This window comes from Burkholderia sp. BKH01 (assembly GCF_025685725.1).
GTDB classification, from domain to species: Bacteria; Pseudomonadota; Gammaproteobacteria; order Burkholderiales; family Burkholderiaceae; genus Burkholderia; species Burkholderia pyrrocinia_C.
On the sequence record NZ_JAOTQT010000022.1, the window covers coordinates 55,977 to 112,074 of the forward strand.

At 68.4% G+C, this 56,098-nt stretch carries 52 protein-coding genes, 1 tRNA gene, 1 pseudogene and 2 riboswitches (2 of these 56 only partly in view); of the genes and pseudogenes, 32 read left to right on the forward strand and 22 right to left on the reverse strand.

Annotated features, from left to right (window positions below; translation table 11 throughout):
- On the forward strand, window positions 1–184 hold the 3' portion of the coding sequence (locus OEJ37_RS26235) for a hypothetical protein (RefSeq protein WP_263347015.1). Its footprint begins 299 nt before the window's first position; only the last 184 of its 483 coding nucleotides appear in the window; the start codon falls outside the window, past its left edge; its stop codon occupies window positions 182–184.
- A gap of 283 nt (window positions 185–467) precedes the next feature.
- Here OEJ37_RS26235 and OEJ37_RS26240 read toward each other — a convergent pair whose 3' ends face one another.
- Together OEJ37_RS26240 and OEJ37_RS26245 are read right to left on the reverse strand one after the other, a co-directional pair.
- On the reverse strand, window positions 468–743 hold the full coding sequence (locus tag OEJ37_RS26240) for a hypothetical protein (protein WP_263347016.1): 276 nt from the start codon (window positions 741–743) through the stop codon (window positions 468–470).
- A 171-nt stretch (window positions 744–914) separates the two neighbouring features.
- On the reverse strand, window positions 915–1,442 hold the full coding sequence (locus tag OEJ37_RS26245; RefSeq protein WP_263347017.1) for a helix-turn-helix domain-containing protein: 528 nt from the start codon (window positions 1,440–1,442) through the stop codon (window positions 915–917).
- 49 nt (window positions 1,443–1,491) lie between these two features.
- Here OEJ37_RS26245 and OEJ37_RS26250 point away from each other — a divergent pair, with 49 nt between their 5' ends.
- The 13 genes and pseudogenes from OEJ37_RS26250 (at window position 1,492) to OEJ37_RS26310 (ending at window position 8,709) form a co-directional block, all read left to right on the forward strand.
- Window positions 1,492–1,701: a hypothetical protein gene (locus OEJ37_RS26250; RefSeq protein WP_263347018.1), complete on the forward strand. Its 210-nt coding sequence runs from the start codon at window positions 1,492–1,494 to the stop codon at window positions 1,699–1,701.
- Window positions 1,702–1,715: 14 nt separating this feature from the next.
- Window positions 1,716–1,913, forward strand: coding sequence for a hypothetical protein (locus OEJ37_RS26255; RefSeq protein ID WP_016038189.1), 198 nt, complete (start codon window positions 1,716–1,718; stop codon window positions 1,911–1,913).
- Between the two features lie 39 nt (window positions 1,914–1,952).
- Window positions 1,953–2,156, forward strand: coding sequence for a hypothetical protein (locus tag OEJ37_RS26260; RefSeq protein WP_016038188.1), 204 nt, complete (start codon window positions 1,953–1,955; stop codon window positions 2,154–2,156).
- The gene (locus OEJ37_RS26265; RefSeq protein ID WP_016038187.1) at window positions 2,144–2,392 is read left to right on the forward strand and encodes an ogr/Delta-like zinc finger family protein; all 249 of its coding nucleotides are present in this window, start codon (window positions 2,144–2,146) and stop codon (window positions 2,390–2,392) included. Before OEJ37_RS26260 ends, OEJ37_RS26265 begins: the two co-directional genes overlap by 13 nt.
- 86 nt (window positions 2,393–2,478) lie before the next feature.
- Entirely contained in the window at window positions 2,479–2,691 is a 213-nt protein-coding gene (locus OEJ37_RS26270; RefSeq protein ID WP_263347024.1) for a hypothetical protein, read from the forward strand.
- A 4-nt stretch (window positions 2,692–2,695) separates the two neighbouring features.
- The gene (locus tag OEJ37_RS26275) at window positions 2,696–2,890 is read left to right on the forward strand and encodes a hypothetical protein (protein ID WP_017922426.1); all 195 of its coding nucleotides are present in this window, start codon (window positions 2,696–2,698) and stop codon (window positions 2,888–2,890) included.
- Window positions 2,891–2,933: 43 nt separating this feature from the next.
- Window positions 2,934–3,128, forward strand: coding sequence for a hypothetical protein (locus OEJ37_RS26280; RefSeq protein WP_263347028.1), 195 nt, complete (start codon window positions 2,934–2,936; stop codon window positions 3,126–3,128).
- A gap of 4 nt (window positions 3,129–3,132) precedes the next feature.
- Complete coding sequence (locus OEJ37_RS26285) at window positions 3,133–3,288, forward strand: hypothetical protein (RefSeq protein ID WP_263347031.1); 156 nt, start codon at window positions 3,133–3,135, stop codon at window positions 3,286–3,288.
- Between the two features lie 2 nt (window positions 3,289–3,290).
- Complete coding sequence (locus tag OEJ37_RS26290; protein ID WP_263347033.1) at window positions 3,291–3,653, forward strand: hypothetical protein; 363 nt, start codon at window positions 3,291–3,293, stop codon at window positions 3,651–3,653.
- On the forward strand, window positions 3,650–3,904 hold the full coding sequence (locus tag OEJ37_RS26295; protein WP_263347036.1) for a hypothetical protein: 255 nt from the start codon (window positions 3,650–3,652) through the stop codon (window positions 3,902–3,904). Before OEJ37_RS26290 ends, OEJ37_RS26295 begins: the two co-directional genes overlap by 4 nt.
- Before the next feature lie 2 nt (window positions 3,905–3,906).
- On the forward strand, window positions 3,907–6,699 hold the full coding sequence (locus OEJ37_RS26300; protein WP_263347037.1) for a toprim domain-containing protein: 2,793 nt from the start codon (window positions 3,907–3,909) through the stop codon (window positions 6,697–6,699).
- Window positions 6,700–7,303: 604 nt separating this feature from the next.
- Window positions 7,304–7,522, forward strand: a pseudogene (locus tag OEJ37_RS26305) (helix-turn-helix domain-containing protein); the annotation flags it as partial.
- 65 nt (window positions 7,523–7,587) lie between these two features.
- On the forward strand, window positions 7,588–8,709 hold the full coding sequence (locus OEJ37_RS26310) for a tyrosine-type recombinase/integrase (RefSeq protein WP_263347039.1): 1,122 nt from the start codon (window positions 7,588–7,590) through the stop codon (window positions 8,707–8,709).
- 65 nt (window positions 8,710–8,774) lie between these two features.
- On the opposite strand, the gene OEJ37_RS26315 is transcribed toward OEJ37_RS26310, so the two are convergent.
- Window positions 8,775–8,850, reverse strand: a tRNA-Arg gene (locus OEJ37_RS26315).
- A gap of 252 nt (window positions 8,851–9,102) precedes the next feature.
- Here OEJ37_RS26315 and OEJ37_RS26320 point away from each other — a divergent pair.
- Window positions 9,103–9,996, forward strand: a complete 894-nt coding sequence (locus OEJ37_RS26320; RefSeq protein ID WP_174418270.1) for a c-type cytochrome — start codon at window positions 9,103–9,105, stop codon at window positions 9,994–9,996.
- A 118-nt stretch (window positions 9,997–10,114) separates the two neighbouring features.
- Here OEJ37_RS26320 and OEJ37_RS26325 read toward each other — a convergent pair whose 3' ends face one another.
- Window positions 10,115–12,202, reverse strand: a complete 2,088-nt coding sequence (locus OEJ37_RS26325) for a UvrD-helicase domain-containing protein (protein WP_174418271.1) — start codon at window positions 12,200–12,202, stop codon at window positions 10,115–10,117.
- A gap of 278 nt (window positions 12,203–12,480) precedes the next feature.
- On the opposite strand from OEJ37_RS26325, the gene OEJ37_RS26330 reads away from it, so the two are divergent.
- From OEJ37_RS26330 to OEJ37_RS26365, 8 genes are all read left to right on the forward strand, one after another.
- Entirely contained in the window at window positions 12,481–13,188 is a 708-nt protein-coding gene (locus OEJ37_RS26330; protein WP_174418272.1) for an SGNH/GDSL hydrolase family protein, read from the forward strand.
- 236 nt (window positions 13,189–13,424) lie between these two features.
- Entirely contained in the window at window positions 13,425–14,477 is a 1,053-nt protein-coding gene (locus OEJ37_RS26335; protein WP_175920730.1) for an oxidoreductase, read from the forward strand.
- Window positions 14,478–14,635: 158 nt separating this feature from the next.
- A complete protein-coding gene (locus OEJ37_RS26340; protein WP_174418274.1) occupies window positions 14,636–14,998 on the forward strand; it encodes a hypothetical protein in 363 nt (120 codons plus the stop codon).
- A 114-nt stretch (window positions 14,999–15,112) separates the two neighbouring features.
- Window positions 15,113–15,217: riboswitch (glycine riboswitch) on the forward strand.
- Window positions 15,218–15,248: 31 nt separating this feature from the next.
- Window positions 15,249–15,382: riboswitch (glycine riboswitch) on the forward strand.
- Between the two features lie 84 nt (window positions 15,383–15,466).
- On the forward strand, window positions 15,467–16,585 hold the full coding sequence (gene gcvT, locus OEJ37_RS26345) for a glycine cleavage system aminomethyltransferase GcvT (protein ID WP_263347043.1): 1,119 nt from the start codon (window positions 15,467–15,469) through the stop codon (window positions 16,583–16,585).
- Between the two features lie 119 nt (window positions 16,586–16,704).
- Entirely contained in the window at window positions 16,705–17,085 is a 381-nt protein-coding gene (gene gcvH / locus OEJ37_RS26350; protein WP_152862437.1) for a glycine cleavage system protein GcvH, read from the forward strand.
- A 65-nt stretch (window positions 17,086–17,150) separates the two neighbouring features.
- Window positions 17,151–20,078 carry an aminomethyl-transferring glycine dehydrogenase gene (gene gcvP, locus OEJ37_RS26355; protein WP_175947368.1) on the forward strand — a complete coding sequence of 976 codons (2,928 nt, stop codon included), beginning with the start codon at window positions 17,151–17,153 and terminating at the stop codon, window positions 20,076–20,078.
- Between the two features lie 151 nt (window positions 20,079–20,229).
- Complete coding sequence (locus tag OEJ37_RS26360) at window positions 20,230–21,366, forward strand: alginate lyase family protein (protein ID WP_263347044.1); 1,137 nt, start codon at window positions 20,230–20,232, stop codon at window positions 21,364–21,366.
- Between the two features lie 30 nt (window positions 21,367–21,396).
- Window positions 21,397–22,785 carry an L-serine ammonia-lyase gene (locus OEJ37_RS26365; protein ID WP_105390396.1) on the forward strand — a complete coding sequence of 463 codons (1,389 nt, stop codon included), beginning with the start codon at window positions 21,397–21,399 and terminating at the stop codon, window positions 22,783–22,785.
- A 115-nt stretch (window positions 22,786–22,900) separates the two neighbouring features.
- On the opposite strand, the gene OEJ37_RS26370 is transcribed toward OEJ37_RS26365, so the two are convergent.
- Together OEJ37_RS26370 and OEJ37_RS26375 are read right to left on the reverse strand one after the other, a co-directional pair.
- Window positions 22,901–23,185, reverse strand: coding sequence for a type II toxin-antitoxin system RelE/ParE family toxin (locus tag OEJ37_RS26370; protein ID WP_174418278.1), 285 nt, complete (start codon window positions 23,183–23,185; stop codon window positions 22,901–22,903).
- A complete protein-coding gene (locus tag OEJ37_RS26375; protein ID WP_072445304.1) occupies window positions 23,182–23,643 on the reverse strand; it encodes a hypothetical protein in 462 nt (153 codons plus the stop codon). The genes OEJ37_RS26370 and OEJ37_RS26375 overlap by 4 nt, the downstream gene beginning before the upstream one ends.
- A gap of 290 nt (window positions 23,644–23,933) precedes the next feature.
- On the opposite strand from OEJ37_RS26375, the gene OEJ37_RS26380 reads away from it, so the two are divergent.
- Window positions 23,934–25,637: a thiamine pyrophosphate-binding protein gene (locus OEJ37_RS26380; protein ID WP_175920721.1), complete on the forward strand. Its 1,704-nt coding sequence runs from the start codon at window positions 23,934–23,936 to the stop codon at window positions 25,635–25,637.
- Window positions 25,634–26,728, forward strand: a complete 1,095-nt coding sequence (locus tag OEJ37_RS26385; protein ID WP_175920719.1) for an ADP-heptose--LPS heptosyltransferase — start codon at window positions 25,634–25,636, stop codon at window positions 26,726–26,728. Before OEJ37_RS26380 ends, OEJ37_RS26385 begins: the two co-directional genes overlap by 4 nt.
- Before the next feature lie 45 nt (window positions 26,729–26,773).
- Here the strand turns inward: OEJ37_RS26385 and OEJ37_RS26390 are convergent, their stop codons facing one another.
- From OEJ37_RS26390 to OEJ37_RS26400, 3 genes are all read right to left on the reverse strand, one after another.
- Window positions 26,774–27,808: a helix-turn-helix domain-containing protein gene (locus tag OEJ37_RS26390; protein WP_175920717.1), complete on the reverse strand. Its 1,035-nt coding sequence runs from the start codon at window positions 27,806–27,808 to the stop codon at window positions 26,774–26,776.
- A gap of 211 nt (window positions 27,809–28,019) precedes the next feature.
- Window positions 28,020–28,559, reverse strand: coding sequence for a hypothetical protein (locus OEJ37_RS26395; protein WP_175920715.1), 540 nt, complete (start codon window positions 28,557–28,559; stop codon window positions 28,020–28,022).
- 328 nt (window positions 28,560–28,887) lie between these two features.
- Entirely contained in the window at window positions 28,888–30,414 is a 1,527-nt protein-coding gene (locus OEJ37_RS26400; RefSeq protein WP_152862457.1) for an aldehyde dehydrogenase family protein, read from the reverse strand.
- 335 nt (window positions 30,415–30,749) lie between these two features.
- Here OEJ37_RS26400 and OEJ37_RS26405 point away from each other — a divergent pair, with 335 nt between their 5' ends.
- Window positions 30,750–31,178 carry a pyridoxamine 5'-phosphate oxidase family protein gene (locus OEJ37_RS26405; RefSeq protein ID WP_263347060.1) on the forward strand — a complete coding sequence of 143 codons (429 nt, stop codon included), beginning with the start codon at window positions 30,750–30,752 and terminating at the stop codon, window positions 31,176–31,178.
- A gap of 99 nt (window positions 31,179–31,277) precedes the next feature.
- Here OEJ37_RS26405 and OEJ37_RS26410 read toward each other — a convergent pair whose 3' ends face one another.
- Window positions 31,278–32,891, reverse strand: a complete 1,614-nt coding sequence (locus OEJ37_RS26410; RefSeq protein WP_263347062.1) for an MFS transporter — start codon at window positions 32,889–32,891, stop codon at window positions 31,278–31,280.
- 155 nt (window positions 32,892–33,046) lie between these two features.
- Here OEJ37_RS26410 and OEJ37_RS26415 point away from each other — a divergent pair, with 155 nt between their 5' ends.
- Window positions 33,047–33,931: a LysR family transcriptional regulator gene (locus tag OEJ37_RS26415; RefSeq protein WP_174418286.1), complete on the forward strand. Its 885-nt coding sequence runs from the start codon at window positions 33,047–33,049 to the stop codon at window positions 33,929–33,931.
- Window positions 33,932–33,961: 30 nt separating this feature from the next.
- On the opposite strand, the gene eutC is transcribed toward OEJ37_RS26415, so the two are convergent.
- The 4 genes from eutC to OEJ37_RS26435 all read right to left on the reverse strand — a co-directional run bounded on the left by eutC (window position 33,962) and on the right by OEJ37_RS26435 (window position 39,308).
- Window positions 33,962–34,756: an ethanolamine ammonia-lyase subunit EutC gene (gene eutC, locus OEJ37_RS26420; RefSeq protein ID WP_263347067.1), complete on the reverse strand. Its 795-nt coding sequence runs from the start codon at window positions 34,754–34,756 to the stop codon at window positions 33,962–33,964.
- A complete protein-coding gene (locus OEJ37_RS26425) occupies window positions 34,753–36,150 on the reverse strand; it encodes an ethanolamine ammonia-lyase subunit EutB (protein WP_263347069.1) in 1,398 nt (465 codons plus the stop codon). Before OEJ37_RS26425 ends, eutC begins: the two co-directional genes overlap by 4 nt.
- Window positions 36,151–36,245: 95 nt before the next feature.
- The gene (gene eat, locus OEJ37_RS26430; RefSeq protein ID WP_263347072.1) at window positions 36,246–37,658 is read right to left on the reverse strand and encodes an ethanolamine permease; all 1,413 of its coding nucleotides are present in this window, start codon (window positions 37,656–37,658) and stop codon (window positions 36,246–36,248) included.
- Window positions 37,659–37,844: 186 nt separating this feature from the next.
- Entirely contained in the window at window positions 37,845–39,308 is a 1,464-nt protein-coding gene (locus tag OEJ37_RS26435; protein ID WP_175920702.1) for a mechanosensitive ion channel, read from the reverse strand.
- A gap of 275 nt (window positions 39,309–39,583) precedes the next feature.
- Between OEJ37_RS26435 and OEJ37_RS26440 the strand changes: the two genes are divergently transcribed.
- The gene (locus OEJ37_RS26440; RefSeq protein WP_263347078.1) at window positions 39,584–40,462 is read left to right on the forward strand and encodes a GyrI-like domain-containing protein; all 879 of its coding nucleotides are present in this window, start codon (window positions 39,584–39,586) and stop codon (window positions 40,460–40,462) included.
- Window positions 40,463–40,656: 194 nt separating this feature from the next.
- Here the strand turns inward: OEJ37_RS26440 and OEJ37_RS26445 are convergent, their stop codons facing one another.
- Window positions 40,657–41,031, reverse strand: a complete 375-nt coding sequence (locus OEJ37_RS26445) for a zinc ribbon domain-containing protein (RefSeq protein ID WP_263347080.1) — start codon at window positions 41,029–41,031, stop codon at window positions 40,657–40,659.
- A 10-nt stretch (window positions 41,032–41,041) separates the two neighbouring features.
- The gene (locus tag OEJ37_RS26450) at window positions 41,042–43,432 is read right to left on the reverse strand and encodes a heavy metal translocating P-type ATPase (RefSeq protein ID WP_263347083.1); all 2,391 of its coding nucleotides are present in this window, start codon (window positions 43,430–43,432) and stop codon (window positions 41,042–41,044) included.
- 81 nt (window positions 43,433–43,513) lie between these two features.
- Between OEJ37_RS26450 and cadR the strand changes: the two genes are divergently transcribed.
- Window positions 43,514–43,945, forward strand: coding sequence for a Cd(II)/Pb(II)-responsive transcriptional regulator (gene cadR / locus OEJ37_RS26455; RefSeq protein ID WP_152860574.1), 432 nt, complete (start codon window positions 43,514–43,516; stop codon window positions 43,943–43,945).
- A 68-nt stretch (window positions 43,946–44,013) separates the two neighbouring features.
- Entirely contained in the window at window positions 44,014–44,586 is a 573-nt protein-coding gene (locus tag OEJ37_RS26460; protein WP_263347087.1) for a PadR family transcriptional regulator, read from the forward strand.
- Window positions 44,587–44,631: 45 nt separating this feature from the next.
- Here the strand turns inward: OEJ37_RS26460 and OEJ37_RS26465 are convergent, their stop codons facing one another.
- The 4 genes from OEJ37_RS26465 to OEJ37_RS26480 all read right to left on the reverse strand — a co-directional run bounded on the left by OEJ37_RS26465 (window position 44,632) and on the right by OEJ37_RS26480 (window position 48,953).
- Window positions 44,632–46,062: an FAD-binding oxidoreductase gene (locus OEJ37_RS26465; protein ID WP_263347089.1), complete on the reverse strand. Its 1,431-nt coding sequence runs from the start codon at window positions 46,060–46,062 to the stop codon at window positions 44,632–44,634.
- A gap of 15 nt (window positions 46,063–46,077) precedes the next feature.
- Window positions 46,078–46,866, reverse strand: a complete 789-nt coding sequence (locus tag OEJ37_RS26470; protein ID WP_175947385.1) for an ABC transporter substrate-binding protein — start codon at window positions 46,864–46,866, stop codon at window positions 46,078–46,080.
- 52 nt (window positions 46,867–46,918) lie between these two features.
- Window positions 46,919–48,073 carry a pyridoxal phosphate-dependent aminotransferase gene (locus OEJ37_RS26475; RefSeq protein ID WP_263347091.1) on the reverse strand — a complete coding sequence of 385 codons (1,155 nt, stop codon included), beginning with the start codon at window positions 48,071–48,073 and terminating at the stop codon, window positions 46,919–46,921.
- Between the two features lie 211 nt (window positions 48,074–48,284).
- Window positions 48,285–48,953: a TetR/AcrR family transcriptional regulator gene (locus OEJ37_RS26480; protein ID WP_263347092.1), complete on the reverse strand. Its 669-nt coding sequence runs from the start codon at window positions 48,951–48,953 to the stop codon at window positions 48,285–48,287.
- Window positions 48,954–49,074: 121 nt separating this feature from the next.
- Between OEJ37_RS26480 and OEJ37_RS26485 the strand changes: the two genes are divergently transcribed.
- Both OEJ37_RS26485 and OEJ37_RS26490 read left to right on the forward strand, forming a co-directional pair.
- A complete protein-coding gene (locus tag OEJ37_RS26485; RefSeq protein WP_263347093.1) occupies window positions 49,075–50,727 on the forward strand; it encodes an acyl-CoA dehydrogenase family protein in 1,653 nt (550 codons plus the stop codon).
- Between the two features lie 51 nt (window positions 50,728–50,778).
- Window positions 50,779–52,287, forward strand: a complete 1,509-nt coding sequence (locus OEJ37_RS26490) for a class I adenylate-forming enzyme family protein (protein WP_175920684.1) — start codon at window positions 50,779–50,781, stop codon at window positions 52,285–52,287.
- A 108-nt stretch (window positions 52,288–52,395) separates the two neighbouring features.
- Here the strand turns inward: OEJ37_RS26490 and OEJ37_RS26495 are convergent, their stop codons facing one another.
- Both OEJ37_RS26495 and putA read right to left on the reverse strand, forming a co-directional pair.
- A complete protein-coding gene (locus OEJ37_RS26495; protein WP_034183844.1) occupies window positions 52,396–53,535 on the reverse strand; it encodes a branched-chain amino acid ABC transporter substrate-binding protein in 1,140 nt (379 codons plus the stop codon).
- Between the two features lie 83 nt (window positions 53,536–53,618).
- A protein-coding gene (gene putA, locus OEJ37_RS26500) for a trifunctional transcriptional regulator/proline dehydrogenase/L-glutamate gamma-semialdehyde dehydrogenase (RefSeq protein WP_152860560.1) crosses the window boundary here: on the reverse strand, window positions 53,619–56,098 show its 3' portion. Its footprint extends 1,453 nt past the window's final position; the window shows 2,480 of its 3,933 coding nt (coding positions 1,454–3,933); its start codon lies off the right edge, out of view; it ends in the stop codon at window positions 53,619–53,621.

Sequence of the window (56,098 nt, forward strand, 5' to 3'; positions counted from 1 at the left end):
ACCGGAGTTTTCTGTCGATGATTTGAAAGAGGCCGAGATTCACGGCCTTCAGCGGCGCATCAATGCAGCAGCGAAAAGCAATGCGAAAGTGGTCAAGTCAATGAACAGGCTACGGCTTGCAGCCGCAGCCAGCCCGATCGTGTTTATCGTTGCGGCGGCTTCGGCGTGGAAGGTTGTTGGCTAGGAGTGCCCTTGTTGAATCCGTCTCGCGTCGGTCCGCGATATACAGGCTGCGGGTCCGGTACGACGGGCTTATTGTTGTTGGAACTCATGCTTGCTCCGGTTGTTTTCAGGTGTAGGAGCCGGTAAACATACCAGAGTGCTTTCACGACCCGCTTTGGCGGGTCTTTTCATTTTTATCCGATGATCCGGCGGCGCCGGTCATCCCTTCAAGAAGCGGAGATAGTAAAAAGCCCGCACGCGGCGGGCTTCAGATTGCTTGCTATGGGAGACGCTCAGCGCGCCCTTTAGTGATCGTTCATATTCGCACGGATTGGCGGCCCGTCGTCGCACCGCCCAAGCGCCGCGCGGGCGACACGAAGATTTCCCATCGCCTGAATCGCAACTTCGAGCACGTGGCTGACCGACTGCATGGCATCGTCGATCGCTGCACGTGCAACATCGCGCTCGCAGCCGGTCATGTCCGAACGGACTCGCCCACCGCCCATCGCTTGGGTGCGTGCGTCCGTATGACGGGCGGCTATGCCAATCGTGCCGTTGTTGTGCTTCATGTCGATGCTCATTCTCCTGGTCCCTCACAAACATGTTCATGGACCGACGACACGCAACACGACGCGGTTGCCTCGGAATATCCCACGTCGCCAGCATCGCCGGCTTTCAGGATGCTAACTCAATACTGGATGGATATACAGTGTTTGTGTGAAGAATGGCTGGCGGGCGACGACGCGCCCGGACTACTTCTTTCCGTCCTTGGCAGCCCGCTCGGCGCGCAAGCGTTCGATTTCGGCCATCGCACGATCCACGTTTTCCGCTGCCCGCTGGTCCAGCGCTGCGCGGCGATTTTCCGGCAGGCGTTTTGCGCGCTGCGGTGTGCCCGTCTTGAGCATGACGGCTTGATTTAGAACGCTGCCAATAAACGACTGCAGGGTTGCTTTGCCTGTTTCGTTGAGTTGTCGATACATGGCGACGAGTTCGGCCTCTTCGCCGGCGCCTTTCACCTCTTCCGTCTCATGCTCGGCAGCAACCCGTTCGCCGGTCAGCACGTAGTAGATGTCGACGCCTAATGCGCGGACGCTCAACAGATAGCTTGCATCCGGCGACCGCTCGTCCGATTCATATGCGGATTGTGAACGCCGAGTGATGCCGCCCACAGCGGCAAATTCGTCCTGGCTCAGCCCGATCCGCAAGCGCTCTTCCCGTAAGCGACTCCCTACGTGAGACATAATTTTCCTAATATCATTGACGAGACGTTTTTTGCTCATTACACTGGCCTTACCGTAACGCAAGGCTAACGATCAAAGTATACCGACCATGACCACCGCCAAAGGCCCGCGCCGATCACCACGCGGCACCCTGTCGGACAAGCCCGTATACGTCCGGCTGACATCCACTGAGCGCGACGAGCTCGAACGATTCGCCGCGCAGCGCAATCGCTCGATTTCGAGCATGGCGCGCGAGCTGATCCGCATCGGCGCAAGCCAGCTTCGCGCCGTCCCTCGTTCCCGTTCCGCCCGCTCGTGAATTGAGGAGCCCGCATGTATCCCGATCCCAAGCGCATTCGCAACAACAAGCACACCGTCCGCTTCGACGACTACGAGCAAGCCGTGCTGACGGCCCTCGCGAACTACCAGGGCGAACAGCTCGCCGTGTTGATTCGCGAAATCGTGATGCGCGAAGCCACCGCTGTGCTCGCCGAACGCAATGCCACGATTCTGGACCACGCCGGCGCCTGAACGAAGGCACCGAACCGCCAACAATGAGTAGCTCCTACGATGCCCGAAACCAGCACGGAGATTTCTTTCTCGGATGCCGACCGCGACGTGCTGGAACGTGTGCGCCAGCAGTACAGCCTCCCGTCGATCGAGGCGGCCGCCGAGTGGCTCGTGAAGCGTCGCCTGCGCCTCACTTCGAAGCAACTGAACGGTCGCGGCCGCGCCCTGTATCTCGTCCGGAGTAAGCCGAAATGCGCATCCTGAACCGCTGCCCCCACTGCCGCACGCGCGCGACCGCACGCAGCAGCCGCGAAATGTCCCAGACCTTCCGGGAAGTCACGTACCAGTGCAACAACGTCGAGTGCGGCCACACGTACGTCGTGAACATGGAGTTCGCCCGAACCCTGTCACCGTCCGCGACCCCGAATCTGTCGCTAAACCTGCCGCTCTCGCCAAACGTGCGCGAGCGTCTCGTCGAGCAGCTCGAACTGCCCGTCTAGCGCCCTAAACCCCTTCCCCTGTTTTCCCCTCGCATCGTGCCTATCCGGCGCGAGGGACTTTTTTTGCCTGAAAAAAGGAGATCAGCATGGCCACTCTCGCTTCTATCGCTGTCGTGATGCCGTTCGATCCGACCCGTCTGTCGCTTGCCAAACGCCGCGAATACCTGCGCGCACTGTGGCGCGCCGACATCGATCCGCTCGTGTTCGTCGGCACCGCGCGCCGGCTCGGCTACGCGCTGGGCTGCCATTGGGACGCCGAGGCCGGCATGCCCGTCCTGACGCCCATCGTTCTGCACTGATCCGATGCGCGCGCCCCTCACCGACGTCGACCTGCGCGCGATGTGGCGCCGCCTGCGCATGGTCGGAAATTTCGACGCCCTGTGCCCGGCCGCCCGCCACGCATTCGAATGCACGGCGAACGTATGGCGCGATCGAGAACCCGCGCCCGAGTTGCCGGCCGTCGACGGGAAACGCCGCGCCGCGAACGACTTCGACTGACCTATCCGCGCCGGCCGCCGGCGCCCTCATCTGGAATCACCCCATGAAGCCCTACGTTTTCAGCATCGGCGTGCTGCTGATGCTTTCCCTCTCCCTCACCGGCGTCTACTACCTGGCCACCGATGTGCTGCGCCTATTCGACGTTCGAAATGCTCGCGCGATCGCTTTCCTGATCGGCTTCGTCGCGATGTTCGTGCTGGTCGCGGCGCTCGCCTGGTCCGTCCCGCCGCGAGGGTGATGCGATGGAGATCGAACTGAAACTTGGCAAGCGGAAATGGCTGCTCGAAATGGTCGACGAGGTGCGGACGGCCGAACTCGGCACGTGGGCATGCGTTCTGCTGAAGATCGAAATCTGCAACGTGCTCAACTCGCTCGGCGGCATGACCGGGGAGTGGTGAACATGAAGCACGAACCCACCATCCGCTACGAGCTGCTGACGACGGCCGGCCTGCGTACCGTCGCCGGCGATCACGTCGTCATCCCGAACGACGCCGGCGCTGCGTTCGGCCTTCATGTCGAACAGCACCTGCACGACGGCAATCCCGAGAAATGGGTCGTCACGCACCTTGCGTCGGGCGTACGCATCGGCCACGGCGCAACCCGCACTGCAGCGCTGGCAAACGCGACGTCGAACGTCGAGCGCAATCGCGATCGCCTGCGCGCGACGCTCGACCAGGCGATGACCTCGCGCTACGAGCTGCAGCACGCCGTTCAACGCCTGCAGCAGAACCATCACGACATCCTCGGAGGTGCAGCAGCATGACGCACACACACACCCCTCACGACGCCGCGCTCGCGGCCTCCATCGCGGCGGCCGCCGACGCCCTTCGCTTCGACCATGAACCCGGCGGCCTGCAACGCGTCGCGGTGCTCGCGCTGTTCGTCAGCGTCCTTGGCGATCGCCTGGCGCTTGCCTTCCCCGCGTCGGCCGGCGCGCTCCGCGCGCTCGTCGACAGCCCTGCGACACCCGGCAACCCTGCCGCCCTCTCCCTGCATCAACAGCAACAGCAATAACGATGGCCTCGATCGACGAACTGAAACAACGCATCGACCTGCACGACCTCGCCGATCGCCTCGGCTTGAAGCGTGGTCGCGGCGGCGACCGGGCGCTCTACCACTCGCCGCAGCACGACGACAAGAGCCCGTCCCTGTCGATCTACGTGAACCACCCGAAGCACGGCACCGGCTGGCGCGACCATAGCGCCGACGTCGGCGGCTCGTGTATCGACCTGGTCATTCACGCGCGCGGCGGCACGGTCGCCGACGCGGTGCGCTACCTGCACGACGCGTACGGCATCCCGCTCGACCGCCAGGCGCCGGCCGAGCGCCGCGAGAAAACGACCGTCGAGTACATCGCCGATCGGTGCTTCGCCGAGCGCGACCAGGTGCGCGAATACCTCGGCGGCCGTGGCATTTCCGCCAGCGCGATCGACGCGGCGATCGCCGCCCGCACGCTCGGCTTCAACACGTGGACCAGCTCGAAGGTCGCAGCCGGCGAAGTGGGTCACGCCGGCCCGGCCGCTGCGTTCATCGTGCGCGCGCCTGGCGACGGCCGCGTCGTTGCCGTCGACATGCGCTATGTCGATCCGGCGCTCAACGGCGGCGTCAAGACGCAGACCCAGGGCGACAAGGCCGGTTACGGCTGGACCGCCGATCCTCGCCGGCTCGACAAGGCGAAGCGCGTGTTCATCGTCGAGAGCGCGATCAACGCGCTGTCGATCGACACCTGCGCGATGCCTGGTGCCGCCGCGCTCGCGCTGCGCGGCCTGGCGAACGTCGACGGCATCGACTTCACGTTCCTGCGCGGCAAGCAGGTCGTGATCTGCCTGGACAACGACGAGCCGTTCGCCGACGGCCACCCGCGCGCCGGCCGCCGCCCAGGGCCGGAAGCCGCCTGGGCGCTCTACGAACGGTTGACGGCACTGAACATCAGCGCCGTGCTCGTCGACCAGGCGAATTGGTTCGCCGACCTCGCGGACGGCGAGAAGGCCATCAAGCCGATCAACGACGTGAACGACTACCTGCAACTGCGCGGCCCTGCCGATCTGCAGCGCGCACTCGACCAGCTCGAGCCGTGGCTCATCGCCGGCCTCGCCGGCGACGCCACGCGTCGCGGCCGGCCGCGCATCTTCCTGCCGTCGCACGACTTCGCGCAGTACTGGCGTTTCCGCGTCCGACCGGACTTCACCAGCTACATCACGAAGATGGACAAGAACGAGGAAAGCGGCGTCGAAACGCCCGTCATGACGGACCTGTGCGGATTCCGCATCGCCGGCATCAGCCGCGTATCCGTCGCGAGCGCGACGTCGACGATGACGGGCGACGCAGACCAGGCGCCCACCGTCTATTTCGCCGTGTCGGTTCAGGCTCCGCGCCACGGTGCGCAGCTCGTGCGCCGCGTCATGCTCGACGACCAACTGCACAACGTCGACCAGTGGGGCAAGTTCGGCCCCATCTGGGCGCCGGCACCGTTCAAGCGCATGGTCAATATCCTCGAACGTGGCGCCGACCTCGGCGCGCGCCAGGCAGCAAACTTCGTCGGGCTCGCCTGGCGCGACGGCCGCCTGATCGTCAACGAGGGACCGGACTGCTATTTCACCGAAGCCGACAAGCAGTGCCCGTACCACAACCTGACCTTCCCGACCGGCCCGGCCAGCGACGCGCGCCGCGTCATTACCGCCTACCAGGCGACGTTCAAACAGAATGCCGCAACGATTCCGCTCGTGTGGGCGCTCGGCGGGCACCTGAAGGCATTGCTCGGTTTCTGGCCGCACATCACGATCCAGGCGAACAAGGGCGCTGGCAAGTCGACGCTCATCAAGCGGCTTGAACGCTCCCTCGCGTTCACGATGTTCTCCGGTCAATCGCTGCAGACCGAGTTCCGGTTGCTGACCAGCATCAGCCACACGAGCCATCCGGTCGGATGGGAAGAGCTGTCCGCGCGCCGGCAGGACGTGATCGACAAGGCCGTCGGCCTGCTCCAGGAGAACTACCAGTACACCGTGACGCGTCGCGGCACCGACATGACGGAATACCTGTTGTGCGCGCCCGTGATGCTGGCCGGTGAAGACGTGCCCGTGCGCAGCCTGCTCGGCAAGCTCGTGCGCACGACACTGACCGGCAAGCGCGGCCCGCTGATGCCGGACGACCTGCCGCGCTTCCCGGTTCGCCAGTGGCTCGAATTCCTCGCCGGCCTGGACAAGCGCGCCGTGTCCGACCAATACGCGACGCTGCGCGACAAGGCGTTGGCCAACTGCCGCGCGAGCGGCGAGGACGACGGCGCGAAGCGGATGGCCGGCAACTATGCGGCCGTCGCACTCGCCTGGCGCTATCTGTGCGAGTTCGCCGGCATGGACCCGAGCGAAGGCGACTTCCCGCGCGACCTGCTCGCCGAAATGAACGGTCACATCGCCGAGACGAGCGCCGATCGCGAGCCGTGGGTCTGGATCCTGGAAACAGCACTGTCGGAAATGGACTGCGGCAACTACAAGCACCCGTACACCTTCGACACCGTCGACGGCGAGTTCTGCCTGCTCATCAACACCGGCCACGTGATGGACCACATCGCCCACACGAGCGCGCTGCGCGACAAATGGAACGGCCTCCCCGTGAAATCCGACCGCGTGTTCAAGGCGCAGCTCAAGCACGCCGGCGTCATCGTCGGCGACAAGGAGGTCGAACGCCGCATCTACACGCGCCGCGTGCGCTACCTCACGCCGATCTCGCTCGAACGCCTGGCGGCGTTCGGCCTGCACGTATCGATCCGAGAAGACTTGGCCACCGACGCATTGCAAGGAGCAACAGCGTGACGCCCTCTCAGCCGATGCGGCCGCCGTGCGGCCGTACCCCTTCCCCCATTCTCTCCGGCCGCGTAGCGGCCCTGTATTCGGGTTTCCGGTGCGTGCGCCGATGCGCGCAGCAATCGGCGCACGTCGTCGCGCGGCCGCGGTGCTGTCCGCTGCCCCCCGTACCCCCCGCAAGTCGAAACGGCCGGGCAACTACGCCGCCTTTGAGGGAGAGGGGCCGCGCGGGCCGGTTTTTCCACAGGGAACAGGCAGGCAGCGCAGAAAACTCGGGGATTCCGGTCGTCTTCGCTCGTAAGTCATTGATTGTTGAGAAGACACCCGCCCCGTGTCGTATCGCTTTTGCCCCCATTCACGACGGTTTTGCCCCTAGTCCATTTTTGGCGCCAGCGGCCGTCGCCCCTTTCTCTTCTCTCTCTAATTTATTGAAAAAGAAGAAGAAAGAATACGAAGAGAGGCAAGGAATCGACCCGAACGCAATGCCCCGAGTCATACCGGTTTTGCCCTCAATTGCGGACGCTGCCTATTTTTTGTGCCCCGAGTCAAAACGTGCGCCCCGTATCATTGGGGGCAAATGGGGGCACGCAATACCCAATGAATTCAATTAGTTATGAGCAGATTCGGCGTTAGCCCCCAATCCCCTAGTTGCGCTGCGTGTGCTCCCCCCGCAGGGGACACGGGCGCGGCCTCGACGAGCACGATCGACCTGCTCGGCGCGGCGGCGATACTCGGCGCGCATCCCGAAACGGTGCGTCTGAAAGCGAAGGCCGGCGAGCTGCCAGGCCGCAAGGTCGGTAAGCGCTGGATGTTTTCGACGGTTGCCCTGCAGCGCTACCTCGCCGGAGAATGGATTCCGCGAGTTGTGCAGGGCGATCAGCAGGAGGAAGTTAAAAAATGTCGCTCTATAAACGCAGTAGCAGTCCCAACTGGTATTACCGCCTCACCCCGCCTGGTGGCGGTCCGGTCGTACAAGGCAGCACTGGCACCAGCAACAAAGCGCAGGCCCAGGAGTTCTACGACCGCCTGAAGGTCGAGCTGTGGAACCAGGCGAAGCTCGGCCACAAGCCCCGCTACACCTGGAACGACGCGGTTGTCCGTTACGTCGGCGATCGCGAAGGGCTGCCGAGCCTGGAAACGTCGAAAACGCACCTGCGCTGGCTTGACCAACACCTGTCCGGCGTCGCACTGGCCGACATCGACCGCGACCGCATCGACGCGATCGCGCTCGCCAAGCGCCGCGAGCCGCGGGTGGTGCGGACGAAGCGCGGCATCGTCGTCATCGACAAGACCGTCAGTGCCGGCACCGTGCGCCGCGTGATCGGCGTGCTGAAGGCTGTGCTGAACGCAGCCGTCGAGTGGGAGTGGCTGGATCGCGCGCCGGTGACGAAACTGGCGAAAACCGTGCAGAAGCGGATTCGCTGGCTCACGCCGGCCCAGGCCGAACGGTTGCTCGCCGAGCTGCCCGAGCACTTGGCCGACATGGCGCGCTTCGCGCTTGAGACAGGCTTGCGCCGCTCGAACGTGACCGGATTGCAGTGGTCACAGGTCGACATCGTGCGGCGCGTCGCGTGGATTCATCCGGACCAGGCGAAGGCGAAGAAGGCGATCACGGTGCCGCTCTCCGATATGGCGATCGCCGTGTTGCTGCGCCAGCGCGCGAAGAAGCGCGCGCCCGAGTTCGTCGACAGCGTGTTTGTCTACCACGGCCGGCCGGTCTATCAGACCGTGACCGAAGCCTGGCGCAAGGCGTTAAAGCGCGCCGGCATCCACGACTTCCGCTGGCACGACCTACGTCACACCTGGGCGAGCTGGCACGTGCAGCGCGGCACGCCGTTACAGGTATTGAAGGAACTGGGCGGGTGGGAAACGCTTGAGATGGTGCAGCGCTACGCGCATCTGTCGGCGGCGCACTTGGCGCAGTGGGTGCAGCCGCACTTGCCGGTAGCGCAGGTAATCGAACTGCCGCGCGAAACAGGGTCAACGCCGCCGGAAACACTGCTGACCGCAGCCGGCTAACTGTAATTTCACTGTAACAGGGGAAAACGATGAAGTAGCGAAACCGCTGGAAGGCTTATCAGACTTGGCGCGCCCGGCTGGGATCGAACCAGCAACCCCTGCCTTCGGAGGGCAGTACTCTATCCATTGAGCTACGGGCGCGTGTGACAGTGAAACGACCCCGATATACAGGCCGCCCACAATTGGCAAGACGGCAAGGATACCCGGTTTCCCATGACGCGTCCACCTTGCCCGCCGAATCGCCGCCGGGGCGCGCTGCGTGCGGGTAAACACGCGCCATCGTGCCGCTCGCCGTGATGTAAACGTTCCGTCTATAATCGTCCGGGCTTCATTGGACTGCCATTTTGCCGTTGCACCGCGCTCACAATTCCTATTCACGGAGACGAGGCAAGCATGAGCGAAGCACCCCACGAATCTCCCGTCAAAACCCCCGGGCAGCTGATTGCCGTCATCATCGCGTCGTTCGCGATCCCGATCGTCCTGATCGTCCTGTTCGCCACCTATGCGAACCATGCGTTCCGTTCCGGCGCCGGCACGGACGCGCTATCCGACGAGCAGGTCGCCGCGCGTATCAAGCCGCTCGCGCAGGTCGACGTGAAGGACGCCAACGCGCCCCGCACGTACAAGACCGGCGAGGCGGTCTACAAGGCCGTCTGCGTGACCTGCCACGGCACGGGCGCCGCGGGCGCACCGAAGTTCGGCAACAAGGACGACTGGGCGCCACGCATCTCGCAAGGCTTCGACACGCTGCTGAAGACGGCCCTCGCAGGCAAGGGCGCGATGCCGGCGCGCGGCGGCACGAGCCCCGACGACGTCAGCGACTATGAAATCGCCCGCGCGATCGTCTACATGGCGAACAACGACGGCGCGAACTTCCCCGAACCGGCCGCGCCGGCCGCCAACGCGGCGCAGCCCGCCAGCGGCGCGGCAGGCGCGTCGGGCGCGGCCGATGCCGCAAGCGCGCAAATCGCCGCGGCGCAGGCCGCGATCGCCGCGATCCCGAAGGCCGGCGAACAGCCCGCGGCCGCACCGGCCAGCGCCGATGCGGCAACCGCCGGCAAGGCGCTGTACACGTCGACCTGCCAGGCCTGCCACGCGGCAGGCGTGCTCGGCGCGCCGAAGTTCGGCAGCAAGGAAGACTGGGCGCCGCGCCTGAAGGACTCGATGGATACGGTCTACAACTACGCGCTGCACGGCAAGGGCGCGATGCCGCCGAAGGGCGGATCGACCGCGTCGGACGCCGACGTGAAGGCGGCCGTCGACTACATGGTCAACGCGTCGAAGTAACCACGCCGGGCCACCAGTAAAAAACCCCCGCGACGCACACGCATCGCGGGGGTTTTGTTTTGCCGGATCGCCGGATCGCCGGATCGCCGGCCGCCGTGCGCCCGACGGCGCCGCCGCATCACTTCTGCAGCAACGCCTTCAGGCTCGCGAGCCGGTCCTTCGGCGACATCGGCGCTTCTTCCGGCGTGGGCGGCGGCGCTTCGTCGAGGCCCATCTCGGGGATGAAGCGCGACGGCTCGCACACGACCGTCTCGCGCGCCCGCTTGCGCTTCTTGCACCAGTTCAGATGCAGGCTGCGCTGCGCGCGCGTGATCGCGACGTACATCAGCCGGCGCTCTTCCTCGATCCGCTCGCTGTCGATCGGGCCGTCGTCCTCGCTGCCGCCGCGGTGCGGCATGATGCCCTCCTCGACGCCGACCAGGAACACGTGCGGATACTCGAGCCCCTTCGACGCATGGACGGTCGACAGCCGCACGGCATCCGGATCCTCGTCCTTGCCCTCGAGCATCGACATCAGCGCGACGGTCTGGATCAGGCCGAGCAGGTTCTTGCCCGTATCGGCGAGCCCGTCCGCGTTGTGGAAACCTTCCGCCTCGCCGTCGACGGCCTCCGCCTCGGGTTTCGTGCCCTTGCGCTTCAGCCATTCGAGGAATTCGAGCACGTTCTGCCACTTCGACTGCGCCTGGCGCTCGTCGAACGCGTCGTACAGGTACGCCTCGTAGTGGATCGCCTCCATCATGTCGTCGAGCACGACAGTCGCGGGCTCCTTGTCCGCGCGGTCGGTCAGGCGCTGGATGAAGTCGCAGAACATCCTCAGCGGCTCGACCTGGCGCGCGGACAGCCGCGCCTCGATGCCGCCCATGTACACGGCCTCGAACAGCGACACCTTCGCCTGCCCCGCGAACGAGCCGAGCGCTTCGAGCGTCGTGTTGCCGATCCCGCGGCGCGGCGTCGTGACCGCGCGGATGAACGCGGGATCGTCGTCGGCGTTCGCGATCAGCCGCAGGTACGCGCACAGGTCCTTGATCTCGGCTTTGTCGAAGAACGACTGGCCGCCGGACAGCACGTACGGGATCCGCTCGCGCCGCAGCACCTGCTCGAAGATGCGCGCCTGGAAGTTGCCGCGATACAGGATCGCGTAGTCGCGAAACTGCGCACGCCGCTCGAACTTGTGCGCGGACAGCCGGAACACGACCGATTCGGCTTCGTGCTCCTCGTCGTTGCACGGCGTGACGGTGATCGAATCGCCCATCCCGTGCTCGGACCACAGCTTCTTCTCGAACAGCTTCGGGTTGTTCGCGATCACGTTGTTCGCGGCGGTCAGGATCCGCACCGTCGACCGGTAGTTCTGCTCGAGCTTGACCAGGTGCAGCTTCGGGAAATCCTTGCCGAGCTGCGCAAGGTTCTCGAGCGTCGCGCCACGCCAGCCGTAGATCGCCTGGTCGTCGTCGCCGACCGCCGTGAACGCGGCGCGCGGACCCGCGAGCAGCTTCAGCAGCTCGTACTGGCACGCGTTGGTGTCCTGGTACTCGTCGATCAGCAGGTAGCGCAGCTTGTTCTGCCAGCGGTCGCGCACCTGCTCGTTCTTCGCGAACAGCTCGGCGGGCAGGCGGATCAGGTCGTCGAAGTCGACCGCCTGGTACGCATGCAGCGTCGCGACGTAGTTGCGGTAGACCAGCGCGGCCTGGTGCTCGTCCTCGTTGGCCGCGATCGCCATCGCCTCGTCGGGCATGATCAGGCCGTTCTTCCACAGCGAGATGATGCTCTGGATCTTGCGGATCAGCCCCTTGTCGGTGGTGCCGAGCTGCTCCTGGATCATCCCGAAGCAGTCGTCCGAATCCATGATCGAGAACTGCGGCTTCAGGCCGACGTGCTCGGCCTCCTGGCGCAGGATCTGCACGCCGAGCGAATGGAACGTGCAGACGGTGAGCTGGTTGACGGGCACCTTGCGGCCTTCCTTGCCGGGCGTGGTGAGCGTCTTGCCCTCGAGCAGCTTCGACACGCGCTCGCGCATTTCGGCGGCCGCCTTGTTCGTGAACGTGACGGCGGCGATGTGGCGCGGCTCGAAGCCTTTCGCTTCGATCAGGTGCGCGATCTTCTGCGTGATCACGCGGGTCTTGCCGCTGCCCGCGCCGGCGAGCACGAGACAGGGACCGTCGAGGTAGCGCACCGCTTCGTTCTGGGCGGGATTCAGGCCTGCGGACATGATGGCGGATGGTGTTGCGGTTGACGGCGGAACGCCGGGAGGATGCCGTGCGCGGCAGGCTGGCGAAGCAGGCGGACACGCGGGCAGGACGCGCATGTTAACACGTCGGCGGCGTGCATTTCGGGAGCGCCGCCGGACGGGGCCGCGCGGGCGGATTGGCCGGCCGCCCCCTGTCCGTCCGGCCAATCCGGCCCTGTTCGCGCGCCGATCGGCCACAATATGCACACACCGGCGCTGCCTCGCGCCAAGCCCGCCTGAACCGTCACCGGATCGACACCATGGGATACCCGTTCGCCACCGCCGCCCTCGGCCCGCTGCTGTTCGCGCAGGGGCGCTACGTGCGTCGCATCACGCCGCGGCTGCCCGAGGCGGCCGGCCCGCGCGACGGCATTGCCGGCGACGGCCCGCCACTGCGCGTGCTGGTGGTCGGCGATTCGGCCGCCGCGGGCGTCGGCGTCGCGACGCAGCGCGACGCGCTGTCCGGGCAACTGGCGAGCACGCTGGCGGCCACGCACCGCGTCAGCTGGAAGCTGCTCGCACGCACGGGCCTGACCACCCGGGATCTCGTCGACTGGCTCGCCGCCGAGCCGGCCGAGCCGTTCGACGTGGCCGTGACATCGCTCGGCGTCAACGACGTGACGGGCGGCGTGCCGCCGGCGCGCTGGCAGGCGGCGCAGGCCGAACTCGTCCGGCTGCTCGCGGCGCGCTTCCGGGTCGGGCACGTGATCCTGTCGGCGGTGCCGCCGATGGAGCGCTTCCCGGCGCTGCCGCAGCCGCTCGCGTGGTATCTCGGGCTGCGCGCGAAGCGGCTCAACGCGGCGCTCGCCGGCTGGGCCGCCACGCAGCCGCATTGCACGTTCCTGCGGGTCGCGCTGCCGCTCGAGCGCCACCTGATGGCCGCAGACGGCTTCCACCCCGGCGAAGCCGCATGCGCCGTGTGGGCCGCGCAGGTCGCTGCCGCCGTGCGGCAGCGGGCGGCCGCGTGATGGTGCGCGGCGCCCGTGCGCTTGCCGCATGCGGCAAGATCGGCCGGGCGGCCGAGCACGCGGGGCGCAACCGGGCGCCGCGCAAAATGCCGGCTTCATCCGCGCACGCGCCGCGTCTCGCCGCGCATTTCGCCCAACGCGCCAGTACGAGCGGCGGCGCCATGCCAAAATAGCCGGTCGTCCTCGCGCCGCCTCGGCGCGCCATCCTTTAATTTCCTTCGCAGCCAGGAATTGCCATGTCGTCATTGCTCAGGATTGGTTTGATGGGTTTCGGTTTCGCCGGCGCGACCTTCCACGCGCCCGTGATCGCCACGAGCGGCCGCACTGAAGTTGCCGCGATCGCGACGGGCCAGCCCGATCGCGCGCAGGCCGCGTATCCGGGCGCGCGCGTCGTCCCCGACCTCGACACGCTGCTCGGCCTCGACGACATCGAGTGCGTGGTGATCGCCACGCCGAACGACACCCACTTCGCGCTCGCGCGCCAGGTGCTCGAAGCCGGCCGTCACGTGGTCGTCGACAAGCCCGTCACGCTCACCGCCGACGAGGCGCTTGCGCTCGCGCGGCTCGCGAACGCGCGCAGCCGCCTGTTCGCACCGTTCCACAACCGCCGCTGGGACGGCGATTTCCTCACCGTGCGCCGCATCGTCGAATCGGGTGAGCTCGGCCGGCTCACCTTCTTTGCATCGCACTTCGACCGCTTCCGGCCGACGCCGCGCACGCGCTGGCGCGAGGAGCCCGCACGCGGCGGCGGCCTGTTGCTCGACCTGGGCCCGCACCTGATCGACCAGGCGCTCGCGCTGTTCGGCCTGCCCGAAACGGTGAGCGCGACCGTCAAGACGCGCCGCGACAACGGCACGTCGCCCGATTTCGTGCACCTGCTGCTCGGCTATCCGGACAAGGACGTCGCACTGCATGCGAGCGCGCTGTCGGCGATCGAGCCCGCGCGCTTCACGCTGCACGGCACGCGCGGCAGCTACCAGAAGTTCGGGCTCGACACGCAGGAAGACCAGCTCAAGGCCGGCCTCACCGCGGACGACGTCGAGTTCGGCGGCGGCAACCCGCCCGGCCTGTTGCGCGTACTCGACGGCGAAGTCGAAGTCGAGCGGCCGGTGCCGACGCTCGACGGCCAGTACGCGGAGTTCTACCGCGCGCTCGCCGCGTCGATCCGCGACGGCGCACCGTTCCCAGTCACCGCGCAGGACGCCGTCGACGTGATGACGATCATCGAGCTCGCCGCGCAGAGCGAGCACGACGGCCGCCGGCTGCCGTTCGTGCGCCGCACGGTCTGACACCGCACGCCGGCCGGTTGCGGCCGGCCGGCACGCATGCGCTTGGATTAGCCGGAACATTCGGTTACAAATGCCGGGGGAACGAAAGTCAGCGGGTGACCGGTCTGATGCGTTTCTTAAAAAAGTCGATCCGACACCAATCCGTCAGGAGAATGTTGATGCAACGGTTGATTCGCGCAGCTGCGTGCTGCGTGCTGGTTTCCTCGCTCGCGGCCTGTATCGTGCAGCCGCAGCAGCCGGTCCGTCAGGCGCCCCCGCCGCGGCCGAATCCGCAGGTCGTCGCGAACGAGCGGATGCAACAGATCCAGGGCCGGATCGACAACCTGCACCGCCGCATCGATGCGCGCGTGAACGGCGGCTACTACCCGCCGCCGTACGGCGCGCAGCTTCACCACCGCCTCGACGTGATCCGCCAGGAAGCGAACGACATGGCCGCGCAGCACAGCGGCGGCCTTTCCGGCGACGAGCAGCGCGTGCTGAACCAGGAACTCGACACGGCCGCGCGCGCGATCGGCGAGTAACGCACCGGCGCCCGCCGGAGCGAAAAAAAGCGGCGGCACCGGTTGCCGCCGCTTGTCGCGAAGCGACATTTTTTTGCCCAAATTGACAAGCCCCACCCGCTCGCGTACAGTCGCCCGCACGCGTCGGGAGAGCGTGTGACCGCGTAGCTAGCAACGCCGGTCGCGCCGCCGAAGGGGCACACCCGCAAACTCTCAGGCAAAAGGACCGACCGCGTCGGGGAATCCCGTCCGCGCATTGCGCGGGCCGCACTCCCCGCACTCTGGAGAGCGGCAGTAGCCCGCTGCGCACATGCTGCGCGGGCAAGCTGCCCACCGAAGGGGCGCGCGCTCGCCGGGCTTTGCCCGCGGCGCAATCTCTCAGGTATCGAGGACAGAGGGGCATGTACCGGATCGCTCGCAGCCCGTCGGCCGCGGCGGTCGGCACATGGCCGTTCTGATCCGCGCGCAAGCGCCTTGCCTGAGGCCTCGATGACTGCACTGAATCACACCCCGCTCAACGCCGCGCACCGCGCGCTCAATGCCCGCATGGTCGACTTCGGCGGCTGGGACATGCCCGTCAACTACGGCTCGCAGATCGAAGAACATGAAGCCGTGCGCACCGACGCCGGCATGTTCGACGTGTCGCACATGTGCGTCGTCGATTTCACCGGCAGCCGCGTGCGCGCGTTCTTCGAGCACGCGATCGCGAACAACGTCGGCAAGCTCAAGACGCCCGGCAAGGCGCTCTATTCGTGCCTGCTCAATCCGCAGGGCGGCGTCATCGACGACCTGATCGTCTATTACTTCACCGAAGAATTCTTCCGCGTCGTCGTCAACGCCGGCACCGCCGAGAAAGACATCGCGTGGTTCAACCAGCTCAACGAGCAAGGCGGCTACGGCGTCACGATTGCGCCGCGCCGCGATTTCGCGATCGTCGCCGTGCAGGGCCCGAACGCCCGCGAAAAAGTCTGGACGACCGTGCCCGCCGCACGCGCCGCGACGAGCGAGCTGAAGCCTTTCAACGCCGCGCAGGTCGCCGGCACGCCGTTCGGCGATCTCACCGTCGCGCGCACCGGCTATACCGGTGAAGACGGCTTCGAGGTGATCGCCCCGGCCGTGCATGTCGAAGCGCTGTGGAACGCACTGCAGCAAAGCGGCGTGCGCCCGTGCGGGCTCGGCGCGCGCGACACGCTGCGCCTCGAGGCCGGCATGAACCTGTACGGCCAGGACATGGACGACACCGTCTCGCCGCTCGACGCGGGCCTCGCGTGGACGGTCGACCTCGCCGCGCCGCGCGACTTCGTCGGCCGCGCCGCGCTCGAACGCGACGGCACGCGCGCCGCGTTCGTCGGCCTGATCCTGCAAAAGGAAAACGGCAAGGCGGGCGGCGTGCTGCGCGCGCACCAGAAGGTCGTCACGCCGCACGGCGAGGGCGAGATCACGAGCGGCACGTTCTCGCCGTCGATGCAGGAATCGATCGCGTTCGCGCGCGTGCCGGCGGCCGTCCAGGTCGGCGACACGGTCCAGGTGCAAATTCGCGACAAGAATCTTCCCGCGCGCGTGGTAAAACTGCCGTTCGTGCGCAACGGCAAGGTCCTCGCTGCGTAACGGCCGGGGGGCCTGCCTCCCGGGGAAGCCGGGAGATGGCGCCCGGCACAACCACACCCCGGCGCGCCCCGGCGGCGCGCCAGCAGAACGAATCACACCCTTTTATCCAGGAGCATCCGATGAGCAACGTCCCGGCCGATCTGAAATACACCGATGAACACGAGTGGATCCGCACCGAGGCAGACGGCACGCTGGCGGTCGGCATCACCGATCACGCGCAGAGCACGCTCGGCGACATCGTCTTCCTCGAGCTGCCGGCAGTCGGCAAGCAGGTGAAGGAAGGCGACGCCGTCGGCGTCGTCGAATCGGTGAAGGCGGCATCCGACATCTACTCGCCGGTGTCCGGCGAGGTCGTCGCCGTCAATACGGAAGCCACCGACGCACCGGAAGAAGTGAACGGCGACGCGTACGGCGTGTGGCTCTTCAAGATCAAGCTCGCGGCCGGCGCATCGACCGACAAGCTGATCGACGCTGCCGCCTACACCAAGCTGATCGACTAATTTCCTTACCCGAACCGCGCGGGGCCGGCCTGCCGCCCCGTCCCGCGCGGGACCACAGTCACGCCATGAAGCTCGAACACCCGGACCGCCTGATGAACCGCACGCCCCTCTCGCTCGCCGCGCTCGAAACGCACGACGCGTTCGCCGAACGCCATATCGGCCCCGACGCCGCCAGCCAGCAGGCCATGCTCGACACGCTCGGCTTTGCGTCGCGCGCCGCCCTGATGGACGCCGTGATCCCGGCCTCGATCCGCCGCGCCGAAACGCTGCCGCTCGGCCCGTTCGCGCAGCCGAAGAGCGAGGCCGAAGCCCTCGCCGCGCTGCGGGTTCTCGCGGACAAGAACCAGGTGTTCCGCTCGTATATCGGCCAGGGTTACCACGACACGCACACGCCGGCGGTGATCCTGCGCAACGTGCTCGAAAACCCGGCGTGGTACACGGCCTACACGCCGTACCAGCCCGAAATTTCCCAGGGCCGCCTCGAGGCGCTCCTGAACTTCCAGCAGATGGTGGCCGACCTCACGGGCCTCGCGATCTCGAACGCGTCGCTGCTCGATGAAGCAACCGCCGCGGCCGAAGCGATGACGCTGCTGCAGCGTACCGGCAAGCCGGCGTCGAACGTGTTCTACGTCGCCGACGACGTGCTGCCGCAGACGCTCGAAGTGATCCGCACGCGCGCGCTGCCGATCGGCATCGAGGTCAAGACGGGCCCGGCTGCCGACGCGGCACAATCGAACGCGTTCGGCGTGCTGCTGCAATACCCGGGCGTGAACGGCGACGTGCGCGACTACCGCGCACTCACGGAAGCGATCCACGCGGCCGGCGGCCACGTGGTCGTCGCGGCCGACCTGCTCGCGCTCACCGTGCTGACGCCGCCCGGCGAATGGGGTGCGGACGTCGCGATCGGCAACACGCAGCGCTTCGGCGTGCCGATGGGCTTCGGCGGCCCGCACGCCGCATATCTCGCGGTGCGCGACGAATTCAAGCGCCAGATGCCGGGCCGCCTCGTCGGCGTGACCGTCGACGCGCAGGGCAAGCCCGCGCTGCGCCTCGCGCTGCAGACGCGCGAACAGCACATCCGCCGCGAGAAGGCGACGTCGAACGTGTGTACCGCGCAGGCGCTGCTCGCGATCATGGCCAGCATGTACGCGGTCTATCACGGCCCGCACGGCCTGAAGACGATCGCGCTGCGCGTGAACCGCATCGCGGCGCTGTTCGCCGCCGGCGTGAAGCAGCTCGGCTTTGCGACCGTCAACGACACGTTCTTCGACACGCTGACGATCGACACCGGCGCGCGCACCGCGCAGGTTCACGAATTCGCGAAGGCAAAGCGCATCAACCTGCGCCGCGTGAGCGACACGCAAGTCGGCGTGTCGGTCGACGAAACGACGACGCGCGACGACCTCGCCGATCTCCTCGACGTGTTCGCGCAGGCCGCGGGCGGCACCGCGCCGGCCGTCGACGCGCTGGACGCAGGCCTCGCCGGCGTCGCCGCGCTGCCGGCCGGCCTCGAGCGCACGAGCGCGTACCTGACGCACCACGTGTTCAACCGCCACCATTCCGAAACCGAGATGCTGCGCTACCTGCGCAGCCTGTCGGACAAGGATCTCGCGCTCGACCGCTCGATGATCCCGCTCGGCTCGTGCACGATGAAGCTGAACGCGACGTCGGAAATGCTGCCTGTCACGTGGCCCGAGTTCGGCGGCATCCACCCGTTCGCACCGGCCGACCAGACCGTCGGCTACCGCGAGATGATCGACCAGCTCGAGCAAATGCTCGTCGCGGCCACCGGCTACGCGGCCGTGTCGCTGCAACCGAACGCGGGCTCGCAGGGCGAGTACGCGGGCCTGCTGATCATCCACGCTTACCACGCATCGCGCGGCGAAGCCCACCGCGACGTGTGTCTGATCCCGGCGTCCGCGCACGGCACGAACCCGGCATCCGCGCACATGGCCGGCATGAAGGTCGTGGTCGTTGCATGCGACGCGCAAGGCAACGTCGACATCGCCGACCTGAAAGCGAAGGCCGACGAGCACTCGAAGGACCTCGCGGCGATCATGATCACGTATCCGTCGACGCACGGCGTGTTCGAGCAGAACGTCCGCGAGATCTGCGAGATCGTCCATGCGCACGGCGGCCAAGTGTACGTCGACGGCGCGAACATGAACGCGATGGTCGGCCTGACCGCGCCGGGCCAGTTCGGCGGCGACGTGTCGCACCTGAACCTGCACAAGACCTTCTGCATCCCGCATGGCGGCGGCGGCCCGGGCGTCGGTCCGGTCGCGGTCGGCGCGCATCTCGCGAAGTTCCTGCCGAACCAGCGTTCGACCGGCTACTCGCGCGACGAAAGCGGCATCGGCGCGGTGTCGGCCGCCCCGTACGGCTCGGCGTCGATCCTGCCGATCTCGTGGATGTACATCGCGATGATGGGCGCGAAGAACCTGACCGCCGCGACGGAAACCGCGATCCTCAACGCGAACTACATCGCGAAGCGCCTCGCGCCGCACTACCCGGTGCTGTACTCGGGCCCGGGCGGGCTGGTCGCGCACGAGTGCATTCTCGACCTGCGTCCGATCAAGGATTCGAGCGGCATCAGCGTCGACGACGTCGCGAAGCGCCTGATGGACTACGGCTTCCACGCGCCGACGATGAGCTTCCCGGTGCCGGGCACGCTGATGGTCGAGCCGACCGAATCGGAATCGCAGGAAGAACTCGACCGCTTCATCGCCGCGATGATCGCGATCCGCGAGGAAATCCGCGCGGTCGAGGAAGGCCGCGCCGACCGCGAGGACAACCCGCTGCGTCACGCACCGCACACCGCGGCCGTCGTCACCGCGAACGAATGGCCGCACGCGTACTCGCGCGAGCAGGCTGCGTACCCGGTCGCGTCGCTCGGCACGAACAAGTACTGGCCGCCGGTCGGCCGCGCGGACAACGCGTACGGCGACCGCAACCTGTTCTGCTCGTGCGTGCCGATGTCGGAATACGCATAACGCGCGCCAGGCCCGGAGCCGTCCGATGGTGATCGCACCGCACGCAACTCCGTGTTGCGTGCGGTTTTTGCGTTCGCCGCTCGAACCGGTGCGCGTTCGTCCGCCAATCCGGCTAACATCACACGCGATCCAGCCAATGAAGGAGTTCCGCATGGTGCGTCCGATGTTTCCGGGCCATGGTGCAACGCAGAAGCGGCCGCACACGCGCCGGTTCGTGCCGATGCTCGTCGCGTCGCTGTCGTTTGCCGCTGCCGGCCTCGGCGCGGCCGGCAGCGCGCGCGCGGCGATGAATTTCTGCGCGGCGCCGGCACTTCAGACGAGCGAGACGACACAAGCCGAGCCGGGCGTGCAGGCGCTGATCCGCAGCGTCGACGCGCGTATCGGCGAGCAGCCGAAGGCGATGCCGCGCGTGCACACCGAGGGCACGCTGCCGCATGAAGGCATCTACGACCAGAGCGCCGCCGCGATGAAGGACATGGACCTGATGCGCGACGCGGCGCTCGCGTGGCGCGTGACGAACGCGCCGCGCTACCTGCAGCTCGTCGACCGCTTCCTGTCCGCGTGGGTCGCGACCTACCAGCCGAGCTTCAACCCGATCGACGAGACGCGCTTCGAAAGCCTGATCGTCGCGTACGACATGACCGCGAGTGCGCTGCCGGTGAAGACCCGCAACGCGACGGCGGCGTTCATCGCGAAGCTCGGCGCCGGCTATGTCGCGCAGATCGACGCGCAGAAGCGCCCGCTCACCGGCACCTGGCGCAACAACTGGCAGAGCCACCGGATCAAGCTGATCGCGCTGTCCGCGTTCACGCTCGGCGACCGCAAGATGATGAACGCCGCGCAGCGGCTGTTCGTCGAGCATCTTGCCGACAACATCGGCCCGGACGGCAAGACGTGGGACTTCGAGGAACGCGATGCGCTGCACTACGCGGTGTATGACCTGCAGCCGCTGGTGACGGCCGCGCTCGCCGCGCGCCGCTTCAACCGCAACTGGCTGCGCGAGCGCGGCGCGAACGGCGCGACGCTCGCGGCCGCGCTCGACTGGCTCGTGCCGTATGCGCTCGGCGAGAAGACCCACGAGGAATTCGTGAATTCGCCGGTGCCGTTCGACGCGAAGCGCCGCGAGGCCGGCCTGCCGGGCTACACGGGGCAGTGGGACCCGAAAAACGCCACCGAACTCTTTCATCTGGCCGCGCGGCTGGACGGGCGCTATGCCCGCGTCGCGCAGCAGCTTTCCCCGACGCCGCCCGCATGGCTCGCCGCGTGCCTGCCATTGCAGGCGCGCTAGCACTACTCTTAAAGCAAGGCAGGTATCGAAATGGCAGTCAGCGTGTTTGACCTCTTCAAGATCGGCATCGGTCCGTCCAGTTCGCATACGGTCGGACCGATGCGCGCGGCGCTGATGTTCGTGCAGGGCCTCGAGCGCGACGGGCAGCTCGACGCGACGGCCCACGTGAAGGTCGAGCTGTACGGCTCGCTCGGCGCCACCGGCAAGGGCCACGGCACCGACCGCGGCGTGATGCTCGGCCTGCTCGGCGACGCGCCTGACACCGTCGATCCCGACACGATCGACGCGCGGCTGGAGGACGTCCGCAAGTCGAAGAAACTTGCGCTGCTCGGCACGCATCCGGTGCCGTTCGTGCTGAAGGAGAACATCGCGTTCTACCGCCAGGCGCTGCCCGAGCATCCGAACGGGATGAAGCTGCGCGCGTCCGACGCGAACGGCGCGGTGCTGGTCGAGCGCACGTACCTGTCGGTCGGCGGCGGCTTCGTCGTGACAGCCGGTGCGCCGAACACGAAGGTGCTGAGCGCGGCCGAGCAGATGACGCACCCGTTCCGCACCGGCGCGGAGCTGCTCGCGCTGACCGAATCGACCGGCAAGTCGATCGCGCAGCTGATGTGGGAAAACGAGCGCGCGTGGCACACCGAGGAAGAGACGCGCGACGGGCTGCTGAAGATCTGGGCCGTGATGCAGTCGTGCGTGTCGCGCGGCTGCGGGATCGGCAACCCCGATGCCGACGGCAACCTGCCCGGCCCGTTCCAGGTCAAGCGCCGCGCGCCGCAGCTGTACCGCACGCTGACGGGAAGCCCGGAGCGCGCGCTGCAGGACCCGCTGTCGATGATCGACTGGATCAACCTGTACGCGATCGCGGTCAACGAGGAAAACGCGGCCGGCGGCCGTGTCGTCACCGCGCCGACCAACGGCGCGGCCGGCATCATCCCGGCCGTGCTGCACTACTACACGCGCTTCACGCCCGGCGCGAACGAGCAGGGTGTGATCGACTTCCTGCTGACGGCCGCCGCGATCGGCATTCTCTACAAGCTCAACGCGTCGATCTCGGGCGCGGAAGTCGGCTGCCAGGGCGAAGTGGGCGTCGCCTGCTCGATGGCGGCCGGCGCGCTTGCAGCCGTGCTCGGCGGCACGCCGCACCAGGTCGAGAACGCGGCCGAGATCGGCATGGAGCACAACCTCGGCCTCACCTGCGACCCGGTCGGCGGGATGGTGCAGATCCCGTGCATCGAGCGCAACGCGATGGCGTCGGTGAAGGCCGTCAACGCGGCGCGCATGGCGCTGCGCGGCGACGGCTCGCACTACGTGTCGCTCGACTCGGTAATCAAGACGATGCGCGAGACGGGCGCCGACATGAAGACGAAGTACAAGGAAACGTCGCGCGGCGGGCTGGCGGTGAATATCGTCGAGTGTTGAACGCCTCCGGGCCCATCGCTTCGCGCCAGGCCCCCGAGGGGCCTATTCCCCGAAGGGCCTCACTTCGAGGCCGAAAACCTGGAGCGCCCCCGCTTTTTCTTGAGCGCGCCGCGCATCACGGCCACTGCCGCCGCGCATGCAATACGCGGAGAATCTCCACGATGTTGTCGGCCGGCCGGATGCGATATACGAGCACGTAGTTCGGTGCGACCACCAGCTCGCGCGTGCCCGCCACGCGCCCTTGCCGATACAGTTCGGCGCGCGCGGGCAACGCCGCGGCGCGCTCCTCCAGCCGCTCGTCCAGCTCGAGCGCGGCCAGCGGGTCGTGCTGGCCGATGTAGTCCATGATCGCGGCGCGGTCCTCGCACGCCTTCGGATGCCAATGCAGCGCGAGGGTCAAACAGCATTACCCCGCTTGCCCGCGATCCGTTGACGCAGCGCGGCACGGCGCGACGCAAACTCTGCGCTGACCTCGGCATCGGGAATCGACGGGCGCGGATCGTCCAGCGCCTGCTGCACCTGCTCGCGAAACCAGCGGTCGTGGACAGCCGCTTCATGGGCCGCTTTCAGCGCGGCCGCACGATCGGGCCGGGTCGCCCGGCCGGCTGCATCCGGGTCGAAATCCGACGCGTCCACATCGAACCGGCTGATGCCGATATCGCGCAGAAACCCGACCAGCGTTTCAAAACGACGGAACACGCGCACGTCGCCGCGCTTGGCCGACAGGAGCCGCTCGCTTGCGCCGCAACGGGCCGAAACGGCCCAGCCGTTGCCGCAGCCGATCACACGCGCGGCGCGCACGGCGCCGGCCTCAACGAGCTGGACGAGCGTCTTTTGATCGATCGTTTCGGTTGCCATGATGGATTCTCGATTCCGTTAGTCTTTCCGGAAATTTTACTATTGAATGGCCTCCCGATTTATTATTACTTGGGAGGCGCGACATCGATGGTCGAGACCCGTATTCGCCTCGACATCCTTAGCCCTCAATTCTCCCTGTCGAGCGATCACGCACAAGCTGGCCTTTCGGCCAACCGCAACCGGCGAACGCGGGCGATGCACCGTCCGAATCACTCCGTGTTCCGACACTTTTCACCACCCCGCCGACAGGCGTAAGCTGTACGTCCCGCTACCCAGGGAGACGGCAGCCCATGTCGCATTCCAAGGATCTCGAGCCGCGCGCCACCACCGGTGCGCGACTGCTCGTCGATGCGTTGCTCGCCAATCACGTCGAACGCGTGTTCTGCGTGCCGGGCGAGAGTTTCCTCGCCGTACTCGATGCGCTGGCGGACGACACCGCGCGCATCCAGACGGTCGTCTGCCGCCACGAGGCGGCCGCCGCGAACATGGCCGAGGCCGTCGGCAAGCTGACCGGCCGCCCCGGCATCGCGTTCGTCACGCGCGGGCCCGGCGCGACGCATGCGTCGATCGGCGTGCACACCGCGTTCCAGGATTCGACGCCGATGATCCTGTTCGTCGGCCAGTGCGCGCGCGAGCACCTCGACCGCGAAGCCTTCCAGGAAATCGACTACCGCCGGATGTTCGGCCAGATGGCGAAATGGGTCGCGCAGATCGACGACCCGCGCCGCATCCCCGAATACCTGAGCCACGCGTTCCACGTCGCGATGTCGGGCCGTCCGGGCCCGGTCGTGCTCGCGCTTCCGGAAGACGTGCTGTCCGAAGCGTGCGCGCCGCAGCCCGTCGTGCCGGCCGCGAAACGCGTCGCCGCCGCGCCGTCGGCCGCGCAGATCGACGAGCTGCGCGAGCGGCTCGCGCGCGCGGAACGGCCGCTCGCGATCGTCGGCGGCAGCGGCTGGACGCCCGACGCGTGCGCGAACCTGCGCACCTTCGTCGAGCGCTGGCAACTGCCGGTCGCGTGCGCGTTCCGCTATCAGGACACGATCGACAACGCGCACCCGAACTACGCGGGCGACGTCGGGCTCGGGATCAACCCCGCGCTCGCGAAGCGCATCCGCGACGCCGACCTGCTGCTCGTGATCGGGCCGCGCCTCGGCGAAGCGACGACCGGCGGCTACACGCTGCTCGACATCCCGAAGACGCGCCAGACGCTGATCCACGTGCACCAGGGCGCGGACGAGCTCGGCCGCGTGTATGCGGCCGACCTGCCGATCGTGTCAGGAATGCCCGAGATCGCCGCGCCGCTCGCCGCGCTCGAACCGCCCGAGCGCCCCGCGTGGGCCGGCGCGGCCGCCGACGCGCATCGCGCGTACCGCGAATGGCATGCGCCGCTGCCGATGCCCGGCGACGTCCAACTCGGCGACGTGATGGTGCAGTTGCGCGAGCGCCTGCCGCACGACGCGATCCTGACCAACGGCGCCGGCAACTATGCGATCTGGCTGCATCGCCACTTCGCGTACCGGCACTTCCGCTCGCAGCTCGCGCCGACGAGCGGCGCGATGGGCTACGGCATCCCGGCCGCGCTCGCCGCGAAGTCGCTGTACCCGTCGCGGGCCGTCGTCGCGCTCGCGGGCGACGGCTGCTTCATGATGGCCGGCAACGAGCTTGCCACCGCGATGCAATACGGGCTGAACATCGTCGCGATCGTCGTCAACAACGGGCATTTCGGCACGATCCGCATGCATCAGGAGCGCAACTACCCGGGCCGCGTGCACGGCACGGGGCTCACGAATCCCGATTTCGCCGCGTATGCGCGCGCGTTCGGCGCGCATGGCGAGACGGTCGAGCGCACCGCCGATTTCGCGCCCGCGCTCGAGCGCGCGCTGACCTGCGGGCTGCCCGCGCTGATCGAGATCCGCATTCCGCAGGACGCCAGCACGCCGGCCGCGACGCTCGAACAGATCCGCGAACAGGGCCGCCGCGCACGCGGCGGATGACCGTGGAGATGCGCACCGCTCCGCCCGGCGTCGCGCTGTCGCACGACGACGCGCTCGTGTTCCCGGGCACGCTGCTCGCGCCCGACGGCACGCTCGTCGCGCCGTACGACGTCGAGCACGGCGATGCCCGCGCCGTCGGCCACGTGCCGGCCGCGGCCGCGCTCGGGCTGCTGCACGCCGCGCACCGGCCGTTCCGGCTCGACTACGACGGCGCGCGGCATGTGCACGTGATCAACGGGATGGGCGTCACGCTCGGCGATTCGGTGATCGGGCTGACCGCGCTCGCCGCGCTGCGCGCAGCGCACGCGGGCCTGCGCTTCACGGTGTACCGGCCGGCCCGCGCGCCGCGCTATGTCGACGCGCTGTACGCGCTCGCGGCCGATGTCGTCGCGCCGTCGCGCGCGCTGCCGTACCCCGTCGAAGCGCTGCCCGCGGACGCACCGTGCATCGACGTCGGCAATCACCTGTACTGGCCCGCATTCGCTCGATTGCCGATGATCGATTTCTTCCTCGACGCGCTCGGTGCCGACCCGGCCGCCGTGCCGGCCGCCGCGAAGCGCAACCGCTGGCTCGCGCGGCTGACGCTGCCCGCGCTGCCGGCCGCATGGCACCGGCCGTACGTGCTGTTCTGTCCGAGTGCGAGCACCGCGGTGCGCAGCGTGCCGCCCGCGCTGCGCGCGGCGTTGGTGGAGCGGCTCGCGCAACGCTACGGGTTGCCGGTAGCCGGGTTCGGGCCCGTCGCGCATCCGGCCTACACCGACATGAGCGGCGACGCGACCGACACCGCGCGCTTCATCGCATGGGTCAAGGGTGCAAGCGTGTTGTTCGCGCCTGACACGGCCGCGCTGCATCTCGCCGACGGTTTCGACGTGCCGACGCTCGCGTGTTTCACGACGATCGGGCCGGCGCTGCGCGTGCGCGACTATCCGCATTGCGTGCCGCTCGAACTCGATGTGCCGGCCGAATTGCGCGGGCTGCATCGCAGCGAGCGGCCGGACGATCTTGCGGCGGTCGAAGCCGCGTATCGCGCGATCGACTGGGACGGGCTTCCGTGGCCCGCGCCGCGTGAAGCAGCAGCGACCACCGGATAACGGAACAGCACGCGGCAGCCAGCCGGAACGCCGGCGCCGCCGTCATCACCCCGCCGCGACCGTCGCCGCGCGATCGCGCAGCGTCTCCGACGGCCGCTTGCCGAACAGCCGCCGGTAATCGGTCGCGAACTGGCTGAGATGCCAGAAGCCCCACGCCTCCGCGACGTCCTGCACCGAGCCGGCCGCGCGGCCGCACAGATCGCGCCGCGCGCCGTTCAGCCGCAGCGTGCGCAGATAGGTCGCGGGCGCCATCCCCAGCACGTCCTGGAAGCAGTACTGCAGCGTGCGCCGGCTCACGTGCAACTGCTCGCACAGCTCGGGCACGCCGACCGGGCGCGTGCGGTGCGCAAGCACGTAGTCGCGCGCCTGCCCGACGATCCAGCGGCGCGTCGACGGCGCGCGGCCGGCACCATCGTCGCCCGGTTGCGCGCACGCATCGAACAGCGCGGCCAGCACCTCGGCCTGCAGGTCGTCGCGCTGCGCATCGAGCAGCGGGCCGGCCACGGCCACCGCACCATCCAGCCGGCGGCCGAGCAGCGCGCACAGGCGCGCGAGCCGCGCATCGCCGACCTGCATCACGCGCTGCGTGAACAGCCGCTCGTCTAGCGCGCAGCGTTCGACCTCCTCCGCATAGCGGCGCAGCACGTCGCCGCGCACGACGACGCCGTAGATCGAGAACTGCGCGGGTGTCAGCAATTCGAATTCGACGTTGCCGGGCCGGAACGCGAGCGCGCCGGGCCCGATGCGGCATGCATCGACGCGCGCCGTGCCGTCGCACACGAGCGGGATGCCGAACCAGTACGCATCGCCGCGCACCTCGCATGCCTGGCGCAGTAGGTGGCTCGTCGATTCGCGAAACAGCTTCATCGTGTCGAGCGGCAGTTCGGTCAGCGTGCCGACGAAGCGGCCGGCCGCGAGCTGGTCGTAGGTCTGCCGCCAGCCGATCAGGTTGCGCGCCTGCTCGTCCGCGTCGTGCGCGACGCTGACGACGGCCTGCCCGGCCAGCGCGTCGTCGCCCTGCGCGTTGCGACGCGTGTCTTCAGCCGTCGGTTCTTCGATACTCGCCACGTGTTGATCCATCGTGTTCTCCCTCGCCTGCCCGGAACCGCACCTGTCACGCAAGTCCCGTGCCGAACCGCGCGGCCCGGCGCACAACCCGTCATTTCACGCTACCCGGCCGGTATGCGCGATACGGGCGCACCCGAAGGCGGCGTGCCGCGCACGCCGCCGGTGCGATCCGCGCTGCGACCGCGCATATCCGCCGCCGTCGCCACCGGCTACCGAATACCGGCTACCCGGCCGGCTTCAGCCGCACGACCCGCGTGCCGCAGTTGCCGTACGCCTGCGCGACCGCCAGGTCGACGATCGCGCTGCCGGTCGGCCAGGGCGCCGCGTCCGCTTCGGGCAAATCGGCACGCAGCATCGCGCGGCCGTTGATCCGGTAGCGGATGCCACGCACGAAATCGACGAACAGCAACCCGACCCCGCTGCCGTCGCACGCTGTCGCGTCGATCCGGCCGTCGCCGTGCGCGGGCAACGCGAACCGCAGCGTCTTCGTGTCGATCACGCGGACGACGGGCAGCAGCTCGCCGTTCGCGTCGCGCAGGCTCTGCACGATGTCGCACGTCACGGCTGCGCGTCCGCCACATGCGGTGCCGACGAACATGAACGGCTGCGACTCGACGAACTGCCGCACGCCGATGCTCACGCGCGTCGTGACGACGCCGCTCATCCGCTCGGCTTCGTCGGCCACGCCGAAACGGTGCTGCGCGTCGAGTTCGCCCGCGTGGAATACGGGGTGGCGCGGAAAGGATCGGGGCAGCTCTGCCATGCTGGTTTTCGTTACACGCATCGGCGCACCGTGCCGCCGCGAACACGCGACTGCCGGTATCGTTTCCGGCGTTGGCCGCGACGATGCGCGGCCAGCGCCGGGGGGGCGGATATCGAAGTCGAAAATGGCGAAGTGCCGGGTGACCGGATGGCCGATAGTCAGCGCATCGCCCCCGCGCGTGAGCCGCTCGGCGGTCGGGCAACCGTTGCCCGCCCGCCGAACATTCAATGCAGCCCCCACATCACGCGTGTCGCCGTCAAACACCGGCAACCGCGCCGGCCGGCGTTGTTCTGCCGGCCGTCCCTGGCGCTCGCCACTGCCCTGGCGATCAGAAGAACCCGAGCGCCTCGGCCTGGTAGCTGACCAGCAGGCACTTCGTCTGCTGATAGTTCGACAGCGCCATCTTGTGCGTCTCGCGACCGATCCCCGACTGCTTGTAACCACCGAACGCCGCGTGCGCCGGGTACAGGTGGTAGCAGTTGGTCCATACGCGGCCGGCCTCGATCTCGCGGCCCATCCGGTACGCACGCGTGCCGTCGCGCGTCCACACGCCCGCGCCGAGCCCGTAGAACGTGTCGTTCGCGAGTTCGATCGCTTCCTGCTCGTCCTTGAACGTCATCACCGACGCGACCGGCCCGAAGATCTCTTCCTGGAACACGCGCATCTTGTTGTTGCCGAGCAGCATCGTCGGCTTCACGTAGTAGCCCGTGCCGAGTTCGGCAGCCGGCGCCGTGCGTTCGCCGCCCGTCAGGCATTGCGCGCCTTCGCCGCGGCCGATGTCGATGTACGACAGGATCTTGTCGAGCTGCTGTTGCGACGCCTGCGCGCCGATCATCGTCTGCAGGTCGAGCGGGTGGCCGGACTTGATGCGCTCGACGCGCGCGACGGCCTTCTCGATGAAGCGTTCGTAGATCGATTCCTGGATCAGGATGCGCGACGGGCACGTGCACACTTCGCCCTGGTTCAGCGCGAACATCGCGAGCCCTTCGAGCGCCTTGTCGAGGTACGCGTCTTCCTGATCGAGCACGTCGGCGAAGAAGATGTTCGGGCTCTTGCCACCCAGTTCGACCGTCGACGGGATCAGGCTCTCGGCCGCCGCGCGCAGGATGTGCTTGCCGACCGGCGTCGAACCCGTGAACGCGATCTTCGCGATCCGCTTGCTGGTCGCGAGCGCTTCGCCCGCTTCCTTGCCGAAGCCGTTCACGATGTTGATCGTGCCGGCCGGGAACAGGTCGCCGATCAGTTCCATCAGCACCAGCACCGATGCGGGCGTCTGCTCGGCCGGCTTCATCACGACGCAGCAGCCGGCCGCGAGCGCGGGCGCGAGCTTCCACGCGGCCATCAGCAGCGGGAAGTTCCACGGGATGATCTGGCCGACGACGCCGAGCGGCTCGTGGAAGTGGTACGCGACGGTGTTGTCGTCGATTTCGGAGATGCCGCCTTCCTGCGCGCGGATGCAGCCCGCGAAGTAGCGGAAGTGGTCGACCGCGAGCGGCAGGTCGGCCGCCATCGTCTCGCGCAGCGGCTTGCCGTTGTCGATCGTCTCGGCCACGGCCAGCAGCTTCAGGTTCTTTTCCATCCGGTCGGCGGCGGCGAGCAGCAGGTTCGCGCGCTCGGCCACGGACGTCTTGCCCCACTTGCGGCGCGCGGCATGCGCGGCGTCCAGCGCCAGCTCGATATCGTCGGCGCCCGAGCGCGGAATGCGGCAGAACGGCTGGCCGTTGATCGGCGACACGTTCTCGAAATACTCGCCCTTCACCGGCGCCACCCACTTGCCGCCGATGTAGTTGTCGTACTGCTGACGGTACGGGTATTCGACGTCGAGGCCCAGTTGTTTCAGGTCAAACGGGTTCATACATGTCTCCTGTTCATCGTGCTTGTGTAAGTACAGCGCCGGTTGGATCGCGCTGCACCGGTTTACGCAACATGCGTGCCAAACGGACGGGAGCGGAACGAAAGCACGACGACCACGGCCGGCCCGGGTGCGCGCCGTGCCGTGTTCACACACGCAGCACGGCGGGTGTGTCGATTCGGAACACCGCGACTGTGCAGCGGCGTGGCCGGTGTTCGGAATTTCCACAGCGGCTGTGCCGGACCGCACAGGCATGCGGGCCGCGACGCGTGGCATGTCGCTTGCATGCGAATCGCGCATCCCATCCACATGCGGCTGCGTTCGCGCCGGCCGACACTATGAGCGACCCGGCCCCCCTGACCGACGACGCCGTCGCGTTCATCCGCGAGCAGGTGTTCCTGATCGTCGCGACCGCCGACGCGGCGGGTAACAGCGACTGCTCGTACCGCGGCCGCCAGCCGCGCGCCGACGGTTCGTTCGAGCCGCTCGTCGACATCCCCGACCGCCGCACGCTCGTGCTGCCCGACTTCGCGGGCAACAACCTGTTCAACACGATCGGCAACCTGCTCGTGAATCCGGCCATCGCGCTGCTGTTCGTCGATTTCGTACGCCAGACGACCTGGCTCGTGCAGGGCCGTGCGACGATCGACGAGGATGCGGAAAGCCGCGCGCATCTGTGGCCCGACGCGCGGCGTTATGTCGTGATCGAGGTGGCGCATGCGCAGGCGCGCGCAGATGCGGCGCTGCCGCCGCTCGTGCTGGCGTGATGCGATTGGCGGATCGTCAGCGTACGGATGCGCTCGTGACGAAATGCGCCGGCGCGCCGGCTGCCATTACCTGAACGCCGATGCTCGACAACGCAACGCTCAACGCCCGTGCGTCTCCGCACAAGCCGGTTCGGTCCGGCTGCGCGCGGGCGCGTCGGCAGGCGCATGCCCGTCCGTGTTGTGGTCCGCTTCAGCCGCCGTCGCCCGCCCGCCGAGAAACACGAACACCACCACCGCGCACAGCACCGTGACGACGGCCAGCCCGGTCAGCAACCGGTCGAACGCATGCGTATAGCTCGCGAGCAGCGCCGCATGGCCGACGTCCGGCAACGCAGCGGCCGCGCCCGCGAGATCGCCGGTCGCGAGCCGCGCGGCCGCACGCAGCGTCGCGTCGGGCGTGCCGGCGGCACCGGCCGCCTGTCGCAACCCCGCCTGCGCGAGCGCGGCCAGCACCGCGCCGACGATCGCGAGCGCGATCCCCTCGCCGGCCACGCGCGTCGTGCTGAAGATCCCCGTCGCCATTCCTGCGCGCTCCTTCGGCACGACGCTCACCGACAGCCCGTCCATCAGCCCCCACGGCATCCCGGCGCCGACACCGATCGCGAGCATCGGCGCGATCGCCGCCGGCCCCGCGCCGCCGCGCAGCGCTTCACCCAGCCACACGAGACCGCCGGCCGCGACCAGCAGCCCGAGCGCCGAGATCACGCCGGCCGACAGCCAGCGCGTGAGCGTCGCCGCGGCGAACGGCACGACGAGCATCGGCGCGGAGATCGCGAGCATCAGCCAGCCGGCGTCGATCTCGCTGAAGCCGTCGATGCCGATGAAGCGCAGCGGCAGCACGACGAGCAGCACGATGTAGCAGCAGCAGGTCGACACCGGCAGCACCTGCACGCCGACGAAGCGCGCGATGCGGAACAGCGACAGGTCGAGCATCGGCCGCGCGACGCGCGTCTCGATCGTCACGAATGCGCACGCGCCGAGCGCCGCGCCGGCCAGCAGCACGATCACGAGTGCGCTGGTCCAGCCGCGCGCGGGCGCCTCGATCACGCCGAACGTGAAGAGCGTCAGCGCGGCCGTGAATGCGGCCGTGCCGGGCCAGTCGAGCCCCGTCGCATGCGGGTCGCGCGACTCGCGCATGCGCGGCAGCCCGAACGCGAGCGACAGCACGCCGGCCACCGCGCTCGTGACGAAGATCGCGCGCCAGCCGTAGTGCCCGATCAGGCCGCCGGCCAGCACGGGCCCGAATGCGAGCCCGATGCCGAAGGTCGTACCGAGCAGGCTGAACGCCCGCGTGCGCGCCGCGCCGTCGAACTCCTGCGCGAGCGCGGCCGTGCCGCCCGCGAGCGCCGCGGCCGCCGCGAGCCCTTGCGCGGCGCGCAGCAGGTCGACCGCGAGCATCGACGGCGCGAACGCGAGCGCAACCGACATCAGCGTGAAACCGCCGACACCGAGCGCGAACAGCCGCTTGCGGCCGAACTGGTCGGCCAGCGCGCCGGCCGCCATCAGGAAGCTGCCGAACGCGAGCATGAATGCGTTGGTGATCCAGTTCATCGCGACCGTGCCGCCATGCAGGTCGCGGCCGATCGCCGGCGTCGCGACCGCGCCGCCCGAAAACGACAGCGGCAGCGCGACGGCGGCCATGCAGACGGCGGCCAGCACCCATGCGCGCCGGCGCGCCGAAACCGCCGATACGGCTGAAAACGGGTGATCCATCATCGCTCCTCGAAAAGCCGGCGCGGATGCGCCGCCAGAGCGACAGAAGATAAATCCGATTCAATCCGCGAAAAACCACGCGAAGTTCCAGATATAACGGACTAGAATTCCGCAATTCAATCGACAGCGCCCGTCGGCGCACGCACCTAGATTCGATGGAAAACCTGACCGGCATCGTCGCCTTCGTCCGCACCGCCGAAGCGCTGAGCTTCGTCGCGGCCGGCCGCGCGCTCGGCATCTCGGCGTCGGCGGTCGGCAAGACGATCGCGAAACTCGAGCAGTCGCTCGGCGTGCGCCTGTTCAACCGCACGACGCGGCGCGTCACGCTCACTGAAGAGGGGCGGCATTTCTACGAACGCTGCCAGCGGATCCTCGAGGATTTCCGCGATGCGGAAGCGACCGTGACGGCATCGGCGCAGCGCCCGCGCGGCAAGCTGCGCGTGAGCCTGCCGGTGATCGGCTACCGCTTCCTGCTGCCGGTGCTGCCCGAGTTCCGGCAGCGTTATCCGGACGTCGAGCTCGATCTCGATTTCAACGACCGGATGGTCGACGTCGTCGAAGGCGGCTTCGATGCGGTGATCCGCAGCGGCCCGCTGTCGGATTCGAGCCTGATGTCGCGGCGGCTCGGCCCGTTCGCATTCGTGCTGTGCGCAACGCCCGCGTATCTCGCGCAGGCCGGCACGCCGCGCACGCCGCGCGATCTCGAAGCGCACGAGTGCGTGCGCTACTGCTTCCCGACCACCGGCAAGCTGCAGGACTGGGCGCTCGCGGCCGACGACGGCACGCCGCTGAAGCTGCGCACCGCGATGACCTGCAACAACATGGAAGCGCTGCGCGGCACCGTGCTCGCGGGGCTCGGCATCGGCTACATGCCCGATTTCCTCGCGCGCGACGCACTCGAACACGGCACGCTCGTGACCGTGCTCGACGACTACCGGATCGCGCCGGGGCAGTTCTCGATCGTGTGGCCGTCGAGCCGGCAGTTGTCGCCGAAGCTGCGCGTGTTCGTCGATTTCCTGTGCGAGCGGCTGTTCAGGTAGCCTCCCCGCACGCAGTCGCGCAGCGCGCTGTCACGCCGCGCCGATCCGCTCCGCTTGCGCCGGCGGCAGCAGCGCGTCGCTGTCGTCCTTCAGCCCGACGCCCGTCAGCTGGAGCCTGCGCGCATGCGTCATCAGGTAATGCAGCTTGTGCGCGGCGGCCGCGTGCGGCAGCCCTTCGGGCCGCACGTTCGAGATGCAGTTGCGCAGCGCGTCGTGGCAGCCGACCTTCGGCGCCCACGTCAGATACACGCCGAGGCTGTCCGGCGAGCTGAGCCCCGGCCGTTCGCCGATCAGCATCGCAACCACCTTCGCGCGCAACAGCTCGCCGATCTCGTCGCCGAGCGCGACGCGCGCCTGCTTCGCGACCACCACCGGGCCGATCCGCCAACCGTCCGCGTCGAGCCGAGGCCGCACGGCCTGCAGCAGCGGCAGCGCCTGCTTCGCGGCCGCGAACGCCGACAGCCCGTCGCCGACCACGAACACGACGTCGGGCGCATCGTCGAGCGCCGCGCCGTAACCGGCCAGCAGCCCGCGGCTGTCGTCCGACAGCTTGCGACCGAGATCGGGCCGGCGCAGATAGTGGTCGCGGTCCGGCGCGGCGCTCTGCACGCCGAGCGTCGGCAGCAGGCCGGCCGCCTCGATCTCGCGCCGCAGCGCATCGGCGTCGAGCGGCTGGTGCACGGCGTCGCGCGCCTGCGCATGCGACAGGTTGAAGGCCAGCAGCGGCGCGGTCGGCAGGCTGTTGCCCGCGCGGCCGAGCGCGATCCGCGCGTTCGTGAACGCCTTCAGCTGGCCCCACGGATTCTTTTCGACGGCATCGCTCATGCTGACAACCCCATCCAGTCGTTCGCGCCGGCCAGAAGCGGCACGCGGGCCGACGCGGCGCGCAGCGCGCCGTGCGCATCGGCGATCTCCATCGTCTCCAGCCACTCCTCGAACTCCGGCGCGCGACGCAGGCCGAGCACCTCGCGCACGTAGAGCTGGTCGTGGAACGACGTGCTCTGGTAGTTCAGCATCACGTCGTCCGCGCCCGGAATCCCCATGATGAAGTTGATGCCGGCCGCGCCCAGCAGCGTCAGCAAGGTATCCATGTCGTCCTGGTCGGCTTCCGCGTGGTTCGTGTAGCAGATGTCGCAGCCCATCGGCACGCCGAGCAGCTTGCCGCAGAAGTGATCCTCGAGCCCCGCGCGGATGATCTGCTTGCCGTCGTACAGGTATTCGGGCCCGATGAAGCCGACCACCGTGTTCACGAGGAACGGCTCGAACTTGCGCGCAACGGCATACGCGCGCACTTCGCAGGTCTGCTGGTCGACGCCGTGATGCGCGTTCGCCGACAACGCGCTGCCCTGGCCCGTCTCGAAGTACATGAGATTGTTGCCGACGGTGCCGCGCTTCAGCGACAGCGCGGCCTCGCGCGCCTCGCCGAGCAGCGCGAGCGAGATCCCGAAGCTCGCGTTCGCCTTCTCGGTGCCCGCGATCGACTGGAACACGAGATCGACCGGCGCGCCCTTCTCGATCGCCGCGATCGTGTTGGTCACGTGCGTGAGCACGCACGACTGCGTCGGCACGCCGTAGCGTTCGCGGAACCCGTCGATCATCGCGAGCAGCTTCACGATCGCCGCGAGGCTGTCGGTCGCCGGGTTGATGCCGATCATCGCGTCGCCGCAGCCGTACATCAGCCCGTCGAGCATCGATGCGGCGATCCCCTTCACGTCGTCGGTCGGGTGGTTCGGCTGCAGCCGCACCGACATCCGGCCGGCGAGCCCGACCGTGTTGCGAAAGCGCGTGACCACGCGGCGCTTGCGCGCGGCCGCGATCAGGTCCTGGTTGCGCATCAGCTTCGATACGGCCGCGACCATCTCGGGCGTGAGGCCCGGCGCGATCCGTTCGAGCGCCGCGCCGTCGGCCGCGGGCGACAGCAGCCAGTTGCGGAAATCGCCGACGGTGAGATGCGAGATTTCCGCGAACGCGGCAGCGTCGTGATCGTCGACGATCAGGCGCGTGACCTCGTCTTCTTCGTACGGGATCACCGCTTCGTTCAGGAACGCCTTCAGCGGCACGCCCGCGAGCGCGATCTTCGCAGCGACGCGCTCCTCCTCGCTCGCCGCCGCGACGCCGGCGAGCTGGTCGCCGGAACGCAGCGGGCTCGCCTTCGCGAGCAGCGTCTTCAGGTCCGCGAAGCGGTACGTGCGCGGACCGATCGTCTCCGTGTAGGACATCGTGCGAGTCTCCTTCCTTGCCAAAAGCCGACGGCGCGCCCGTTCGACGGGGCGCGCCGGATGCCGTCAGGAACGGCCGTTCACCTTCGCCATGCTCACTCCTCCAGCAGCGCGTCGCCGGGCGCGCTCGCGCGCTGCGAACGGGTCGCGAGGAAGTACGCGTAGCCCGCCGCGAGGAAGCCGACGAACACCAGCGCGACCAGCCCGTTGAAGTACACCATCGTACCGAGACAGACGAGCGCCGCAAGAATCGCGAATGCCGGGAAGATCGGGTACAGCGGCGCGCGGAACGGCCGCGCCATGTTCGGCTGCGAGCGGCGCAGCTTGAACAGCGACGCCATGCTCACGATATACATCACGATCGCGCCGAACACCGACATCGTCACGATATTCGCGGTCAGCGTCTGCCCGCCGAACTGGATCAGCTCGTCGCTGTAGATCGCCGCGATGCCGACCACGCCGCCCGCGAGAATCGCGCGATGCGGGGTCTTGAAGCGCGGATGCACCTTCCCGAGCCACTCCGGCAGGTAGCCTTCGCGGGCCAGCGCGAAGATCTGGCGCGAATAGCCGAGGATGATCCCGTGGAACGACGCGACCAGACCGAACAGCCCCAGCCACACGAGCATGTGCATCCAGCCGCTGTTCGCGCCGACGATGTACTTCATCGCCTGCGGCAGCGGGTCGTTGATGTTCGCGAGCTTGGTCCAGTCGCCCGCGCCGCCGGCGAACACCATCACGCCGATCGCGAGCGCGACGAGGGTCAGGATCCCGGCCACGTAGGCGATCGGAATCGAGCGCTTCGGGTTCTTCGCTTCCTCGGCGGCCATCGCGACGCCTTCGATTGCGAGGAAGAACCAGATCGCGAACGGGATCGCCGCGAACATCCCGTGGAATGCGCCGACGCTGAAATGATCGGCGCCCGACCAGCCGCCCTTCATGAAGTTGCTCCACGCGAAGCCCGGCGACACGACGCCCATGAACACCAGCAGCTCGAAGATCGCGAACAGCGTGACGACGAGCTCGAACGTCGCGGCGATCTGCACGCCGACGATGTTCAGCGCCATGAACACGAGATACGCGCCCATCGCCGCGTGTTTCGGTTCGAGCCCCGGAAACTGCACGTGCAGGTACGCGCCGATCGCGAGCGCGATCGCGGGTGGTGCAAACACGAACTCGACGAGCGTCGCGGCGCCGGCGAGATAACCGCCCGTCGGGCCGAATGCGCGGCGTGCATACGCGAACGGGCCGCCCGCGTGCGGGATCGACGTCGTCAACTCGGTGAAACTGAAGATGAAGGTCGTGTACATCGCCGCGACGAACAACGCGGTGACGACGAAGCCCAGCGTACCGGCGCTCGCCCAGCCGTAGCTCCAGCCGAAGTATTCGCCGGAAATCACGAGGCCGACCGCGATGCCCCACAGTTGCCAGGTCCCGAGCGTCTGCTGCAGCGCGGGCTGGCCGGACGACTTGGCGCCGGCGGCGGGCCGGCCATTCGACTCTGCTTTCATCGGACTCTCTCCTCAAATGCGCCGGGCCTGACGGCCTGCGCGACTGAGAATCGATGCTAGAGAGTCATTAAACGACGTGTTATCGAAATTCGGCAAAGATCGCGGCTGACATTTCGCTGACGGAAACGCCAACCGCGGTCGTTGCGAGCGCCATCCGGCCGCACGAAGCGGCCGGGTCCCCCACGCTTACTGGCCGCCGCTGCGCTGGTTGAACCAGCGGTCGAGCAGCTTGCCGGCCGCTTCGCGGCCGCCGAGGCCGAACGACAGCGCGACGGCCACCGCGATCGCGCCGAGCACGAGGCCGAACGCGAGCTGGACGATCTCGTTCGCGATGCCCATCGCGCGCAGCCCCATCGCGAACACGAGGCCGAGGATCGCGAATTGCGCGATGCGCGCGAACAGCACGCTGTGCTCGCGATCGGCCTGCTCGATCACGCGGCGCGCGAGGCCCGCGAGCCACACGCCGATCACGAGGATCACGCCGCCCATCAGCACATGGCCGCCGAATTCGATGAACAGCGTGACGACGTCGCGCACCTGCGAGAAACCGAGCCGGTTCGCGGCTTCGACCGACGCGAACAGCATCGCGAAGAACACGATCAGCCGCGCGACCAGCACCGACGGCTGCAGGATCCCCGAGAACACGCGCTCGACGCCGAGCACGGCCGGCAGCCCGTCGGCGCCGGCGGCTTCCAGCAGCTTCTGCGCGAGCGATGCGACGAAGCGCGCGAAATAGAACGTGACGAGCACGATCACGATCGCCGCGACGATGTCCGGCACCGCGCCGAGGAACTGGTTCAGCATGTTGGTCGCCGGGCCCGAGATCGCGTCGATCTTCAGCGCGTCGAGCGCGGAGATCAGCGTCGGCACGAACACGAACACGTAGACGATCGTGCCGATCAGGCTCGACACGCGCACCGGCGTCGGGCTGTCGAGTCGCTGCGTGAGGCGGTCCGCGCCGGCGGCGACGAGCAGGTTCGTCACGAGGCCGCGCAGCACGCGCGCGACGACCCAGCCGACGAAGCCGATCACCGCGGCCGCGAACAGGTTCGGCACGATCGCGAGCAGCTTGTCGACCATCCCCTGCACCGGCGACAGCAGGCCCGACAACGCGAACGACGCGAGGATGGCCGGCAGGAACATCAGGATCACGAGCCAGAACAGCACGTCGCCGAGATAACCGCTCATCGGCTGCATGCCCGCGCCTTCGGACAGCTTGTCGTCGATCTTGCTCGCCTTCAGCGCGCGGTTCGCGAGGCTGCGCAGCAGCGACGCGATCAGCCACGCGATCAGCGTCAGCGCCGCGCCGCCGATCAGGTTCGGCAGGTAGTTGACGATGTGCGTGACGAGCAGCGAGAACGGATTGGAGACCGCGTACAGGTTGAGCACGTTGAAGATGCCCACCGCGGTGACGAGCAGCACGAGCCAGAACAGGCCGCCGGCGATGATCCGCTCGACGTACGCGCCCTGGCCGGTGCTTTCGTTGATCCGCTGATCGACCTTCAGCGCGCCGAGCAGGCGCAGCGCGCCGGCCCGCGCCACCACCGCGATCAGCCAGCCGATCACCAGGATGCCGATCGCGCCGGCGATCTTCGGCAGATATCCGCCTAGCGTGGTCTGCAGCGACGTGATGAAGCTGGAAGCATCCATTTCTTGTTCTCCCGAAAAACGTGGCGTTGCGATTGAACATCGACGAACTACCTGCGTACTTCGAATGGCGTGGGTTGCCGCTTGAGCAACTTACCCGAGAAAAATGACGCCTTCACCCGATTTCACCGTCTTTAACTTTAGTCATAGATCGCAGGGGGACAAGACCCCATTTCGGCAAATAAAAAGGGGCGGATTTATCGGCCGCTACGCATTTCCGCAAGATTTATCCATTCGGGCCGTGCTACCGTGGCGTCGGTTCTTGCCCGGGCACGCCGATGACAGTCGAAACGAAAACCGACAAACCCGCGTGGATCCGCTATGCGGCCAGCGTGGCGCGCGTCCACGAATACATCCGCGCGCACCTCGACGGCCCGCTCGACCTGAACCGGCTCGCCGAAGTCGCGTGCCTGTCGCCGTATCACTGGCAGCGCGTCTATCGCGCGCTGTACGGCGAGTCGATCGTGCTGACGGTGCGGCGGATGCGGATCGTGCGTGCGTCCGAGGATCTCGTCTGCACGGCGCGGCCGCTCGACGAGATCGCGCGGCGCGCGGGCTACGGTTCGACGCACGCGTTCGCACGGGCGTTTCGCGACGCATACGGCGTGCCGCCCACGCAGCACCGGCGCACGGGCGTCCACCGGCCTATCTATCCGCTACAAAGAGGAGAGGAAGACATGTTCAAGCATGAAGTCGAGATTCGGCGCCTGCCGGAACTGCGCGGCTACGCGGTGGCGCACACGGGCGCGTACCTGAAGGTCGGCGACGCGTTCGCGCGGATCGGCGCGTGGGTCGGGCAACATGGGCTGATCGGCCCGGGTGCGAAGATGATCGGCATTTTCTACGACGATCCGGACACGACGCCGGAAGCGCAGTTGCGCGCGAAGGCCTGTTTCATGCCGGCCGACGGTGCGCCGGACGTCGAGCCCGTGCCGCCCGTCGAACGTGCGACGGTAGCGGGCGGCGAATACGCGGTGCTGCTGCATACGGGGCCGTATGCGGACCTGAAGACGGCCTACCAGTGGCTCTACGGCGACTGGCTGCGTCACTCGGGCCGCGAAGCCGCCGACGCGCCGCCGTTCGAGCTGTACCTCAACACGCCGATGGACGCGGCGCCGGCCGACCTGCGCACCGAGATTTACCTGCCGCTGCGCTGATCGAAGGACCGGGGTGGTGGTGCGCTGGTGCGCTGGTGCGCTGGTGCGCTGGTGCGCTGGTGCGCTGGTGCGCTGGGGCGCTGGGGCGCTGGGGTGCTGGGGCCAGCCGGCGCACTGTTCCAGGGCGACGCCCGTTGCGGCGCCATGCCGTCGGCGGCGATTCTGATGCGGGCAACCAGGCCGGCGATTGTGCGTTAGCCAGCCTGTGTCCCGCAGCCCGGACAGAAGCGCGCATCGGCGGCCAGCGCCGCGTGGCAGCGGCTGCAAGCCCTCCCTCGTTGCGCCGTACCGCACTGCGCGCAGAAGCGCGCATCCGCCGCGTTGAGCGCGCCGCAGCCCGCGCAGGCGAGCTGGCTCAGCGGCCCGTTGCCGCCTTGACCATCGGCCGGCGCCTGCCAGCCCCAGCCGTGACGATCGCGACCGCGCGCATCATGGCCATCGTGCCCGTCCCGGCGCTGCCCGCGGTGATGCCCGCCACTGCCACCGCCACCGCCACCGCTACTGCTGTTGCCGTGCCCGCTGCCGTGCCCACCGCCGTGCCCACCCAGTATCCGTTTCAGAAAACTCATCGCACGCTCCTCAACGCGTGGCCTGCGCGCCGCCGAACGCCCCTGAGGACGACAGCAGCCGCAAGCCGTTGGCGACGACGATCAGGCTCGCACCCGCATCCGCGAATACCGCCATCCACATCGTGCCGAGCCCCGCGACCGTGAGGCCGAGGAACACGATCTTCACACCGAGCGCGAAGCCGATGTTCTGCACCAGCACGCGATGCGTCGCACGCGACAGCCGCACGAACGCGGGAATCTTGCGCAGGTCGTCGTCCATCAGCGCGACGTCGGCCGTCTCGATCGCCGTGTCGGTGCCCATCGCGCCCATCGCGAAACCGATGTCCGCGCGTGCGAGCGCCGGCGCGTCGTTGATCCCGTCGCCGACCATCCCGACCGCGCCCGCGCCGCCGGCCGACAGCTCCTCGACCGCCGCGAGCTTGTCTTCGGGCAACTGGTTGCCGCGCGCGTCGTCGATGCCGGCCTGCTGTGCGATGGCTTGCGCGGTGTGCGGGTTGTCGCCCGTCAGCATCGCGGTGCGGATGCCGAGCGCGTGCAGGTCGGCGATCGCGTCGCGGCTCGTGTCCTTGATCGTATCGGCCACCGCGAAGATGCCGAGCACGCGCGCGTCGTCGACCAGCACCACGACGCTCTTGCCCTGCCGCTCGAGCGCATCGAGCTTCGTTTCGAGGGCCGGCGAGCAGCGCTCGAGCTCCTCGACGAGCCGGTGGTTGCCGAGCCAGTAGCGCGCGCCGTCGATCGTGCCGCGCACGCCGCGCCCGACCAGCGCTTCGAAGTCCTGCACATCGGCGAACGCCGCCGTTCCGGCATCGCGCGCCGCAGCCGCGATCGCCTGCGACACCGGGTGATCCGAGCGCGCGGCAAGGCTCGCACCGAGGTGCCGGACACGCTCGGCATCGACGTCGGCCGCATGCACGTCGAAGTCGGTCTGCACCGGCTTGCCGTGCGTGATCGTGCCGGTCTTGTCGAGTGCGAGCCACGCGAGCTTGCGCCCTTCCTCCAGATAGACGCCACCCTTCACGAGAATCCCGCGCCGCGCGGCGGCCGCGAGCCCCGACACGATCGTCACCGGTGTCGAGATCACCAGTGCGCACGGGCACGCGATCACGAGCAGCACCAGTGCGCGGTAGATCCAGTCGTGCCATGCGCCGCCCATCACGAGCGGCGGCACCACCGCGACCAGCAGCGCGACCGCGAACACGATCGGCGTGTAGACCCGCGCGAACTGGTCGACGAAGCGCTGCGTCGGCGCCTTCGCGCCCTGCGCCTCCTCGACCGCGTGGATGATCCGCGCGAGCGTCGAGTTGGCCGCGACGGCCGTCACGCGGTATTCGAACGAACCCGATTCGTTGATCGTGCCCGCGTACACGGCGTCGCCGGCCATCTTTTCGACAGGCAGGCTCTCGCCGGTGATCGGCGCCTGGTTGACCGTCGAGCGACCCGCGACGACTTCCCCGTCCAGCCCGATCCGCTCGCCCGGCTTCACGCGCACGACGGCGCCGAGCGCGACCTGCGCGGCCTCGATCGTGCGCCACGACCCGTCGGCATCCTGCACGGTCGCGGTGTCCGGCGCGAGCTGCATCAGGCCCTGGATCGCATTGCGCGCGCGGTCGAGCGACTTCGCCTCGATCAGCTCGGCGATCGTGAACAGCACCATCACCATCGCGGCTTCCGGCCACTGGCCGATCGCCATCGCGCCCGTCACCGCGATGCTCATCAGTGCGTTGATGTTCAGGTTGCCGTTGCGAATCGCGATCCAGCCCTTCTTGTACGTGGTGAGCCCGCACGCGAGCACCGCCGCGAGCGCGAGCGCCGCCGACAGCCACACGGGCAGGCCGGCCCAGGTCGCCCCCTCGGACGCGATCGCGGCGACGCCCGCCAGCGCCAGCGGCCACCAATGTTTCGGGGGCGCATCGGCGACGCGCGCCGCGGGTGCGCCGGCCGATGCGGCCTCGGGCGTCATCCCGAGCGTGCGGATCGCGCCTTCGATCGCCGGCTGGGCACCCGGCACGTGCTCGACGGTCAGCATCCGCTGCATCAGGTTGAATTCGAGCGCCGACACTTCGCTCATCCCGCCGAGCTTCTTGCGGATCAGCGTTTCCTCGGTCGGGCAGTCCATCTGCATGATCCGGAACGCGGAGCGCACGTGGCCCGACGCGGTCGCCTGCGCGACCGGCAGCGGCGCGAGCGTCAGCGCGGCAGGCGCGCAGCAGTCGCCGGCCGCGTGGTCGTGGTCGTGGTCGTGGCCGCGCGATGCGGCGTCGCCGTGCGCGTGCTCGCCGGCCGCCGGCGCCGCGTTGGCAACGGTCGCCGCGTGCGCGTCGCGCGCGTCGGCGCAGCACGTATCGGCGCCGCCGGCATGGCGGTGTCGTGGGTCGTGGGTACGCTGGGCGTCGGTCATGACAACCTCCTTTGTGGCTTGACGGTGTAGAGTTAACACCCTGAAGCCACTACAAGGTCAACCCTTACACGGGAGAAAGGCATGAAGATTGGCGAACTGGCCAAAGCGGCCCGCTGCACGCCCGAGACGATCCGTTTCTACGAGAAAGAGGGGCTGATGCCGGACGCGGAGCGCACCGACGCGAACTACCGCAATTACACCGATGTGCACGTGGAACGGCTGCGCTTCATCCGCAACTGCCGCGCGCTCGACATGGCGCACGACGAGATTCGCACGCTGCTGCAGCTCACCGACACGCCGGCCGACCGCTGCGATTCGATCAATTCGCTGCTCGACGACCACATCGGACACGTCGACGCGCGCCTCGCGGAACTCACGCATCTGCGCGACCAGCTCACCGAATTGCGCCGCCAGTGTGTCGGCGAACATTCGGTCGAGGATTGCGGGATCGTGCACGGTCTCGCGACGATGGAAACCGTCGCGCCGGCCGCGAAGCGCTCGCACCTCGGCTGAAACCCTTGTGAAATAAGATAGTCTGGTTGAGAATAGTTATATTCTTACTAGATATATCATAACTATTCATGTCAACGAGTCGCCCGTCCCCGCTCGCGCTGGCCGTCCTCGCGACGCTCACCGAAACGCCGATGCATCCGTACGGGATGCTGCAGCAACTGAAGGCCCGCGGGTACGACGAAGTCGTCAACGTGCGGCAGCGCACGAGCCTCTACCAGACGATCGACCGGCTGCTGCGCGACGGGCTGATCGCCGTGCACGACACCGAGCGCGACGGAGCTTTCCCCGAGCGCACGCTGTATGCGCTGACCGAAGCCGGGCACACGGCCGGCCAGGGGTGGCTGCACGCGCTGCTCGCGGAACCCGCGCGTGAATTTCCGGCGTTCGGCGCCGGCCTCGCGTTCCTGCCGCTGCTCGATGCCGAAGACGCGCGGCACCAGCTCGAACTTCGGATTGCCCGGCTCGACGCCGAGCGCGAGCGCCTGGAAGCGCTGCGCAACGGCGCGCAGGCCGACCAGGTGCCGCGCCTGTTCCTGCTGCAGAACGAGCACGCGCTCGTGCTGCTCAATGCGGAGCTCGACTGGGCGCGCAGCGTCGTCGAACACCTGAAGATCGGCGCGCTGCGCTGGGTGGATGGCTGACCAGTAACGAAGGCAGATTCCCGCCAGCAACGGGAATCTGCCCGATCAAAGCACCTTGCCGGGATTCAGGATGCCGCGCGGGTCCAGCGCGGCCTTCAGGCGTCGCATCAGCCCGATTTCCGCGTCGCTGCGCGTGTGCGCGAGATAAGGACGCTTGAGCACCCCGATCCCGTGCTCGGCCGACACCGAGCCGCTCATGTCCCGCACCACCGCGTACACGCAGTGATCGAGCGCATCGGCGTCCGCGTCGGTCATCCCGGCCAGTGACACGCCGATATGCACGTTGCCGTCGCCGACATGGCCGAAGAACAGGCACGTGAGCTCCGGCCAGCGCGAGCGCAACGCCGCCTCGCAGCGCTCGGCGAACGCGCCGAGCTCGCCCGTCGGCAAACTCACGTCGAAGTTGACGAGTTGCGGCAGCGCATCGATCGCGAGGCCTTCGCGCAGCGTCCACAGGTCGCGCGCCTGCCGCTCCGACGTCGCGAGCACCGCATCGTCCACGAGCCCTGCGTCGATCCCCGCCGCGAGGCCGGTTTCCAGCGCTTGATGCGCATCGCCGCCCGGCGCGCTCGTCGCGCATTCGATCAGCACCGCGAAACCGCCGTCACCTGCGAACGGCGCAGTGACGCCCGGCGTATGGCACGCGACGTAGTCGTAGAACGCCGGCCACATCGCCTCGAAGCTGACGACCTCCGGCAGCGTGCGCACGCGGTTCCACAAGCCGACCACCGCGTCGTAATCGCGCACGCGGCAGAGCGCGGTGGCCGGCGCGGCGAGCAACGGGTGCAGCCGCAGCACGGCGCGCGTGACGACGCCGAGCGTCCCCTCGCTGCCGATGAACAACTGCTTCAGGTCGTAGCCCGCGTTGTTCTTCAGCATGCGGTTCATCGACGACACGACGGTGCCGTCCGCGAGCACGGCCTCGAGCCCGAGCACCTGCTCGCGCATCATCCCGTAGCGGATCGCGCGCGTGCCGCCCGCATTGGTCGCGAGCATGCCGCCGATCTGGCACGAGCCGCGCGCGCCGAGATCGACGCCGAACGTAAAGCCCGCCGCTTCGGCGGCTTCCTGCACCGTCTGCAGCGGCGTCCCGGCGCGCACGGTCATCGTGCCGGCCGCCGCGTCGAGCGCTTCGATGCCCGCGAAGCGTTCCATCGACAACACCACCTCGCCGCCGAGCGCGACCGCGCCGCGTGCGAGCCCCGTCAACCCGCCTTGCGGCACGACCGGCCGGCCGAGCCCCGCGCACAGCGCGAGCGTGCGCGACACGTCGTCGACGCTGCGGGGGCGCACCAGCGCACGCGGCCGCACACCGGCCGGCTCGTTGTACGCGGTGAAGTAGCGCGGATCGATGTCGGCCGCGCGCGTGACGAGCGCGTCGCCCAGTTCGGCGACGAGCACGGCATCGAGCGCATCGTCCGACAGCGGCGCGCCGCCCTGTTCGCCGCCCGCGGCGGCCGGGTTCGGGTTCTGCATCGCGCGCGCCCACGCTTACTTCGTCGAGATGTCGATATCGCCGAAATACTTCAGGCCGAGCGACTTCACCGTGCCGTCCGCCTTCAGCTTGTCGATCGCCGCGTCGAGCTTCGCCTTCAGCGCGTCGTCGCCCTTGCGCAGGCCGAATGCGATGCCGCTGCCGAGAATCCGGTCGTCATGCACGGCCTGGCCGACGAACGAGAAGCCCTTGCCGTCCGGGCGCGACAGGAAGCCGCGCTGGCCGGACGGTGCGAGCACCAGCGTCGCATCGAGGCGGCCCGCCACGAGGTCCGCATACGCCTGGTTCTGGTCCTGGTACGCGACGACCGCGACGCCGGCCGGTTCCCAGTGCGCCTTCGCGAAGGTCTCCTGGATCGACGCCTGCAGCACGCCGACGCGCTTGCCCTTCAGCGATTCGGGCGTCGGTAGCAGGCCGCTGCCGGTGCGCGCGATCAGCTGGGTCGGCACGCGATAGATGATCGTCGTGAAGTCGATCGCCTGGCGCCGCTGCTCGGTCGCGTTCATCGCCGAATTGATCGCGTCGAACTTGCGGCCCTTCAGCGCGGGAATCAGGCCGTCGAACGACGTCTCGACCCATTTGCACGACAGCTTCGCCATCTGGCAGACGGCATTGCCGACGTCGATGTCGAAGCCCTGCAGGTCGCCGTTCGGCGCTTTCGATTCGAACGGCGGGTATTGCGCCTCGAGGCCGAAGCGCAGCGTCTGCGCGTCGGCGAGCGCCGCGCCGGAGCCGATTGCGCACGCGAGTGCGAATGCGAGTTTCAGGGTTGCCGTGTGCTTCATCGTGATCTCCTGGGTCTGGTCGATGCGACGTCCCCGTCGCCGGTTTCCTTACTTACAGCGAACGCAGCCGCCGCGCGCCTTCGACCAGCGTCGCGTCGTCCTTCGAAAAACTGAGCCGGATCACGCCGGCGTCGGTGCCGTCGGTATAGAACGCCGACAGCGGAATCGTCGCGACGCGCGCGTCGCGGATCAGGCGCAGCACGAAATCGCTGTCGCTTTCGTCCGAGAAGTGCCGGAAGCGCGCGAGCATGAAGAACGAGCCTTCGCTCGGCAGCAGCTCGAAACGCGAATCGGCCAGCTCGCGCGCAAGCAGGTCGCGCTTGGCCTGGTAGAACGCCGACAGGCCGAGATAGCTGTCCGGCCGCGCGAGGATCTCCGCGAACGCGACCTGCATCGGCGTGTCGGCCGCGAACACCATGAACTGGTGCACCTTGCGGATCTCGTCCATCAGCTCGGCCGGCGCGAGACAATGACCGACCCGCCAGCCGGTCACATGGAACGACTTGCCGAACGACGACACGATCACGCTGCGCTCGGCCAGCTCGCGGTGGCGCGCCACGCTCTGGTGCAGCGCGCCGTCGAATACCACGTGCTCGTAGACCTCGTCGGACAGGATCACGATGCCGGTGTCGCGCGTGAGTTGCGCGAGCCGCTCGAGATCGTCCGCGGAGAACACCGTCGCGGTCGGGTTGTGCGGCGTGTTCACGATGATCATCCGCGTGCGCGGCGTGATCGCCGCGGCCACCTCGTCCCAGTTCACGCGGAAATGCTCGGGCGACAGCTTGATCGCGACCGGCGTCGCGCCCTGCAGCCGCAAGATCGGCGCATAGCTGTCGAACGACGGCTCGAAATAGATCACCTCGTCGCCCGGATGCACGAGCGCGCTGATCGCCGCGTACAGCCCTTCGCTCGCGCTCGCGATCACCGTGATCTCGGTCGCCGGGTCGTAGCGCGCGCCGTACAGCGCCTCGGTCTTTTCGGCGAGCCGCTCGCGCAGCGCCATCACGCCGGCCATCGGCGAGTATTGGTTGTGCCCGTCGCGCATCGCGCGCGCGACGCCTTCGACGAGCGCCGGATCGGGCGCGAAATTCGGCGCGCCCTGCGACAGGTTCAACGCATCGTGTTGCGCGGCAAGCTGGCCGATCACCGTGAAGATCGTCGTGCCGACGTCGGGCAGTTTCGAACGGGGCGCGGTGGCGCTTCGCATGAATCCTCCTTCTGATGTCCTTCGGGCTGGCCCGCGCAACGCGCGCGGCCCTGCATCTGCCGCATGATTTAGCCCCAGCCAATATCGGCGGACAATCGAAAGTTCGTCATGGAGGCCATGCATTTTCCTCATGGCTCACGGTTTGAAGCACGCAGCGGCAAGGCTAAGCTGCCGGCCCGATATGCAAATCAGGCATTACCCGTAGGGGATGCTACGCGTCCGCCGCCGCCAGATATGCGAGCAGCACGGCCCGCAGCTCGCCGCGCAACGCGGCGAAGTCGAGCGCCGGCCCGAGCGTCAGCAACGCCTGCGAGAGGCCGCCGTAGCAGAGCGTGTGCGCCATCCTTGCGAGCCCGTCGAGCCGCGCGGCCGGCGGCGGATCGGCCGCGTGCGCGAGCGCGTCGCGCCACAGTGCGACATACGCGTCGTAATGCCGGCGGTATGCGGCGAGCGGCGACACCTGCCGCTCCAGCGCGAAGAGCGCACCCCACAGCGCCGCGTCGGCGCCGATCGCGTCGACCTGCAGATCGACGAGCGCCACGGCGAGTTCGGCCCGCGGCGCGGCGCGCAGCCGCTCTGCCGCATCGCGCAGCCGATCGGCCATCGCCAGCACGTGCCGGTGGATGCAGAGCGCCGCGAGGCTCTGCTTGTCGCCGAAATACTCGTAGAAAGTGCCGATGCTGACGCCCGCGACGGCCGCGATCTCGCGGATCGTCGCCTTCGCGTAGCCGAGTTCGAGCAAAAGCTGAACGAACGCCTGCTGCAGCGCGTCGGAGCTCGCCTGCGCGCGCGACTGGCGCGGCCGGCGGCGCAACGCGGGCGCGGGTTGCGCCGCCGGCTGGCCGGGCGGCGCCGGAACCTGAACATGTCGCGGCGGCATATTTGCTACTCTGGAATTCAGCAGGGAATGCGTTTTACCGCGAGCCGGAACCAGCGCCGAAGCGCCACCCGTGTTGCATGACGCCAACCGCCCGCGAAGCATGAGACCGGAGACAACCTCGATGACCGAATCGACTCACGCCGTCACGAACCAGTTCGACGAACTGGTCGACTATAACCTCTTCGCGACGGACGTCGCGCTGCGCGACGCGCTCGCCCGCGCGGGCGCCGACTGGGCCGTGCCGCAGCTCGACGCGTACGGCGCGCGGCTCGGCAGCGCCGACACCGCGCAACTCGCCGACGCAGCGAACCAGCACCCGCCGGAGTTGAACGCGTTCGACCGGCGCGGCCGGCGCATCGACCGCGTCGATTTCCACCCGGCGTGGCACGCACTGCTCGGCCAGTACCGCCACGAAGGCTTCGTGTCGCTCGCGTTCCGCGATACACGCCGCGGCCGCTGGGCCGCAACCGCCGCCGGCTTCTACCTGCACGGCCAGATCGAGGCCGGCACGCTGTGCCCGGCGACGATGACGCAGGCCGCGATTCCCGTGCTGCAGAAGGAGCCCGCGCTGTGGAACCTGCTGCGCGACAAGCTCTACAGCGATGACTACGATCCGCGCGACGTGCCGGTCGCCGACAAGCGCTCGATCTGGTTCGGCATGGGGATGACTGAGAAACAGGGCGGCTCCGACGTGCGCGCGAACACGACGCTCGCCACGCCCGTCGGCACGGGCGGGCGCGGCGGCGAATACCTGCTGCGCGGCCACAAGTGGTTCTTCTCCGCGCCGATGTGCGATGCGCACCTCGTCGTCGCGCACACCGAAGGCGGCAGCCCGTCGTGCTTCTACGTGCCGCGCTGGCGGCCGGACGGCACGAAGAACGCGGTCGAGATCCTGCGGCTGAAGAACAAGGTCGGCAACCGCAGCAACTCGAGCAGCGAGATCGAGCTGAACGACGCGTGGGGCATCATGCTCGGCGACGAAGGCCGCGGCATCCCGACCATCATCGAGATGGCCACCTACACGCGGCTGAACTGCGTGCTCGGCAGCGCGGCGATGCTGCGCCAGGGCGTCGTGCAGGCGATCGCGTACACGCGCCAGCGCCACGCGTTCGGCCGCGCGCTCGCCGAGCAGCCGCTGATGCGCACCGTGCTCGCCGATCTCGCGCTCGAAAGCGAGGCGGCACTCGCGCTCGCGATGCGTCTCGCCGACGCGTTCGAGCGCGACGACTCGCCGCTCGAGCGCGCGTGGAAGCGGATCGTCACGCCCGCCGCGAAATTCTGGGTCTGCAAGCGCGCGGTCGAGCTGACCGGCGAGGTGATGGAAGTGTTCGGCGGCAACGGTTATGTCGACGACGGCCCGATCGCGCGGCTGTTCCGCGAGGCGCCCGTCAACTCGATCTGGGAAGGCTCCGGCAACGTGATGTGCCTCGACGTGCTGCGCGCGGTGTCGCGCGAGCCCGACGCGGCCGACGCGCTGTTCGCCGAACTCGCCGCCCTCGGTGCGGGCGAACCGCGCATCCGCGCGGCGCTCGACGCGCTGCGCGCGATGCTCGCCGCGCCTGCCGACACGCTCGAGGCGTCGGGTCGCGTGTTCGCGCAGCGGCTCGCGATCGCCGCGCAGGCGTGCCTGCTGCGCCGCGATGCGCCGGCGGCCGTCGCCGACGCGTTCGTCGCGACGCGGCTCGCCGCGCCCGACTGGGGCCGCATCGCAGGCGGCTTCGATCCGCACGCGATCGACGTCGCCGCGCTGCTGCAGCGCGCGTACCCGGCCTGACGCCGGTTCGTTCGCCTGAGTTCGCCTTCGTTCGCCCCGCCCGGAGCCCTGATGAACCTCGTCGCCGCCCTCGACCGCGCCGCCCGCGCGACGCCCGACAAGCCGTTCCTCGTCAGCGAATCCGCGACGATCACCTATGCCGCCGCGCGCGAGCGCTCGCACCGCGCGGCGGCCGTGCTGAGCGCACTCGGCATCGCGGCCGGCGACCGCGTCGCCGCGATGTGCTTCAACACGCCGGCCTTCGTCGACCTGATGTTCGGCGTGTGGCGGCTCGGCGCGACGTTCGTGCCGGTCAACCACAAGCTGCAGGCGCCGGAAGTCGACTACGTGCTCGAACACAGCCGCAGCAAGGCGCTCCTGTTCGACGTGGCGCTCGCGCCGGTGGTCGAACGCATCGTTCATCCGGCGCGGCAGCTCGTGACCGAAGGCGAGCTCGACGGCGTGCCGTGCTTCGACACGATGTGCGCAACGATGGACGGCGTCGCGGGCATCGAACCGGCCGACGGCGACATCGCGCAGATCCTCTACACGTCCGGCACGACCGGCCGCCCGAAAGGCTGCGTGCACAGCCACCGCACCGTGACGCTCGCGGCGATGTCGGCGGCGCTCGCGATCGGCATCGGCCGCAACGAGCGCACGCTGATGGCGATGCCGATCTGGCATTCGTCGCCGCTCAACAACTGGTTCGGCGGCACGCTGTACGCGGGCGGCACCGTCGTGCTGCTGCGCGAATACCATCCGCTGCGCTTCCTGCGGGCCGTCGAGCGCGAGCGCGTGACGCTGTATTTCGGCGCGCCGGTGTCGTACATGCTGCCGCTCGACACGATCGACGGCTTCGCGGCGTTCGACCTGTCGAGCGTGCGCGCGTGGCTGTACGGCGGCGGCCCGATCGGCGCCGCGCAGGCCGAACGGCTCGCGCGCGCGTATCGCAGCGACGCGTTCTTCCACGTGTACGGGATGACGGAAACGGGGCCGGCCGGCACGACGCTGTACCCGGACGAGCAGATCGCGAAGGCCGGTTCGATCGGCCGCCACGGCGGCCCGGGCGTCGACCTGCGCGTCGTGCGAATGGACGGCATCGATGCGCAGCCGGGCGAGACCGGCGAGATCTGGCTGAAGACCGACAGCATGATGCTCGGCTATCTCGACGACGCGGCCGCGACGCGCGCCGCGTTCGCACCGGGCGGCTGGTATCGCACCGGCGACGTCGCGCGGATCGATCAGGATGGCTACCTGTTCATCGTCGACCGGCTGAAGGACATGATCGTGACGGGCGGCGAGAACGTCTATTCGAAGGAAGTGGAGGACGTGCTCGGCGCGCATCCGGACATCGCCGAGGCGGCCGTCGTCGGCGTGCCGCATCCGGACTGGGGCGAGACGGTCGTCGCGCACGTCGTGATGCGCGCGGGCTCGGCGCCCGACGCGGACGCGCTGCGCGCGTTCTGCGGCGAGCGGCTCGCCGCGTACAAGATCCCGCGCGAGTTCGCGTTCGCGCAGGCACTGCCGCGCACGCCGACCGGCAAGCTGCAGAAATTCCTGCTACGCGTGCGCAAGGAGTAGCGCCCGCTCACGCCGATAAAAAAAGCCACCGGGCCCGACGGCCCGGTGGCTTTTTCGCATGATCGGCCGGGCAGCGACCTTCGCCGCCGCCCGCGAGTCACAGGCTGCTTACTTGCCGCCGATGCTCTTCAGCGGCTTCCACTCGCCCTTCTCGACTTTGTACATCGTGATGCCGCCGTTCTTCAGGTCGCCCTTCGCGTCATACGCGACGTGCGTCGACGTGACACCCGCCATGTCGCTCTTCGCGAGCACCGGCAGGTACTTCGCCGGATCGGTCGAATCGGCCTTCTTCATCGCGTTGAGCATCGCCATCGCGCCGTCGTATGCGTACGGCGAGTAGGTCTGCACTTCTTCGCCGAAGCGCTTCTTGTACTTGTCGGCGTATGCCTTGCCGCCAGGCATCTCTTCGAGCGGGAGGCCCGCCAGCGAAGCGATCGTGCCTTCCGACGCGTTGCCCGCGATCTTCAGGAACGTCGGCGTCTTCACCATTTCGCCGCTCATCAGCGGTGCCGCGATGCCGAGCGCCTTCATCTGCTTGACCATCGGTGCCGCCTGCGAATCCGCGCCGCCGTAGTAGACGAGGTCCGGCTTCGCCGCCTTCAGCTTGGTCAGGATCGCCTTGAAGTCGACAGCCTTGTCGTTCGTGAATTCGCGGTCGACGATCGTCGCGCCGCCGGCCTTCGCGGCCTTCTCGAACTGGTCGGCGAGACCCTGGCCGTAGGCCGTGCGGTCGTCGACGATCGCGATCTTCTTCATGCCGAGATCCTTCGACGCGAACGCGCCGGCCACCGAGCCCTGCTGCGTGTCGGAGGTCATCATGCGGAAGGTCGTCTTGTAACCTTGCTGCGTGTATTCCGGCGCCGTCGCCATTGCGATTTCCGGAATGCCCGCGTTCGCGTAGATGCGCGAAGCCGGGATCGTCGTGCCCGAGTTGAAGTGGCCGAGCATGCCCTTGATGCCGTCGTCGACGAGCTTCTGCGCCACCGTCGTGCCCGTGCGCGGGTCAGCCTGGTCGTCCTGCGTGCTGAGCACGAACTTCACGGGCTTGCCGCCGATCTTCGGGTTCGTCGCGTTGAAGTCTTCCAGCGCGAGCACGATCCCGTTCTGCATATCCTTGCCGTAGTGCGCCTGCGCGCCCGTCATCGGCCCTGCGTAACCGATCTTCACGTCATCCGCATGGGCCGTCCCCGCCAGCGACATGACCGCGACGAACGTCGCGCCTGCCACCTTTTTCATCGTGTGTTGCATAGCATCTCCTTGGTACCAGGGTAAATGAAGCGGCTTCGGGATCGCCTTGCCGCTTCTTTGTTTGATCCGAACGGCAAGGATGATCAGCCGATCGTCATCAAATTCGCATTGCCGCCCGCCGCGGCCGTATTCACGCTCACCGAGCGCTCGGTCAGCAGCCGCTCGAGCGCATAGTCTTCCGAGTCGCCGCTCTCGAACGCGCCCACCGACACGCCCTGCACCGATACGATCGGGCCCGGCCGCTGCGCGACGTCCTTCACGAGCGTCTGCAGTTCGTCGCTGTCGCCTTCGAACAGCACCGCGTCGAACGCCGCGTCGGCCTGCTTGCGCACGGCCGCGTGCGGCTTCAGCGACGCCGGCAGCGCAGCGACGAGCGCCTCGCCGGCCGCACCGGCGAACAACGCGCGGTTACCGGTCGCCAGCACCGCCGCGAACTGCGCGCGCGCGCCGCCCGGCGTCGCCGCGACACACAGCACCGTGCCGCGCGGGCCGAGTGTATACGTGTTTCGTTCGCCCGTTGGGCCGGTCAGCACCGCGGTCGCGCCGGCCGGTACCTGCGCGAGATAACCGTCGCAACGCGCGGCCAGCGCCGGCTCGCGCTGCTCGATCAGCCAGTCGCGCAGCGTCGTCAGCGCCGCCGCCGGGTTGCCGCGCGCATCGCCCTCGACTGCGCCGTCCGCCACCAGCGTCTGCGCGAGCGAACGCGGCAGGCCCGACGGACGCGTCGCGAGCAGGCGCTGCAGGTACAGCGCGCCGCCGGCCTTCGGGCCCGTGCCCGACAGCCCTTCGCCGCCGAACGGCTGCACGCCGACCACCGCGCCGATCACGTTGCGGTTCACGTAGATGTTGCCGACGTGCGCGTTCGAGATCACGTGCGCGATCGTCTCGTCGATCCGCGTGTGGATGCCGAGCGTCAGGCCGTAACCCGTCGCGCGGATCTGCTCGAGCAGCTTGTCGAGCTGGTTGCGGCGATAGCGCACGACGTGCAGCACGGGGCCGAACACTTCACGCTTCAGCTCGTCGATGCTGCCGATCTCGATCAGCGTCGGCGGCACGAACGTGCCGTGCGCGCACGCATCGGGCGCCGGCAGTTGCGTGACCGCGTGGCCCTTGTCCTTCATCGCCGCGACGTGCGTATCGATCGTCTGCTTCGCTTCGCCGTCGATCACCGGGCCGACGTCCGTCGACAGACGGTCGGGGTTGCCGAGCGCCAGTTCGTGCATCGCGCCCTTGAGCATCGTCAGCGTGCGGTCCGCGACATCGTCCTGCAGACACAGAACGCGCAGCGCCGAACACCGTTGACCGGCCGAATCGAACGACGACTGCATCACGTCCGCGACGACCTGCTCCGCGAGCGCCGACGAATCGACGATCATCGCGTTCTGGCCGCCCGTTTCCGCGATCAGCGGGATCGGCTTGCCGTCCGGGTCGAGGCGTGCGGCGAGCGTCTTGTTGATCAAACGCGCGACTTCGGTCGAGCCCGTGAACATCACCGCACGCGTGCGCGGATCGGCAACCAGCGCCGCGCCGACGGTCTCGCCGTCGCCCGGCAGCAGTTGCACCGCGCCGGCCGGCACGCCGGCCTCGCGCAGCAGGCGCACGGCTTGCGCGGCGATCAGCGGCGTCTGCTCGGCCGGCTTCGCGAGCACCGTGTTGCCGGCCGCGAGCGCCGCCGCCACCTGGCCCATGAAGATCGCGAGCGGGAAGTTCCACGGGCTGATGCAGACCACCGGCCCAAGCGGACGGTGCGTGTCGTTCGAGAATTCGTCGCGGATCTGCGCGGCGTAGTAGCGCAGGAAGTCGACCGCTTCGCGGATCTCGGCGATCGCGTTCGGCAGCGACTTGCCGGCTTCGCGCACGATCAGGCCCATCAGCGTGTGCATCTGCGCTTCGAGCAGGTCGGCGGCACGCACCAGGCAATCGGCGCGCGCGTCGACCGGCGTCGCCTGCCAGATCGGCGCGGCGGCCACCGCGTGCGCGAGCGCCGCGCTCACGTGTTCGGCCGTCGCTTCGCTGACCGTGCCGACCGTGTCGCGCTGGTCGGCCGGGTTGCGCACGTCGCGGGCCGGTGCGTCGGCGAGCGCGTCGTCGGCGAGCATCGGCGCCGCGCGCCACGGGAAATGCGCGCTCGCGAGCAGTGCGGACGACAGCGACGCGAGACGGTGTTCGTTCGACAGGTCGAGGCCCATCGAGTTGGGACGCTCGTCGCCGTACAGGTTGCGCGGCAGCGGGATCTTCGCGTGCGGCGCGCCGAGCGGCACGACCTTCATCGCTTCATCGACCGGATCGGCGACCAGCTCCTTCACCGCCACGGTCTTGTCGGCGATGCGGTTCACGAACGACGTGTTCGCGCCGTTCTCGAGCAGGCGGCGCACCAGGTACGCGAGCAGCGTCTCGTGCGTGCCGACCGGCGCGTACACGCGGCACGGACGATTCAGCTTGTCGCGGCCCGTGACTTCCTCGTACAGCGGCTCGCCCATCCCGTGCAGGCACTGGAATTCGTACTGGCCCGGGTAGTAGTTCTGGCCCGCGAGCTGGTAGATCGCGGCCAGCGTGTACGCGT

Coding starts and splice junctions, on each gene's coding strand:
- OEJ37_RS26240 (WP_263347016.1), bottom strand. CDS start 743: ATGAGCATCGACATGAAGCACAACAACGGCACGATTGGCATAGCCGCC.
- OEJ37_RS26245 (WP_263347017.1), bottom strand. CDS start 1,442: ATGAGCAAAAAACGTCTCGTCAATGATATTAGGAAAATTATGTCTCAC.
- OEJ37_RS26250 (WP_263347018.1), top strand. CDS start 1,492: ATGACCACCGCCAAAGGCCCGCGCCGATCACCACGCGGCACCCTGTCG.
- OEJ37_RS26255 (WP_016038189.1), top strand. CDS start 1,716: ATGTATCCCGATCCCAAGCGCATTCGCAACAACAAGCACACCGTCCGC.
- OEJ37_RS26260 (WP_016038188.1), top strand. CDS start 1,953: ATGCCCGAAACCAGCACGGAGATTTCTTTCTCGGATGCCGACCGCGAC.
- OEJ37_RS26265 (WP_016038187.1), top strand. CDS start 2,144: ATGCGCATCCTGAACCGCTGCCCCCACTGCCGCACGCGCGCGACCGCA.
- OEJ37_RS26270 (WP_263347024.1), top strand. CDS start 2,479: ATGGCCACTCTCGCTTCTATCGCTGTCGTGATGCCGTTCGATCCGACC.
- OEJ37_RS26275 (WP_017922426.1), top strand. CDS start 2,696: ATGCGCGCGCCCCTCACCGACGTCGACCTGCGCGCGATGTGGCGCCGC.
- OEJ37_RS26280 (WP_263347028.1), top strand. CDS start 2,934: ATGAAGCCCTACGTTTTCAGCATCGGCGTGCTGCTGATGCTTTCCCTC.
- OEJ37_RS26285 (WP_263347031.1), top strand. CDS start 3,133: ATGGAGATCGAACTGAAACTTGGCAAGCGGAAATGGCTGCTCGAAATG.
- OEJ37_RS26290 (WP_263347033.1), top strand. CDS start 3,291: ATGAAGCACGAACCCACCATCCGCTACGAGCTGCTGACGACGGCCGGC.
- OEJ37_RS26295 (WP_263347036.1), top strand. CDS start 3,650: ATGACGCACACACACACCCCTCACGACGCCGCGCTCGCGGCCTCCATC.
- OEJ37_RS26300 (WP_263347037.1), top strand. CDS start 3,907: ATGGCCTCGATCGACGAACTGAAACAACGCATCGACCTGCACGACCTC.
- OEJ37_RS26310 (WP_263347039.1), top strand. CDS start 7,588: ATGTCGCTCTATAAACGCAGTAGCAGTCCCAACTGGTATTACCGCCTC.
- OEJ37_RS26320 (WP_174418270.1), top strand. CDS start 9,103: ATGAGCGAAGCACCCCACGAATCTCCCGTCAAAACCCCCGGGCAGCTG.
- OEJ37_RS26325 (WP_174418271.1), bottom strand. CDS start 12,202: ATGTCCGCAGGCCTGAATCCCGCCCAGAACGAAGCGGTGCGCTACCTC.
- OEJ37_RS26330 (WP_174418272.1), top strand. CDS start 12,481: ATGGGATACCCGTTCGCCACCGCCGCCCTCGGCCCGCTGCTGTTCGCG.
- OEJ37_RS26335 (WP_175920730.1), top strand. CDS start 13,425: ATGTCGTCATTGCTCAGGATTGGTTTGATGGGTTTCGGTTTCGCCGGC.
- OEJ37_RS26340 (WP_174418274.1), top strand. CDS start 14,636: ATGCAACGGTTGATTCGCGCAGCTGCGTGCTGCGTGCTGGTTTCCTCG.
- gcvT (WP_263347043.1), top strand. CDS start 15,467: ATGACTGCACTGAATCACACCCCGCTCAACGCCGCGCACCGCGCGCTC.
- gcvH (WP_152862437.1), top strand. CDS start 16,705: ATGAGCAACGTCCCGGCCGATCTGAAATACACCGATGAACACGAGTGG.
- gcvP (WP_175947368.1), top strand. CDS start 17,151: ATGAAGCTCGAACACCCGGACCGCCTGATGAACCGCACGCCCCTCTCG.
- OEJ37_RS26360 (WP_263347044.1), top strand. CDS start 20,230: ATGGTGCGTCCGATGTTTCCGGGCCATGGTGCAACGCAGAAGCGGCCG.
- OEJ37_RS26365 (WP_105390396.1), top strand. CDS start 21,397: ATGGCAGTCAGCGTGTTTGACCTCTTCAAGATCGGCATCGGTCCGTCC.
- OEJ37_RS26375 (WP_072445304.1), bottom strand. CDS start 23,643: ATGGCAACCGAAACGATCGATCAAAAGACGCTCGTCCAGCTCGTTGAG.
- OEJ37_RS26380 (WP_175920721.1), top strand. CDS start 23,934: ATGTCGCATTCCAAGGATCTCGAGCCGCGCGCCACCACCGGTGCGCGA.
- OEJ37_RS26385 (WP_175920719.1), top strand. CDS start 25,634: ATGACCGTGGAGATGCGCACCGCTCCGCCCGGCGTCGCGCTGTCGCAC.
- OEJ37_RS26390 (WP_175920717.1), bottom strand. CDS start 27,808: ATGGATCAACACGTGGCGAGTATCGAAGAACCGACGGCTGAAGACACG.
- OEJ37_RS26395 (WP_175920715.1), bottom strand. CDS start 28,559: ATGGCAGAGCTGCCCCGATCCTTTCCGCGCCACCCCGTATTCCACGCG.
- OEJ37_RS26400 (WP_152862457.1), bottom strand. CDS start 30,414: ATGAACCCGTTTGACCTGAAACAACTGGGCCTCGACGTCGAATACCCG.
- OEJ37_RS26405 (WP_263347060.1), top strand. CDS start 30,750: ATGAGCGACCCGGCCCCCCTGACCGACGACGCCGTCGCGTTCATCCGC.
- OEJ37_RS26410 (WP_263347062.1), bottom strand. CDS start 32,891: ATGGATCACCCGTTTTCAGCCGTATCGGCGGTTTCGGCGCGCCGGCGC.
- OEJ37_RS26415 (WP_174418286.1), top strand. CDS start 33,047: ATGGAAAACCTGACCGGCATCGTCGCCTTCGTCCGCACCGCCGAAGCG.
- eutC (WP_263347067.1), bottom strand. CDS start 34,756: ATGAGCGATGCCGTCGAAAAGAATCCGTGGGGCCAGCTGAAGGCGTTC.
- OEJ37_RS26425 (WP_263347069.1), bottom strand. CDS start 36,150: ATGTCCTACACGGAGACGATCGGTCCGCGCACGTACCGCTTCGCGGAC.
- eat (WP_263347072.1), bottom strand. CDS start 37,658: ATGAAAGCAGAGTCGAATGGCCGGCCCGCCGCCGGCGCCAAGTCGTCC.
- OEJ37_RS26435 (WP_175920702.1), bottom strand. CDS start 39,308: ATGGATGCTTCCAGCTTCATCACGTCGCTGCAGACCACGCTAGGCGGA.
- OEJ37_RS26440 (WP_263347078.1), top strand. CDS start 39,584: ATGACAGTCGAAACGAAAACCGACAAACCCGCGTGGATCCGCTATGCG.
- OEJ37_RS26445 (WP_263347080.1), bottom strand. CDS start 41,031: ATGAGTTTTCTGAAACGGATACTGGGTGGGCACGGCGGTGGGCACGGC.
- OEJ37_RS26450 (WP_263347083.1), bottom strand. CDS start 43,432: ATGACCGACGCCCAGCGTACCCACGACCCACGACACCGCCATGCCGGC.
- cadR (WP_152860574.1), top strand. CDS start 43,514: ATGAAGATTGGCGAACTGGCCAAAGCGGCCCGCTGCACGCCCGAGACG.
- OEJ37_RS26460 (WP_263347087.1), top strand. CDS start 44,014: ATGTCAACGAGTCGCCCGTCCCCGCTCGCGCTGGCCGTCCTCGCGACG.
- OEJ37_RS26465 (WP_263347089.1), bottom strand. CDS start 46,062: ATGCAGAACCCGAACCCGGCCGCCGCGGGCGGCGAACAGGGCGGCGCG.
- OEJ37_RS26470 (WP_175947385.1), bottom strand. CDS start 46,866: ATGAAGCACACGGCAACCCTGAAACTCGCATTCGCACTCGCGTGCGCA.
- OEJ37_RS26475 (WP_263347091.1), bottom strand. CDS start 48,073: ATGCGAAGCGCCACCGCGCCCCGTTCGAAACTGCCCGACGTCGGCACG.
- OEJ37_RS26480 (WP_263347092.1), bottom strand. CDS start 48,953: ATGCCGCCGCGACATGTTCAGGTTCCGGCGCCGCCCGGCCAGCCGGCG.
- OEJ37_RS26485 (WP_263347093.1), top strand. CDS start 49,075: ATGACCGAATCGACTCACGCCGTCACGAACCAGTTCGACGAACTGGTC.
- OEJ37_RS26490 (WP_175920684.1), top strand. CDS start 50,779: ATGAACCTCGTCGCCGCCCTCGACCGCGCCGCCCGCGCGACGCCCGAC.
- OEJ37_RS26495 (WP_034183844.1), bottom strand. CDS start 53,535: ATGCAACACACGATGAAAAAGGTGGCAGGCGCGACGTTCGTCGCGGTC.